Here is a 56934-nt window from a genome sequence, read left to right as displayed (position 1 = left end):
TCGTGCGTCGAATTCCGCGCTTACTTCTGTCCGGCGCGAAATGCGTTGGCCGGGTACACACCGAGGATACGCACCTCGCGCGAGAAGAAGCTCAGCTCCTCAAGCGCCAGGCGCACCGGACGCTGATCGGGGTGGCCGTCGATGTCGGCATAGAACTGCGCGACGGTGAAGTTGCCGTCGACCATGTAGCTTTCCAGCTTGGTGATGTTGACGCCATTGGTCGCGAAGCCGCCGAGCGCCTTGTAGAGGGCCGCCGGCACCGACCGCACGCGGAATACGAAGCTGGTGATCACCGGGCCTTTGCCGGGATCGGGATCGATCGGGTCGCGCGCCATCACCACCATGCGCGTGGTGTTGTGCTCGGCATCCTCGATGTCGGTTGCCAGGACGTCGAGGCCGTAGATCTCCGCCGCCAGCGACGACGCGATCGCCGCGACGCTCTTGTCGCCCAGGGTTGCGACCTCCTGGGCCGAGCCTGCGGTGTCGGCGCGCACAACCGGCTTCAGCCCGCGCTGCTTGATGAAGTTGCGGCATTGCGAGAGCGCCTGCACATGGCTCCACACCGATTTGAGGCCGGCGATGGCAGCGCCCTTCGGCGCCACCAGGCAATGATTCACCCGCTGGAAATGCTCGCCGATGATATGCAGCCCCGCTTCCGGCAGCAGGTGGTGGATGTCGGCCACGCGCCCGGCGAGCGAGTTCTCGATCGGGATCATGGCGAGCCGTGCATCATTGTTCTTCACCGCCGCGAACGCATCCTCGAAGCTGGGGCACGGCAGCGTCGTCATGGCCGGATACGCCGCACGGCAGGCCAGATCGGAATAGGCACCAGGCACGCCCTGGAACGCGATGATGTTGTCGGACTTGCTCGCCACTTTGTGCGCCTTCGATTGCGGGGGTTCAGTGCGCTGCTACTCTTACGCCGACTGGGCGAGGACCGCCCGCGCCCGCTCAAGTTCCGCGGGAGTATCGACACCCAGCGGAAGCGTGTCAACGAGCGCCACGTCGATGCGCATGCCGGCTTCCAGCGCGCGCAACTGCTCGAGCTTCTCGCGCTTCTCCAGCAAGCCCGGCGGCAGCGCAACGAAACGCTCGAGCGCCGCGCGCCGGTACGCGTAGATGCCGACGTGATGATAGTGCGTCCCTTCGTTCGCCGGGACGGTCGCGCGGCTGAAATAGAGTGCCCGTGCGATGCGCTTACCGCCGGCTGGATCGAATGCCGCCACGGCTTTCACCACGTTGGGATCTGTGCGCTCCGCTTCGCGGGTGATTTCCACGGCCAGGGTCGCGATGTCGACCGCGCCCTCCTCCAGCGGTTCCATGACACGCCGGATGATCGCGGGATCAATGGTCGGCAGATCGCCCTGCAGGTTGACGATCGCATCATGGCGCCGGTCGGGATCGGCCTTGCCCAGGGCCTCGAAGATGCGGTCGGAGCCGGAGGGATGCTCAGGATCGGTCAGGACGGCGACGCCGCCCGCCTGGGCCACGGCCTCGGCGATCTCCGGCTCGCCCGCGGCCACGCAGACCGGGCCTAGTCCCGCCTCCATCGCCCGGCGCCAGACCTGCACGATCATCGGCGCTCCGCAAATGTCGGCCAGCGGCTTGCCGGGCAGGCGGACCGACTTCATGCGCGCGGGGATGATGATGATGGGTGATCGCGGACGAGCCATGGAGACCTTGCGAGCGGTCGATGGGACCTTGTCATGGCCTGACTCATCCCACCTTGGCAAGGCGCGACATTATGCCGCTTGAACCGATGTGGCCCGCACCTGCAGGTACCCTGATTGGTCCAAGAAATCCGGCTTTTCCCAAGGGCTAGCCACCTTCAGCCCCTATTGGACAGGCCCGGGTAAAGCCGTTAAATTCGCGCCCCAATTCGGCCAGCCGGCCGGGGGATTGTCGAGAGTACCAGTCCGGGGCATGCGTGTTTAGGGAGAATATCGCCCAGCGGTGAGCATGTGCATCGCCGCGCCGGGCGATCCGGACGCCGTTCGAGCGAAGGGTTGAGTGATGGCTTCATTGGAAGGCAACAAGATCGCCGCCGCCATTCTGGTGGGCGGTATGATCACCTTGAGCGTCGGGATCATCACCGACTTCATCTACCAGCCCCAGCAAGGCGCCCATGAGGGAGGAGCCGAAGGTGGTGGCGAAGCGCCGGCCGCCAAGGAGCCATCGGGCCTCGAGCCGGTCCTTGGCCTCATCGCCAAGGCTGACGTTGCGAAGGGCGAGACCATCGCCAAGAAGTGCCAGACCTGTCATACCTTCGATGCCGCTGGCGCCAACAAGGTGGGCCCCGGCCTTTATGGTGCGGTCGGGCGGGTCGCCGGCACACATGAAGGCTTTGCCTATTCCGAGGCGATGAAGGCCCACAACAAGCCGTGGACCTTTGCCGACCTGAACCATTTCCTCGCGAAGCCGAAGGAGTTCATCCCGGGTACCAAGATGGCCTTCCCCGGCCTGCCCAGCGTGCAGGATCGCGCCGATCTGCTCGCCTGGATGAACCAACAATCCGATAAACCTGCGCCGATGCCGACGGAAGAAGAGATTGCCGCCGAGCAGGCTGCCCTCGGCGGCCAGCAGCAGGCGGCGAAAGGCGAAGGCGCTCCCGCAACCGAAGGCGCGCCGGCTGGCGGCGAAGCGGCCGCTCCCGAAGGTCAGGCCCAGCAGGAAGGAGCCGCGGCAGGCGGAGATGACGCCGTCGCCATGATCGCCAACGCCGATCCAGCGGCCGGCGAGAAGGTCGCCGCCAAGTGCAAGGCCTGCCACGACCTCACCAGTGCTGCCAAGAGCAAGGTTGGCCCGCCTCTCTGGGATATTGTCGGCCGCAAGCACGCGGCCGTGGAAGGCTTTGCCTATTCCGACGCAATGAAGGGCATGGCCGACAAGCCTTGGAACTTCGAGGAACTGGATCACTTCCTGGCCAAGCCGAAGGAATATGCGCCCGGCACCAAGATGGCCTTCCCCGGTCTGCCGAAGGCGGAGGACCGGGCGGCGTTGCTGCGCTGGCTGCGCGACCAGAGCGATTCGCCAGTCCCGCTGCCGCAATAACTTGAGCCAGGACACGCAGGACTTCGTCGACCTCGCGAACCGGCTGGCCGATGCCAGCCGGCCGATCTTGCGCTCCTACTACCGGCGCAGGCTCGACATCGACATCAAGTCGGATGCATCGCCGGTCACGCAGGCCGATCGCGAGGCCGAAGCCGCCATCCGCCAACTGATCAGCACCACGTTTCCGGATCACGGCATTTTCGGCGAGGAGTTCGGCAAGGAGCGCGAAGATGCCGAATATGTCTGGGTTCTGGACCCGCTCGACGGCACACGCGCCTTCGTCACCGGTCGCCCGACCTTCGGCACGCTGATCTCGCTCGCCCGCAATGGTGTGCCGCTGCTTGGCCTCATCGACATGCCGGTGCTGGGCGATCGCTGGGTCGGTGCCGTCGGCCGCCCGACCATGTTGAATGGCGAGCGCGTCTCGGCGCGCGCCTGCGCGGCGCTCCGTGAAGGCTATCTCTCCGCCTCCACCCCGCTGATGTTCGACACGTCGGACAAGCGCCGGAAGTTCGAGGCAGTTGAGGCCACGGTGCGCTCCACCACCTTCGGCGGCGATTGCTACCAATACGGTATGGTGGCGACCGGTTTTCTCGACATTGTGATCGAGTGCAGCTTGGTCGAATACGACTACTTGGCGCTGACCCCGGTCATCGAAGGCGCTGGCGGCAAGATCACCGACTGGCATGGAAACGGGCTGAAAATGGGTTCCGGCGATCGGGTAGTCGCGGTGGGCGATGCGCGCGTGCTGGACGAGGCGCTGGCGATCCTGGCCAACTGAGCGCAGCGGGCTGCCAACTGAGCGCAGCGGGCTGACGGAATTCCGGCCTTTTTTCAGGCGCCGAATGAACTAGACTGCGGTGAGGTGGTTACAAGATCGGAGGATACCGATCCATGAGTTTGCGCCGTTGGTTTGTTTTTGCGCTGGCACTCGGCCTTTCCCTCGCAACCGGCCCCATCGCCCTGGCGCAAGAAGCTGGGACTAAAGTCCACGCCCTCAGCCTCGGCGACGCACCGAAATATGGACCGGATTTCAAGCACCTCGATTACGTGAACCCGAACGCGCCGAAGGGCGGCACGATCACGTCAGGCGCAACCGGCACATTCGACAGCTTCAATCGCTTCATCATCAAGGGGACACCGGCCGGCCTTGGCGGGCTTTTCGAGACGCTCACGACGCAGACCGAGGATGACGCACTGAGCGAGTACGGGCTCATCGCCGAGAGCATGGAGGTCGCGCCGGACAAATCCTGGATCATCTACAACTTGCGACCGGAGGCGCGCTGGCACGACGGCAAACCGATCACTGCCGATGATGTCGTCTTCAGCTTCGATACGCTGATGACGAAGGGCCACCCGCAGTGGCGCTACTACTATGCCGACGTCGCCAAGGCAGAAAAGCTGGGCGAGCGCCGCGTCAAGTTTCAGTTCAAGCACGGCGGCAACCGCGAGTTGCCCGTGATCATGGGGCAGCTGCCGATTCTGCCGAAGCACTGGTGGGAGAGCCGCAACTTCGAGAACGTACTGCTCGAGCCGCCCCTCGGCAGCGGCCCGTACAAACTCGGCAAGTTCGACATGGGCCGCTCCTACACCATGGATCGCGTTCCCGACTATTGGGGCAAGGACCTGCCCATCAACATCGGCACCAACAACTACGACCAGGTGCGCGTGACCTATTTCCAGGATCCCGAGATCCAGATGGAGGCATTCAAGTCCGGCGTGCTGGACACGCGGCCCAACGAGAATTCCGCCAAGCGGTGGTCGACCGGCTACGAGTTTCCCGCCGTCAAGGATGGCAGGGTGATCAAGGAGGTCATCCCGCACGAGAATCCGGCACCGATCCAAGGCTTCATCTTCAACATCCGCAAGCCGATGTTCCAGGATCCGAAGGTGCGCGAGGCGATCATCTACGCCTTCGATTTCGAATGGTCCAACAAGGCGCTGTTCTACGGCCTCTACACGCGGACGCGCTCCTACTTCCAGAACTCCGAGATGGAGGCGAAGGGCCTGCCGTCACCTGAGGAGCTGGAGATACTCAACCCGCTGAAGGATCAGATCCCGCCGGAGGTCTTCACCACCGAATACAACCCGCCCAAAACCGACGGCTCCGGCAACGCGCGCGACAATCTTGAAAAGGCGGCTGCGCTGCTCAATGAAGCCGGCTGGAAGGTCGAGAACGGCCGGCGCGTCAAGGACGGCAGGCCGTTCCAGTTCGAAATCTTGGTCGACGATCAGCCGATGGAGCGGGTCGCACTGCCATTCGCGCAGAACCTCGAGCGCATCGGCGTTAGGGCGACAGTACGGGTGGTGGATTCCGCGCAGTATCAGTCGCGCATGGAGAATTTCGACTTCGACATGACCAGCGATATCTGGGGTGTATCCCTGTCGCCTGGCAACGAACAATCGGAGTACTGGGGCTCGGCGTCGGCAGACACGCCGGGCAGCGGCAACACGATCGGCATCGAGAATCCTGCAGTCGACAAGCTGATCGAGTTGATCGTGAATGCGCAGACTCGCGAGGAGCTGATCATCCGGTGCCGCGCGCTCGATCGCGTCCTGCAATGGAACTACTATCTGGTGCCGCATTTCCACAGCAGGGAGTTCCGCGTCGCGTACTGGAACAGGTTCGGCATGCCGAAGCAACGCCCCGATCCGCTCTATAGCTATGGCAGCACCGCCTGGTGGATCGACCAGGCCAAGGATGCTGCTCTTGCCGGAAAGAAGGTCGCGGACCAGCCGGTCGATCAGGCTGCCGCTGCGCCGGCCCCCGCTCCAGCCCAGGCGCAGCCTTCGCAGGACGCGCCGGCCCCGGCCGCGGAAACCGCCCCAACTGGGCAAGCGGAGGCAGAGAGAGACCGCGGGCAATCGCCCTTGATCTATGCGGGCGGCGCGATCGCGGTCGTCGTGGTGGCCTATCTGCTCGGCCGGCGCCGACGCAAGAGCTCGTAGCGGCATGGACCGATAGCGGCATGCTTGCGTACATCGTTCGACGATTGCTGCTGATCATTCCCACCCTGTTCGGCATCATGGTGCTGAACTTCGTCATCGTGCAGTTCGCGCCCGGCGGGCCCGTCGAGCAGACGATCGCGCGACTGAAGGGCACGGTCGTCTCGCCGACTGCCCCCATCGTCGGCAGCGCCTCCGATTTCAGCCGGCGTGGGGACGAGGACAGCGAGTACCGCGGCGCGCGCGGCCTGGATCCCGCCATCATCAAGGAAATCGAGCGCATGTACGGCTTCGACAAGCCGGCGCACGAACGCTTCTGGTTGATGATGAAGGACTACGCCACCTTCAACTTCGGTGAGAGCTTCTTCAAGGGCCGGCCCGTCGTCGACCTTCTGATCGAGAAGATGCCGGTCTCGATCTCGATCGGCCTGTGGACGACCCTCATCATCTATATCGTCTCCATCCCGCTCGGCATTGCCAAGGCGGTGCGGGATGGGACTGATTTCGATATCTGGACGAGCATCGTCGTCGTGGTCGCGAGCGCCATCCCCGGTTACTTGTTCGCCGTGTTGCTGATCGTCCTGTTTGCCGGCGGCAGCTTCTTCCAGTGGTTCCCGCTGCAGCACCTGACGTCGCCCGATTGGGACATGATGAGCTGGCCCGAAAAGATCGTGGATTACTTCTGGCACCTGACATTGCCGCTGATGGCTCTGCTGATCGGGTCCTTTGCCAGCCTTACCTTGCTGACCAAGAACTCCTTCTTGGATCAGATAAACCAGCAGTACGTCACCACGGCGCGCGCCAAAGGCCTGACCGAGCGCCGCGTCATGTATGGCCACGTGTTCCGCAATGCCATGCTGATCGTGATCGCAGGATTTCCCGGTGCATTCATCGGCATTCTGTTCAGCGGCGCCTTGCTGATCGAGATCATCTTCAACCTCGATGGTCTCGGCTATCTTGGCTACGAGGCGGTCATCGCACGCGACTATCCGATCATGTTCGGGACGCTCTATATCTTCACCCTGATCGGCCTCTTCACTCAGCTCATCAGCGACCTGATGTACACGATCGTCGACCCGCGCATCGACTTCGAGGCGCGCGCATGACGGAAGTGGCTGCCACTGCACCCTTTGCGATCGACCGGCGCGTGCTGGGAATCCGCGTGCGGCCGATCACTATGCGGCGCTGGCGCGCCTTCAAGGCGAATCGCCGCGGTTTCGTCTCCGCCATTATCTTCGGCATCCTGTTCGTCGTGACGCTGTTCGCGGAATTCATTGCCAATGATCGACCTATCGTCGTGTTCTATGATGGCGGAATATACATGCCTGTCGTGAAGGACTATCCGGAAACGACCTTCGGCGGTACCTTCACAACCGGCACGGACTACAAGGATCCCTTTGTCCAGCAGAAGATCGCTGAGAAGGGTTGGGCGATCTGGCCGCCGATTCCATTCAGCTACCGAACGGCGGTGAGCAATCTGCCGGGGCCGGCACCGACCGCACCCGATAGCGTCAACTGGCTTGGTACAGACGACAATGCACGCGATGTCGCCGCGCGCGTCATCTACGGGTTCCGCATCTCGGTCCTGTTCGGCCTTATCCTCACCATCGCCAGCACGGTGATTGGCGTGCTTGCCGGGGCGATCCAAGGCTTCTATGGCGGCCTGACTGACCTCTTGTTCCAGCGCGGGCTCGAAATCTGGGGTGGCCTGCCATTCCTCTACGTGCTGCTGATCCTCTCCAGCGTCATCGTGCCGGGCTTCTGGACCTTGCTTGGCATCATGCTGCTGGTGAGCTGGACTTGGCCGGTCGGCGTCGTCCGTGCGGAATTCTTGCGCGCGCGCAACTTCGAGTATGTGCGGGCCGCCAAGGCCATGGGCATGAGCGACTGGCGCATCATGATCAAGCACATCCTGCCCAACGCCTTGGTCGCGACCCTGACGTTCCTGCCGTTCACGCTGAGCGGATCTGTCACGACGCTGACGGCGCTGGACTTCCTCGGCCTCGGCCTGCCGCCCGGCTCGCCGTCGCTGGGCGAGTTGCTGCAGCAAGGCAAAGAGAACCTGCAAGCGCCATGGCTCGGGATCAGCGGCTTCGTCGCGGTTGGCGGGATGCTGGTGCTGCTGATCTTCGTCGGTGAAGCGGTCCGCGACGCCTTCGACCCGCGGAAATCCATGGCATGAACAAGGCTTCGGGCGACGGACCATTGCTGCAGGTCGAGAACCTCTCCGTCGCGTTCCGCGACCGGGTCGTCGCGCAGGACATCAACTTCTCGATCGGACGCGGCGAGACGCTCGCGCTGGTCGGCGAATCGGGATCCGGCAAGTCGGTAACCGCGCTCTCCATCCTGAAGCTGCTGCCTCCGGCCGGGCATCATCCGTCGGGGCGCATCCTGTTCCAGGGCGAGGATCTGATGAAGGCTTCGCCGAACAAGCTGCGCGAGGTGCGCGGCGATCGCATCGCGATGATCTTCCAGGAGCCGATGACCTCGCTCAATCCACTGCACCGGATCGAGCGACAATTGATCGAGACCTTGACGCTGCACCGCAAGCTCCAGCGCGGGGCGGCACGCAAGGAAGCGCTGGAGCTCCTGAAGCTGGTGCAGATCGGCGACGCGGAAAAGCGCATGAGCGCCTTCCCGCACGAATTGTCCGGCGGACAGCGTCAGCGCGTCATGATCGCCATGGCGCTCGCCAACAATCCGGACCTGCTGATCGCCGACGAGCCGACCACCGCGGTCGACGTCACGATCCAGGCGCAACTCTTCAAGCTGCTGTTGGAGCTGCAGCGCGAGCTCGGCATGGCGATCCTCCTCATCACCCACGATCTTGGCCTGGTACGCAACGTCGCGCGCGAAGTCTGCGTCATGCAGAACGGCGTTATTGTCGAACGGAGCGAGACCGAGACCCTGTTCCGCAATCCGCAGCATCCCTATACGCGGCATCTGCTGGCCGCCCAGCCGCAGCCGAAAGGCGAGCTCAGGACCGGCGGCAGCGAAATCATGTCGGCGAAGAACCTGAAGGTGTGGTTCCCGATCAAGGCCGGCGTGCTCCGCCGCGTGGTCGGCCACGTGAAGGCGGTGGACGGGATCGACATCGACGTGCGCGAGGGCGAGACCATCGGAATCGTCGGCGAATCGGGATCGGGCAAGACCACGCTGGCGCTCGGCCTCCTGCGTCTCGTGGAATCGGAAGGGGCGATCCTATTTATGGGGCGCAACATTGAGAAGCTGAAGCGCTGGGATCTGCGGCCGGTGCGCCGAGAGATGCAGATCGTGTTCCAGGATCCCTACGGATCACTCTCGCCGCGCCTGTCTGTCGGCGAGATCGTGTCCGAAGGGCTCGACGTGCACGGCCTGATGAAGGACGAGGGCGAACGCGACGCTGCGGTGGTCGCGGCGCTCAAGGAAGTCGGCCTCGATCCCGAAACACGCCATCGTTATCCGCACGAATTCTCCGGCGGGCAACGCCAGCGCATCGCGGTGGCGCGCGCCCTCATCCTGAAGCCCAAGCTGATCGTGTTGGACGAGCCGACTTCTGCGCTCGACATGTCGGTACAGGCGCAGATCGTCGATCTGCTGCGCGACCTGCAGAAGAAGCACGGCTTTACCTATTTCTTCATCAGCCACGATTTGCGCGTGATCCGCGCCATGAGCGACCGGGTGATCGTGATGCGCAACGGCAAGGTGGTGGAGAAAGGCACCGCCAATCAGATCTTCGAAGCGCCGCAGGAAGACTACACCAAGGCCCTGCTGGCGGCCGCGCTCCATATGGAAGTCGCACATCTGGAGGCGATCCGGCAATGAACCGCACCCTGCTGTTCGTCGGCGCCGGCGCGCGAACGGACTCCTGGATCAACGCGTTCGCCGAGGTCGCACCGGAGATCGACTTCCAGCCCTATGAACCGGGGCAGGATGTCTCCGACGTTCCGTATTGTCTCGCCTGGAAAGCACCGCCTGGCATCTGGCCGGCTATGAAAAATCTCAAGATCATCTTCGGCATCGGCGCCGGCGTTGACCGCTTGCTGGCGGATTCCAGTCTGCCGCGCGATGTGCCGCTGGTGCGCATGGTGGAGCCGGAGCTGACCCGCGGCATGGTCGAATACGTGCTCTGGCAGTGCCTGTTCCATCACCGCAAGGTGTGGGAGCTGGAAGCGGCGCAGAGTTGCTCCACGTGGCGGCCGCACAGCTACCCCGCGCCATGGGACCGCACCATCGGGATCATGGGCCTGGGCGAGCTGGGATCAGCCGCCGCTGAAAGACTGGTCGAGTTCGGCTTCACGGTCCGCGGCTGGAGCCGCACGCCCAAGTCGCTGCCGAAGGTAGAGAGCTTCTTTGGCGCGGACCAGTTGCCGGCATTCCTCTCCAAGACCGAAATACTCGTCTGCCTGCTGCCGCTGACGGCCGATACACGCGGCATCCTCAATGCCGCCTTGTTCGCGCAGCTGCCGCGCCGCGCCAGCATCATCAATGCCGCGCGCGGTGGGCATCTGGTCGAAGCGGATCTGTCGGCGGCGATGGCGTCGGGCCAGATCAATGCCGCCACGCTCGATGTGTTCGAGACCGAACCGCTGCCGCCGGAGCATCCCTTCTGGTCGACTGAGCGGCTCTATATCACGCCGCATAATGCCAGCATCACCGACCCGCGCTCCGCGGCTTGGCGCATCGCCAAGCAGATCGCCAAATTTGAAGCCGGCGAGGGGCTGGACCATGTCGTCGATTGCGCGCGTGGATACTAAGAGCCCCGCAACGCGGCGCGCAATGCTGCGCCGGCGGACGCCAATTCTTCGTCAGATGCGCGGGGCGTCGAACGGAAGGTCAGTTTTTCCTCAGCGATGTACCGACGCGACGTGATATCCGTCATTTCGTGCATCGGCACCACATGCGCATGTACGTGCGCGTGATCGCCACCTGTCAATACGAAGGCGACGCGCGGAGCGCCATAGACTGTCTTCATCGCTCGCGACAAGCGTTGGCCGACATTAATCGATCGGCTGGCGGTCGCTTCCGGCGGGCTCTCGAAATAGGGAACGTGCTCGCGCGAGACGATCTGGGTGTGCCCCGTCCGAATTGGATGGATGTCGGCGAGCGCTATCAAGAGATCATACTCGTAGATCGCCTCGGAGCGGGCCTCACCAGCAATCAGCTGGCAGAACAGGCACTGTGGCATACGACCTGATCTCCGAAAGTTGCACTACCGCCTTCTTCGCGTCCTTTGATTCACCGGCCGCGGCCGCGGTGCGGGCTTGGGTGCGATGATGGCGCTGCCCTTCCCCTTGCCCGGCTGTGCCCAGGCCTGCACGAACGAGAAGAGGGCCCGCAGGCCGAGCGCCTCGCCGCCTTCCGGCCGGCCGGGCCGGTCGCGGTTGTTCCAGGCGAAGGTGTCGATGTGGGCCCACCGCGTGCCGGGCTCGATGAATTCCTGCAGATAGAGCGCGGCGGTGATGGCGCCGGCAAAAGAACCGCTGCCGACATTGCTGATGTCGGCAACCTTGCTGTCGAGCAGTGCGCGATAACCCTTGTGCAGCGGCAGGCGCCACATCGGGTCATCCTCCGCCTTGGCGTGGCGCAGCAGCGCCTCCGCGACGTCGTCGTCATTACAGAACAGGGCCGGCAGATCGGGCCCCAACGCCACGCGCGCCGCGCCGGTCAGCGTGGCGGCATCGAGGATGAGGTCGGGCTTGTCACGATGCGCCTCCGCCAGCGCGTCGCACAGGATGACGCGCCCCTCCGCGTCGGTGTTGCCGATCTCGACCGTGATGCCCTTGCGCGTACGGATGACGTCGAGCGGGCGATAGGCATTGCCGTTGACCGCGTTTTCCACCGCGGGGATGAGCAGGCGCAGGCGCACCTTCAACCCTGCATCCATGATCATCCGGGACAGCGCCAGCATCAAGGCAGCGCCGCCCATGTCCTTTTTCATCAGCAGCATGCCGCTGGAGGGCTTGAGATCCAGTCCGCCGCTGTCGAAGCACACGCCCTTGCCGACCAGCACCAGGCGCGGGCCGCTGGTGCCCCAGCTCATGTCGATCAGGTGCGGCGGCCGCGCGGCGGCGCGGCCAACCGCGTGGATCGCCGGGTAGTTCCTCTTCAGCAGATCATCGCCGACGATGACGTTGAACTTCGCCTTATGCGCCTTGGCGACGGCACGCGCGGCCGCGGCCAGATGCGGCGGGCCCATATCCTCCGCCGGCGTGTTGATGAGGTCGCGCGCGAGGGTCAGGGCTGCAACCGTGCGGCGCACCGCAGGGCGATCGACACCCGCAGGCCAGACCAGGCGCGCCAGGTCCCCGCTGCGCTTCTTGTAGCGCTGGAACCGGTAGGCGCCGATCGCCCAGGCGAAGCAGGCCGCCTCTGCTTCCGCGCCATCGACCTCGTCCGCGAGCCTGTAATCGCCCTTCGGCAGCGACGTGGGCAGCGAGGCCATCGACCAACGATCGAGTCCTTCCTCGATTCCGACCACCACCTGCGCCAGGCCGCCTTCGCCGTTCGGCACCAGGCACGTGCTTCCCGGCTTGGCGGTGAACCCCGCGGCGCGGATCCATTGGCCGACCGATTGCGGCTGGCGCTTCATCCAGGCCTCCAGGCGCTGGGCGCGCAGCGGCACGATCTCGACAGCTTGTGCCGCGCGGTCGATCAGATGGTCGAACAAGACTGGACTCCCTTGATGGAAACGGCGTGGTCGGCGCGGATTGTAGCCATGCTTCCGCCCGCTTCCTAGAGCGCGCGGGCGTCGATATGCTAGGCGCGACAGGAGGATGGCGAACGTGAGTCTGGAGACCCGGCAGCACGAACAACTGATTCCGGCAGAAGAGCGCGACGCGCCGCGCATCGAGGCGCTGCCGGAGGAGACGAGCCTTTCTCCCTTCCTGCAGAGGCTGTCGCGGACGGCGCCGTTCCTGTTCATGGCCGTGCTGATCTTCGGGGCGCTCGCCTGGCGGCCGACCACGGCGCCGATCGAACTCGAGACGCTGGCATCCGCCTGGCATATGTATCTGCGCGACACGCTGGTACCGCTGCGCAATGGGCTGCTTGCGCCGGAGATTCCGCCGCTGCTGCATTGGCTGATCGTGGGTGGTTGGCAGGTCTTTGGCGTAAGCGAGTGGTGGCCACGGCTGGTGCCGGCGCTGGCGGCCATCGCTACCGTCCTTCTCGTCGGGCGGACCGCCTTGGTGCTGTGGCCGCATCGGGCAGCCACGCCGATCTTCGCGCGGCTGCTGCTGACCGGTGTCGGCGCCTTTGCGGTGGCCATGACCATGGTGGAGCCGCAGACCGTCGCCTTGCCCTTCATCCTCGCCAGCTTTCATGCCCTGAGCGAACTGTGGATGGGCAAGCCGGGCTTCTTCCGCACCATCGCAGGCTGGCTGCTGAGCGCGGCTGCGGCCGCGCTGGCGGTGATGGCGGGGGGCTGGTCCTGGGCGCTGGTGCCCATGCTGTGCGCCATCGGCATCTGGCTGCTGGACGATGTGACGCGGCAGGAGCGTAGCATCATCCTGTGGATGCTGGGGGGCTTGGTGATCAGCACGTTGGCCCTGCTGCCGGCGTGGCTCTGGCTGCGTACGCTGGGCGGCGAGCAGATGCTGTTCCATTTTGGCAATGGCTGGAGCGATCCGGCCACCGAAGCGTCTCGCTCCGAGCCATGGTCGCTGCTCCTGTTGCCGGTCGTGCTGTACCCCTGGATCTGCTGGAAGACCCTGTCGCGCGCGCTCAGCCGCCATCTGCGGGAAAAGGTCGGCGTCGGCTTCCGCCTCTGCCTCGCGTTTCTGGCGGCCACGGTAATCGCGGGCGTCGTTTCCGGCTGGCAGCTCGTCGGGTTGTTGTCGGTGGTCTGCCCCCTGTCGCTTCTGGGCGCGCGGCTGCTCGCGACACAGGAGATCAAGCCGAAGGACTTCCATGCCGTGGTGCCGGGCTTCTTCGCGCTCTTCATCGGGCTCATCTTCTTCCTGATGAACATCGTGCCGACCGCGCATCTGGATGTGGTCTGGCGCCAGGTGTTCGGCGCGCCGCTGCCGATCTGGCTCGGCGGCATCGGGCTCGCCGCCGGCCTCTCACTGCTGGTGATCGGCTATATCCTGGCGCAATTGTCACCGAGCCATCAGGTCTCGCGCACCCTGCAGGTCGCGATCCTGCCGACCTTGCTCATGACGTCGCTCAACCTAGAGTTCGACGGCAATCTCAGGCCCTTCTTCGACCTGACGCCGGTCGCCAGCCGCATGAAGCAGCTGCAGGATGCCGGCCTGTCGGTCGCGGTGTTCTCCGACTATCGCGGCGAGTTCGACTTCGCGGGCAGGCTGGAGATTGCCCCGCAGCCCGTCCGCACGCGGGTGGAGGCCGCGCGCTGGGCCGCCGCCCATCCGGCCGGTGCGATCGTCACCTATTTCGACGGCTCGCCGCTGCGCCTGCCGGCCCTGCCGATGTTCCGCGGCGTGGCGCGCGACCGATGGGTCGCGATCTGGCCGGCGAGCGTGATCGAAGGGCCGGATTCACCCGTCCTTAACAGCCAGTTCTAGTCTGGACCATAGCCCGGCCGTCGCCGCAGACAGCATGTCGACCGTCTGATAGAGTGATTCGAATAGAGGACCGGGGGAGTTCATGACCTCTTACACGATGGGGTACCAGCAAGTTCGCGGGGCGGAGCGGCGGCGCGACCGACGTCTGCCATTGCCGATCTTCACGGTGCGGCTGGACGGCGTCGCCTACCAGACCATGAATTGGTCCTTGGGCGGCCTGCTGATCGAAGGCTACGCGGGCGAGCGCGCGGCGGGCGACGCCGTGCAGATCGATATCAAGGCCAGGGACAACACCGCCGACTTCCGCATGCGGATCGCGGTCAAGGTGATCCGAGTTGTGCCCGGCAAAAGCATCGCCCTGCAGTTCGACGCGATGAGTCCGGAGATCTACGAGTTCTTTGAGCGCTGCTTCGCCGACCGCTTCAAGCGGCGCTGATCTCGACGATGTAGCGCGCCTGCGATGATCTTCAACGCAAGTGCACTGGACGTCCTGGCGCTGGCTCTGTTCTTCGCGGCCATCGTCGCCTATTCGCGTTATGCCGATCACAGTGGCGACCGGCTGCTCAATGCCCGAATGCGCGAGATTCGGACCCGCTGGATGCGGCGCTATCTGGCGCGCGAGGATCGGGTGCTGGATTCGATCCTCACCGGCCATTCCATCAATTCGATCGCCCTGTTCAGCTCGGCCACGCTGTTGATCGTGGTGGCGCTGCTTGGCGTGCTCGGCAATACCGACATGGCCTACCGGCTCGCGACCCAAAGCAGCTTCGTTGCGCACACCACCGTCGAGCTGTTCCAGATCAAGCTGATCGGGCTGGTGTGCGTGTTCATCTACGGCTTCTATCGCTTCACCTGGGCACTGCTGCAATACAACTACTATCTGGCACTGCTGGGCTCGGCGCCGCTCAAGGATCAACTGACTGACGCGATGATCGAGCAGATGGGAAACCAGATGTCGGTCGTGCTGAACAGCGCCGTCACCAATTTCCACAGCGGCTTCCGCACCTACTACTATGCCCTCGCCTGGGTCGGCTGGTTCTTTCACCCCCTGTTCTTCATGGGCGCGACAGCGTTCGTGACCTTTGTGTTGGTCTATCGGCAGATCGCCTCGCCCGCCGCCGGCGCAATCAAGGGCTATGCGGCCCTGCTGCATGAGGTCGATCGCGACCTGAAGGGCTGATCACTTCGACCGGTGTCGCAGATTTGTTTCTGTGCCGGATGGCAATTTGTGTCATAGCGTCCACGTGCTGATGGTCATCCCGGCTCGAGGGCCCGCCGGGTTTTTGGGATGAGCATATGACGGACGGCAAGGTTTTCTGTATCGGCTGGGCCAAGACGGGCACGACGACGCTCGGTTCCTGTCTGGAAATTCTAGGTTACAAGCATCAGGGTCAAGATCTTGACCTCGTTTACAATGTCAGAGACGGCAACCTTGACCGCATCTTCTCGGTTGTCGACCAGTTTGATGTGTTCGAAGACTGGCCATGGATCCTGCTCTACAAGGAGCTCGACCAACGCTACCCCAACAGCAAATTCATCCTGACCGTGCGGGACATCGAACGGTGGTGGCGGAGCTACGAGAACCACATCAGCACGCGCGGCGCCCGTCCCCGTCCCGACATCGTGGAAATCCGCAAGATCATTTATGGCTTTGAGGAAGACCTTCAGCACAGGCAGGCCTATGTCGACCGCTACTTGCGGCATAACGACGAGGTCCTGCGCTACTTTGCCGGGCGCCCGAACGATCTTCTGGTCATGAATTGGGAGAACGGTGACGGCTGGCCTAAGCTGTGCCGGTTCCTGGGCAAGCCCGTGCCCAACCAACCGCTGCCCCACGCCAACGTTGGGCGCTATCAACCCTGGCACAAGCGGCTGCGCCATCTGCTCCGCCGGACGGTGGTCCGGAATCGGCTGCGGCCGGCGTCCTGACCTGGTTTAGGCGTTGATGGCCTCGAGGCGCCGGAGGCGGACCTGCATGAACCAGCAGGCGAGCGTGGTCAGCCAGCGATTGAGCCGGCCGGTGGGCGCAAGGCCGCTCGCCTTCAGCGCCATGGCGATGCCGCGCTCCACGTGGTGCCGGCGATAGACCGCATAGGCCCGGCGCGCATAGGCCCGGGCGAAGCGCGAGCGGTCATACTTCTCATCCGGATGGTTGGCGGCGAAATAGGCGTAGGCGAGCTCGTCATCCTCCGATTCGCCAAGCCGCTGCAGCGTCACCTTCAAGCGCCTCCAGCCGTTGAGGCCTTCGCGATCCAGGTAGCGCCGCAGGTTGCTATAGAAGAGCTTGTAGTGCCTGAGCTCATCCGCCGCGATGTTGCGGCAGATCTCCTTCAGCACGGGCTCGTCCGTCGCCTCCCGAAGCGCCGCGTAGTAGGAGGAGGTTCCGGTCTCCACGATGCAGCGCGCCACCAGCTCTCCGGCCCGCGAACCGCGCACTGATTCCTCGGCATCAATGTCGATGGAATAGCCGTCGGTGAAACGTTTGAAGGCCGTTGCGAAATCGAAGCTGGGGTCGGCCAGCTTTGCCCACCGGGCAAGGGCCTGCCCGTGCTGCACTTCCTCCTGCGCCCATTCGGCAGCGACGGCCTGGAACTCCGGGTCGTCCGCAAACACCCGGTTGAGATAGGTCGCGTAGTCCCCGCCGTTGAATTCCACCATGGCGGCGGCCTTCACCAGCTTTACGAATTCCGGATCGACCCGCGCGGGGTCGAACTGATTCCAGGGAATCTGCTCCAGCGTCCAGTGCTTCATGGTCGTCGGTGCGTTACCACTCAGTTGACATAGCCGGCTCCTCTCCCCTCAGGATGCCAGCCGAACATGGGGATGGCCCGGAGGTTAGGCGAGGCGTGCCACTCTGACAAGCATGTGACAGGAAGCCCGTCTCAAGCCGGCAGGTCAGTAAACAACCACGTCGACCGCTTGTAACCGGGCCTCGGCGACTTCCAGGGTCTTCATTGCCTCTTTCCGGGTCTCGTCGTCCTTGGCGTCCTCGACATCCTCTCGGGCGTCCTGGATGGCCTGCAGAGCCTGGTCACGCTGGATTTCCGCGACCGGGAGCGCATGCTCGGCCAGAACCGTGCAGCCGGCGCCGGTGACCTCGGCGAAGCCGCCCTCGACGAAAATGCGGTCCGTCACCTTGCCGCCTTGGAACACCGAGATCACCCCGGGCCGGACGGTGGAGATGAGGCGCGCGTGGCCCGGCAGGACGCCGAAGTCACCCTCGGTGCCCGGCACCACCACCGACTCGACATCCGCGGAGAACAGCAAGCGCTCCGGCGAGACCAGCTCGAATTTGACCGTATCCGGCATCTTCCATCCTTCCCACCTAGCCCAGCCGGGAAACCCAATCCCGGATCGAGCGGCGATACCCTTCCGGCATGTTCAACCCCGCGATCTCGGCCGGGGCGAACAGGCCCAGTTCCTTATGTTCATTGCTGAGCCGGAGTTTTCGCTCAGCCATCGGCAGGACGCCGAAGGTCACGATCAGCACCGCGCGGGTCGGAAGCACCGGATAGCGCCAGCAATCGATGAGATCGCCGATCTCGGCCTCGATTCCCAGCTCCTCCTCCAGTTCCCGCTTCAGGCAGGGAACCGGATCTTCCCCCGCTTCCAGCCGGCCGCCGGGCAGCTCCCACTCGTCGCGCTCGTTCTTGAGGAGAACAACCTTGGCGCCGACCAGGCAGACACCCTTGATGGAGACCGGCCAAACTGGCGACGTGCCCTGTCCGCCCGTCGCCGTCATGGCAAGCCCGGCTTACGCCGCCTCCGCCATCTTCTGCGCCTTGGCGACCGCTTCCTCGATCGTGCCCACCATGTAGAAGGCCGACTCGGGCAGGTCGTCATAGTCGCCGTTCACGATGCCCTTGAAGCCCTTGATGGTGTCCTCGAGCTTCACGAGCGCGCCCGGCGTGCCGGTGAAGACCTCGGCCACGTGGAACGGCTGCGACAGGAAGCGCTGGATCTTGCGGGCGCGGGCGACGACCAGTTTGTCCTCTTCGGACAGCTCGTCCATGCCCAGAATGGCGATGATGTCCTGCAGCGACTTGTAGGTCTGCAGCACGCGCTGCACCTCGCGCGCCACCTTGTAGTGCTCTTCGCCGACGACGCGCGGATCGAGGATGCGCGAGGTCGAGTCGAGCGGGTCGACCGCCGGGAAGATGCCGAGCTCGGCGATCTGGCGCGACAGCACAGTGGTCGCATCCAGGTGCGAGAACGAGGTGGCGGGCGCCGGGTCGGTCAAGTCGTCGGCGGGCACGTAGATGGCCTGCACCGAGGTGATCGAGCCCTTCTTGGTGGTGGTGATGCGCTCCTGCAGCACGCCCATGTCGGTGGCAAGGGTCGGCTGATAACCGACCGCCGAGGGGATGCGGCCCAGCAGCGCCGACACTTCCGAACCCGCCTGGGTGAAGCGGAAGATGTTGTCGATGAAGAACAGCACGTCCTGGCCTTCTTCGTCGCGGAAATACTCCGCCTGGGTGAGGCCGGTCAGGCCGACGCGGGCGCGGGCTCCCGGAGGCTCGTTCATCTGGCCATACACCAGGGCGACCTTGGATTCGCCGTCGAGCTGGATGACCTTCGATTCCATCATCTCGTGATAGAGGTCATTACCCTCGCGCGTGCGCTCGCCGACGCCGGCGAACACCGACACGCCGCCATGCGCCTTCGCAACATTGTTGATCAGCTCCATGATGGTGACCGTCTTGCCGACGCCCGCGCCGCCGAACAGGCCGATCTTGCCGCCCTTCGGATAGGGAGTAAGCAGGTCGATGACCTTGATGCCGGTGACGAGCACCTGCGGCTCGGGCGCCTGGTCGACGAACTCCGGCGCCGGGCGGTGGATCGGATAGCTGGTCTTGGCCTTGACCGGCCCGCGCTCGTCCACCGGCTCGCCGATCACGTTGATGATGCGGCCCAGTACCTCGCGGCCGACCGGCACGGTGATGCCGGCGCCGGTGTCGACTGCTTCCTGGCCGCGGACCAGACCGTCGGTCGTGTCCATCGCGATGGTGCGGACGGTGCTCTCGCCCAGATGCTGCGCGACCTCGAGCACCAGGAGCTTGCCGTGGTTCTGCACATGCAGCGCGTTCAGAATCGCCGGCAGGTCGCCCACGAACTGCACGTCGACGACGGCGCCCATCACTTGCGTGATCTTGCCGACCAGGTTCTTGGCCATCGATCTCTCCTTCAATCCGTCCGTGATCTCACAGCGCCTCGGCGCCGGAGATGATTTCGATCAGTTCCTTGGTGATGTACGCTTGGCGCGTGCGATTGTAAGTGATGCTCATGCGGTTGATCATCTCGCCCGCATTGCGGGTCGCGCTGTCCATCGCCGACATCCGGGCGCCCTGTTCGCTGGCCGCGTTCTCCAGCAGCGCGCGATAGATCTGCATGCCGATGTTGCGCGGCAGCAGATCTGCCAGGATCGCATCCTCCTCCGGCTCGTATTCATAGCTCGCGAGCTCGGGATCGGCATCCTCGTTGGCAGCACCCGCAGGCGCGAACGGGATCAGCTGCTGCGTGGTCACGATCTGCGTGATGGCCGATTTGAACTTGTTGTAGATGATCGTGCAGATGTCGAACTCGCCGCGGTCGAACATGTGGCGGATGCGCTGCGCGATCTTATCGGCCTCGTCATAGTTGAGGCGCGGTTTGCCCACACCCTCGATCGTGCCGATGATCTCGTTGGCGAATTCGCGGCGCAGCTGGTCGCGGCCCTTGCGGCCCACGCACAGGATCTTCAGCGTCTTGCCGTCGCGCCGCAGTTCGCGCGCCAATCGGCGCGCCTGGCGCACGATGGACGAGTTGAAGGCGCCGCACAGGCCGCGGTCGGAGGTCATCACCACAATCAGGTGGACCTGGTCCTTGCCGGTGCCGGCAAGGAGTGCCGGCGCACTCTCGCGTCTCTGCACGGTCGAGGCGACCGAGGCCAGCACGCGCTCCATGCGCTCGGCATAGGGACGCGCGGCTTCCGCCTGCCCCTGCGCGCGGCGCAACTTCGCCGCCGACACCATCTTCATGGCGGAGGTGATCTTCTGCGTGTTCTTCACGCTGTTGATGCGGACCTTGAGGTCCTTGAGGCTTGGCATGCCTTAGGGCCCTTCAGATCAGGCGAACGACTTCACGAACGCAGTCAGGACGTTGTTCAGCTTGTCCTCGGTCGCCTTGACGATCTCGCGCTCCTTGCGGATCGACTCCAGCACATCGGCATGCTTGGCGCGCACCTCGTTGAGGAACGCCGCCTCGAAGCGGTTCACATCCTCGACCTTGATGGTGTCGAGATACCCGCGGACACCGGCGAAGATCGAAACCACCTGCTCCTCGACCGGCATCGGCTGGAACTGGCCTTGCTTCAAGAGCTCCGTCAGGCGCGCGCCGCGCGCCAGCAGCTTCTGCGTGGCGGCATCGAGATCCGAGGCGAACTGCGCGAAGGCCGCCATCTCGCGGTACTGCGCGAGCTCCAGCTTGATGCGGCCCGCAACCTGCTTCATCGCCTTGATCTGAGCGGCGGATCCGACGCGGCTGACCGACAGACCGACGTTAATCGCCGGACGGATACCGCGATAGAACAGGCCGGTCTCCAGGAAGATCTGGCCATCGGTAATGGAAATCACGTTGGTCGGAATGTAGGCCGACACGTCGCCGGCCTGCGTTTCGATCACCGGCAGGGCGGTCAGCGAGCCCGCGCCATGCTGATCGTTCATCTTCGCCGCGCGCTCCAGCAGGCGGGAGTGCAGGTAGAACACGTCGCCCGGATAGGCCTCGCGTCCCGGCGGACGGCGCAGCAGCAGCGACATCTGACGATAGGCGACGGCCTGCTTGGAGAGGTCATCATAGAAGATGACAGCGTGCATGCCGTTGTCGCGGAAGAACTCGCCCATCGAGGCGCCGGTGTAGGGCGCGAGGAACTGCAGCGGCGCGGGTTCGGACGCGGTGGCGGCGATCACGATCGAATATTCGAGCGCGCCGGCATCTTCCAGCAACTTCACGATCTGCGCGACAGTGGAACGCTTCTGGCCGACCGCGACATAGACGCAGTACAGCTTCTTCGATTCATCGCCCGACGCGTTGATGGTCTTCTGGTTGATGATGGTGTCGATAATGACTGCCGTCTTGCCGGTCTGACGGTCGCCGATGATGAGCTCGCGCTGGCCGCGTCCGATCGGCACCAGGCTGTCGATCGCCTTGAGACCGGTTTGCATCGGCTCGTGCACCGACTTGCGCGGGACGATGCCCGGAGCCTTCACCTCCACGCGCTGGCGCTTCACGTCGGTCAGCGGGCCCTTGCCATCGATCGGGTTGCCGAGCGCATCGACCACGCGGCCCAGTAGGCCCTTGCCCACCGGCACGTCGACGATGGCGCCGGTGCGCTTGACGGTATCGCCTTCCTTGATCGTACGGTCATCGCCGAAGATCACGACGCCGACATTGTCGGTCTCGAGGTTGAGGGCCATGCCGCGGATGCCGCCCGGGAACTCGACCATTTCGCCGGCCTGCACCTTGTCCAGGCCATAGACGCGGGCCACACCGTCGCCCACGGAGAGCACGGTGCCGACTTCGGTGACATCAGCCTCGGTGCCGAAATTCTCGATCTGCTGTTTCAGAATGGCAGAGATTTCGGCGGCGCGGATTTCCATTATCCAACCCCTTTCATCGCGAGCTGCAGCTTCTGCAGCTTCGTTTTCACGGATCCATCGATCATGCGGCTGCCGACGCGGACGATCAGTCCGCCGAGCAGGCTGGGATCGACCTTCATGTCGATCGAGACCTTGCCGCCGACCACACGTTTGATTGCTTCAACGACGGCCGACTTCTGCGTGTCAGTCAGAGCGTGGGCGGCGGTCACTTCCGCCGCCACCTCGCCGCGCTTGTCGGCCAGCATCTTCTGGAATGACTTGATGATCGCGGGTAGCGCGAACAGGCGCCGCTTGGCGGCGATCAGCCCGACGAAGCGCTGGGTCAGATCGTCGAAATCGGCTGCCTTGGCCACGGCCGCGATCGCGCGCGACTGGTCAGCGCGATCCATCAAGGGACTTGTAATCAGTTTCTGGAGGTCGCTGCTCTCGGCGATCATGTGGCTAAGTGCGACGAGATCCGCCGATACAGCGTCGAGCCCGCGCTTTTCTTCCGCCAGTTCGAGCAGCGCCGCGGCATAACGCTGCGCCAGCCCGCCGTGCTCTGATATCTGGGCCGCCAAATCCGCCCCCTGCCCTGCTCTGCGGTCGCCGGCTTGAGGTGCCGCCGATCCAGCTCAACCATTGAAACGATTTGATGAAATCGCGTGGAAACCGCGACCAACGCCGCGGCGCCGGACCCGTCCAGCCAACACCACAGCTGCCCATCGCAGCTTGTCCCGGCCGCGAAAAGCGTGCGGTGTGTAACACAGGAAGCAGGGGTGCGCAACAGCACCGGGGCAAGGTGCCGCACCCCTGGTCAAGGGTTTGAAACATTTGCGCAAAGTGGCCCGGCAGAGCCGACGATTTGAGCCTGTGTCTACGTCGTCTGACGACCGGGATCCGTCAGCTAAACTGCCCCTTCGGCCGATGGGACAACCATGCGGACGCCACCCCGCCCCTTTCAACGGGCCGCAGATCGCCTGGGCTACATGAAGCTGTAGGGATCGATGTCGATTTCGAGCGCCAGGTCGCCACGCGTTTTCACGCCACCCAGCCAGTGGCGCAACACCGGTTGTACCGGAACGTCACGGCGCACCTTCACCAGAAAGCGCCGGCGGTGCCGTCCGCGCAGCAAGGCGAGCGGTGCCGGCGCTGGACCCAGCACATGGATGCCGTCCTGATGCGGCGCCGTGCGCGCGAGATGCTGGCCGAAGCGATCCACTTCGTCCGGATCGCTGCCCGAAATGATCACCGCCGCCAGGCGCCCGAAGGGCGGCATGCCGGCGACCCTGCGTTCCTCCGCCTCGAGCGCATAGAAGCGGTCGCGGTCGCCCGCCTTCAGCGCCTGCATCACCGGGCGGCTGGGATCGTAGGTCTGGATCAGGACGAGACCGGCGAGATCGGCGCGGCCCGCACGGCCTGCGACCTGGTGCAGCAACTGGAAGGTCCGCTCCGCCGCGCGCAAGTCGCCACCGGAGAGGCCGAGATCGGCGTCCACCACCCCGACCAGCGTGAGGTTCGGGAAATGGTGCCCCTTGGCGATGATCTGCGTGCCGATCACCAGATCGACCTCGCGCTGGGCGATCATGCGCAGCAGCTCCGCCGTCTTGGCCGGGCCACTCGCGGTATCGCTGGTGAGGATAAGGCGGGACGCTTCCGGGAAAAGCGCTGCGGCCTCCTCCGCCACGCGCTCCACGCCGGGACCGCAGGCCGCCATTGATCCTTCCGCACCGCAAGCCGGGCACTTGGCCGGCGGCGGCGCCTCGAATCCGCAATGGTGGCACTGCAGGCGTCCGAGATAGCGATGCTCCACCAGCCAGGCGCTGCAGTTGGGGCATTGCAATCGATGCCCGCAGGCGCGGCAGAGAGTGAGCGGCGCGTAGCCACGGCGGTTGAGAAACAACAGCGCCTGTTCCTTGCGCTCCAGCGTGGCGCGGATCGCCTCGCGCAGCGGCGGCGAGAGCCAGGATTGCCGAGGGGGCGGCTCGCGGCGCAGATCGACAAGGCGCACTTCCGGCAATTGCGCGGGCCCGTGCCGATCCGGCAGATGCAGGAAGCGATATCGCCCCATCTCGACATTATGCATGGTCTCCAGCGAGGGCGTGGCGGAGGCGAGGATGACGGGAATCTGCGCCAAGTGCCCGCGCACCACCGCCATGTCGCGCGCCTGATAGACGACTCCATCTTCCTGCTTGAAGGCCTGCTCGTGCTCTTCATCGACGATGATGAGGCCGAGATCGCGAAAGGGGAGGAACAGCGCCGAGCGTGCGCCGACGATCACCTTCGCATCGCCGCGCAGCACCGCGCGCCACGTCAAGCGCCGCTCGAGCCCCGTCAGTTCCGAATGCCATTGCCCCGGCGCCGCGCCGAACCGTTCCATGAATCGCTCCAGCCACTGCGTGGTGAGCGCGATCTCCGGCAGCAGGATCAGCGCCTGCTTGCCGCGCTTGAGGCATGCAGCGATCGCTTCGAAATAGACTTCGGTCTTGCCGGAGCCCGTGACACCATCGAGCAGCGTGACACCGGCATGCGCCTGGATCAGCTCATCAGCGGCCGCGCGCTGCGCAGGCGAAAGCTGCGCGCCGGGCAGATCGGGATCGGGCTGGCCGAACGGCTTGGCGAGCGGTTGCGCGACCACGCGCAACTGCCCAAGCTCGGCCATCTTGGTGAGCACGCCGGCCGTCACGCCGGCTCTCTTCGCCAGATCGCTAGGCAGCATCGACGGAATGTCGGCGAGCGCCTCCAGAACGCGCTGTCGCGATGCTGTCATTTGACCCAGTGATGGATCGCCGACCGCATAGGCCTTGAGGCTGCGCTCGGGCTTGAAGGCGTCGCTGACGCTCATCGCCATCTTGAGGACGGCGCCGGGCGCTGAGAGGCAATAATTCGCCACCCAGTCGATGAAGCGTCGCGAGATCTCCGGCAGCGGCGCTATTTCAAGTCTTGCTTCGATTTGTTTCAGTTTGGCGCGCGGCACATCGTCCTTGGCCTCGCCCCACACCACGCCGAGGATCGACCGGGAGCCGAGGGGCACTTCCACGAAATCCCCGGCCGCAATGTCCATGCCATCCGGCACCAGATAGTCATAGGCACCGCTCAAGGGCAGCGGCAGCAATACCCCGATCCGGCGATCCGTAGCCGCTTCCGTTTCAGGTGGCGTATTGCTGGCGAAGAGCGATGCCATGGGCTAGACTCGGGGCGACGTCCGGGGGTCGATTCGGGACAGCGGCATCGTACCGCGCCACCGCATCCGCCGAAACCTGGATTTGTGACGAATTGCTACGAGTGAAACGACTGCCATGAAATTCTTTCTCGATACCGCAGAGATCAATGATATCCGCGAGCTGGCCGCATCCGGGCTGGTCGACGGCATCACTACCAATCCCTCTCTGGTGCTGAAGTCTGGCCGCCAGTTCGTCGATGTGGTGCGCGAGATCTGCGAGATCGTGCCCGGCCCGGTCAGCGCCGAGGTTATCTCCACCGATCACGAGACCATGCTGGCCGAAGGGCGCAAGCTCGCGAAGATCGCCGCCAATGTCGTGGTGAAAGTGCCGCTGACACCCGATGGCCTGAAGACCTGCAACAAGCTGTCGAAGGAAGGCACCAAGGTCAATGTCACGCTGTGCTTCACGCCGGCGCAGGCGCTGCTGGCGGCAAAATCGGGTGCGGCCTACATCTCGCCCTTCGTCGGCCGGCTGGACGACATCGGCACCGATGGCATGAAGCTGATCGCCGACGTCGTGCAGATCTATCGTGCCTATGCCCACATCAAGACCGAAGTGCTGGTCGCCTCCGTGCGCCATCCGATCCACATCATCGAAGCGGCGAAACTGGGCGCGGATGTCGCGACCATGCCGCCCAGCGTGCTGCGGCAGATGTTCAATCATCCGCTGACGGACAAGGGCCTCGCCGCCTTCCTGGCCGACTGGGCTAAGACCGGTCAGAAGATTCTCTAGCGTACGGGTCTCGCATGGCGGAGCGCACCGAGGAGCTGCAGAAGAAATCGCCGGCCCTGCCGAGTGCGGCCCAGGTGATCGCCTATCTGAGGCGCCATCCCGACTTTCTCTATCGCCATCCGGAGCTGCTGGATCTGCAGGCGCCGCCCGCGCGCCATAGCGATGGTGCCGTCGTCGATCTGCAGCATTTCATGGTGGAGCGCCTGCGCAATGACGTTGCAAAGCTGCGCGCCCACCAGGACGAGATCATCGCCAACAGCCGCGACAACCTCGGCACCCAGGAGCGCATCCACAAGGCGGTCCTGGCGCTGCTGGAAGCCGACACGTTCGAGGAGTTCATCGAGATCATCACCGGCGACCTGGTGCTGCTGCTCGAGGTCGACGTGGTGTGCCTCTGCATCGAGCGCACGGAAGGCTATAATCGCCGCCCGAAGCTGGACGGCCTGGAACTCTTGGAACAGGGTGCGGTCGACCGCATCATGGGCAAAGGGCGGCAGGTCCTGCTGCGCGACGACACGATCGGCGACCCGGAAGTATTTGGCGGCGCCGCGGAGCTGGTGCGCTCCGATGCGTTGGTGCGCCTCAAGCCCAGCAAGGCGGCACCCAATGCCGTGCTCGCCTTCGGCACGCGCCATCCGGGCTACTTCCACCCCGGGCAAGGCACCGAGCTGCTCAGCTTCCTCGGCCGGATTATCGAATTCGGCATCCGCTCGTGGCTGGACCTGCCGCGGCCTTGACGGACGGGGCCGAAGCGGCGGACGGCTTCCGCGCCGCCCCCGATCTGCAGAATGCGCTTGGTCAATGGCTGAGCTGGCTGGCGCATGAGCGGCGCGTGGCCGACCTGACGCGGCAAGCTTACACGCGCGACATCGGCCAGTTCCTCTCCTTCCTCGCCCGCCATCAGGGTGAGCTGCCGCGCCTTGCCAGCCTGGCACAGCTAAGCCGCAGCGATTTCCGCGCCTGGATGGCGGCACGCCAATCGGAGGGGATCGAGGCGCGCTCCCTCGCCCGCGCCTTGAGCGCGCTCAAGAACCTGTTCCGGTTTCTTGCCAAGCGCGGCCTTGCCGCCAATGGCGCCATCACGAGCTTGCGCGCGCCCAAACTGCCGCGCGCGGTTCCCAAGCCGCTGACCGTCGGCGAGGCCATGGACGTGGTGGACGAGGTCGCCTCGCTGCAGGAGGAGGACTGGATCGGCAAGCGCGATGCCGCGATCCTGATGCTGCTCTATGGCGCTGGCCTGCGCATTGGCGAGGCGGTCTCGCTCAATCGCCGCGATTTGCCGATGACTGGCGAGGCGCGCACGCTCACGGTCACCGGCAAGGGGCGCAAGACCCGCATCGTGCCGCTGCTGCCGGAGATCGTGACGGCCGTACGCGATTATCTGAAGGCCTGCCCCTGGGGCGGCACCGGCAGCGATCCCCTCTTCATGGGCGCCAAGGGCGGTCGGCTCAGCCCGCGTCTGGTGCAGAAAGCGATGCAGACCCTGCGCTTGGCGCTCGGGCTGCCGGAGACGGCGACACCCCACGCCCTGCGCCATTCCTTTGCCACTCACCTGCTCGGTGCCGGTGGCGATCTGCGCGCCATCCAGGAACTGCTCGGCCATTCCTCGCTCTCGACCACCCAACGTTACACCGACGTCGATGCGCAGCACCTGTTGCAGGTCTATCAGGCTGCCCACCCCCGCGCTCGGCGCTGAATCCTGATGGCGGCCATCATCCGCCCCCTGACCCCCGCCGACGCCAACGCGGTCGTCGCCATGCACGATTCCTTCATGGCCTATCTGGAGGAGCTGGGTGATCCAGATTCTGCGGTGAAGCACTTCACCACCGAGCGCTATCTCAAGGACGGTTTCGGTCCCGACCCGGCTTTTGCCGGCTACATCGCCGAAGATGAGGGCTCACCCTGCGGCTACCTCCTTTATTGCAAAGGATATAATGTAGACGTCGCGTATCGGCTGTTCTTCATCTGCGACCTGTGGGTGGAACCCGACGCGCGCGGCAAGGGCATCGGCCGCCGCCTGGTGGCGGCTTGCGCGGCGGATTGCCGGAAATGGGGCGGGGAATGGCTGGAATGGTATGTATACCGGCCCAACAAAATGGCGTTCGATTTCTATCGCAAGCTTGGCGCACTGGAGAGCGACGCGCTCGCCGTGATGACGCTCCGCGCCGACGCGCTCTAGGTCGGATCGCGGCACTCCTGTTCCTGCTGCTGCCGGCGTTCGCCGAAGCGCTGGAGGTCCGAGGAAATTCCTTCGTCGAGAACGGACAGAAGGTCATCCTGCGCGGCATTGCGATGGGCGACGTCACCGACCTGCCGTCCGATGTGGATCCCTATCCCGATATCAAGAATGAGTGGCATGCCAATGTGGTGCGCCTCTCCATCCATCCCGGCGCTTGGCGCGACAACAAGGACAAGGCGCTGAGCACGTTGCGGCAGCATGTCGATCAGGCCCGCGCCGCCGGCCTTTACGTCATCATCGACTACCACGTCATCGGATTCCCGGACGGCTATGCACTCGAGTATTTCGACGTCACGGAGCCGGACACCAGGACGACCTATTACGATTCGCGTTTCACCCTGGCGATGGATTTCTGGATGACCGTCGCGCTCCATTATCAGGATCCCGGCATCCTGTTCGAATTGTGGAACGAACCGAGCAGCAACACCGAAGAGGAGGAAGGCGGCGACCTCGCCTACTGGAAGCAATACCGCCCCTATTGGCGCGTACTGACCGACGCGATCCGCGCCAGCGGCAGCAGCAACGTCGTGCTCGTCGCGCCGCCGCTCTGGGCCTTCAACCTGAAGGGCTTGCGCGAGTCCCTGCTGCCGGATGAGAACACCGGCTACGTCTGGCACGTCTACCCCGGCCACTATCCGGAGGAATGGTCCGACACGCTCGACGATCTCGACAAGGAGAAGCCGGTCATCGTGACCGAATGGGGCTTCGAGCCGGACGCCAAGCAGCACTGGTCCGGCACCGCCGGGGATTACGGCACGCCTTTCGCCGACTTCATGGATGCGCGCGAATTGTCATCGACCGCCTGGTGCTGGAACCCCGATTACGGCCCGAGCCTGCGCCGCAAGAACGGCAAGTTGACGGTGTGGGGCCAGTTCGCGAAGGACTATCTCGCGAAGCATGCCACGCAGGAAGCGGCAAATTAGTCCATGCTGATCGTATTCTCAGGATTGCCCGGAACCGGCAAGACCTCCATCGCGCGAGAGTTGGCGCGACGCATCAGAGCGGCATATCTGCGCATTGATACTGTCGAACAGGCGCTTCGAGCCTGTGGGACGCTCGAAGAGATCATGGAAGAAGGGTACGAGACTGCCTATCGCGTGGCGAAGGACAATCTGGAACTAGGCTTGACCGTCATTGCCGATGCAGTCAACGGCGTTGAGATCGCGCGCGAAGCCTGGGCCGGCGTCGCGCAAGCGGCCAGTACATCGCTCATCAACGTCGAGATCATTTGCTCCGACGAGAGGGAACATCGACGCCGCGTGGAAACGCGCTCGTCCGACGTCAGCGGGCTCGTTCTTCCGACTTGGGAAGAAATAAAGAACCGCCACTATCAGCCGTGGAGTCGACCACGTATCAGGATCGATACGGCAGGCCGCCGTGTCGATGACTGCGTTGACGCACTAGAATCTGAACTGGACGCCTTTGGGGCTTCCTAAAATCACACGTGGATCGGCTTGCTCGCGATCACGAGGGCCGCTTCCTTGATCGCTTCGTTCAGCGTCGGGTGCCCATGGAACGCGCGAGCCACATCTTCCGCCGACCCGCCGAATTCCATCGCCATGGAGATCTCGTGGATCAGGGTGCCGGCTTCGGGGCCGAGCACGTGCGCGCCCAACAGGCGGTCGGTGTTGGCGTCGGCCAGCAGCTTTACCATGCCTTCCATGTCGGCGTTGGCCTTGGCACGCGAATTCGCCAGGAAGGGGAACTTGCCGACCTTGTACTGCACGCCGGCGGATTTCAGCTCCTCCTCGGTCTTGCCGACGCTCGCCAGCTCCGGCCAAGTGTAGACGATGTTGGGGCAGGTCTCGTAATTCACGTGCCCGGATTGACCGGCCAGCATCTCCGCGACCGCGACGCCCTCTTCCTCCGCCTTATGCGCGAGCATAGGCCCGTGGATCACGTCGCCGATGGCGTAGATGCCGGGCACGCTGGTCTGGAAATGATCGTCGACCATCACTCGCCCCTTATTGTCGAGCTTCACCCCGACCATCTCCAGCGCCAGCCCATCGACATAGGGCCGCCGGCCGATCGAGACCAGAACGACGTCGCCGGTCAGCTCCTCGGAGGCGCCGCCATTCGCGGGCTCCATCGTCAGCGTCACCTTGCCGTTGGCCTTTTTCGCCGCCGTCACCTTGGTGCCGAGTTTGAATTCCAGGCCCTGCTTGGTGAGCACCTTCTGATACGCCGTGCCGATCTCCGCATCCATGGTGGCGACGATGCGGTCGAGGAACTCGACGACAGTGACCTTGGCGCCGAGGCGCCGCCACACCGAGCCGAGCTCCAGCCCAATCACGCCGCCGCCGATCACGATCAGATGCTCTGGCACCTTCTCCAGCTCCAGCGCGCCAGTGGACGAGACGATCTGCTTCTCGTCGATCTCCACGCCCCTGAGCGGCATCACGTCGGAGCCGGTCGCGATGATGATGTGCTTGGCGCTGACCGTCTCGCCCTTGCCGTTGGCGACGACCTCGATCTTGCCGTCGCCGACCAGGCGGCCGAGGCCCTTGAGGTACGTCACCTTGTTCTTGCGGAACAGGAACTCGATGCCCTTGGTGAAATCGGCGACCACCTTGTCCTTGCGGCCCATCATGGTCTTGAAATCGAGTTCGACCTTGCCGGCCTTGACGCCGTGCTGCGCCAGGTCGTGCGCCGCCATCGCGTATAGATGGGAGGATTGCAGCAACGCCTTGGACGGGATGCAGCCGACGTTGAGACAGGTGCCGCCGAGGGCCCCGCGCTTCTCGACGCAGGCGGTCTTCAAGCCCAGCTGCGCCGCCTTGATAGCGCACACATAGCCGCCCGGGCCGCCGCCGATCACCACCACATCGAATGCCTGTTCCGCCATGTCCGTTCCTTCGTCCTATTCAGCGCCGCCGGAGCAGCACAATGGCGCGTTCCTTCTTGGGCCCGTACGCCGTCATTGCGTGGAATGCGTCGCGCGGCACCACATAGTCCTGCATGGTCCGGCGCGTATTGCCCAGGTTCCTGGATATCCAGGGATCGTTGACCGTCACGTTTTCATCGTCGATCCCGGTCACCACCACCCAGTGGGCGGTCGCGTCCTGGTGGATATAATTCATGCTGACCAGCACGACAGGCAGGGCGCCGCCCTCGATATCTGCACGCAGCTGGTCGATCGACCGCGCGCCGATGCGATAGGGAATCTTCAGACGCTTCATCTCAGCGAGATCGGCCTGCTGCAGCAGGCCCATCACCTTGGCGCGGTCCCTTGTCTTGGCGCGCGAGCCAAGCAAAGTGTTCTTGTGGTTCACCCAAACTTCGACGTCGAAGCCACGACGATGCGCAGCCAGGGCGAGGCCAGTTGCCCCGCAGCCGGCGGGCCCATCGGTACCCATGAAGATGGTGTTGGCCTCGCGCCACAGCAGCAATTCGTGCATGCGCGAGACGTCCGTCTTCGGGTTGAGCGCCTTCATCGCCATCAGCAGCGATGACGGGCCGCAGGTGAAATCCGTCGTCTGGTTGTAGTAGGGAACGCGACCGCGCCGGCCAATTTTGGGCGCCACCTTGCGGACGGCACTCTTGGCCTGCAGCTTCGCCACGATCACAGTTCCAGGATCAGGCGCTGCGGGTCTTCCAGGCATTCCTTGATGCGCACCAGGAAGGTGACGGCCTCGCGTCCGTCGATGATGCGGTGATCGTAGCTGAGCGCCAGATACATCATCGGGCGGATTTCGACCTTGCCGTCGACCGCCATCGGGCGCTGCTGGATCTTGTGCATGCCGAGGATGCCGGATTGCGGCGGGTTCAGGATCGGCGTCGACATCAGCGAGCCATAGACACCGCCGTTCGAGATGGTGAAGGTGCCGCCCTGCAGATCCTCGATCGCAAGCTTGCCGTCGCGGGCGCGCTTGCCGAGTTCGCCGATCTTTGCCTCGATCTGCGGCAGGCTCATCTTGTCCGCGTCGCGCACCACGGGCACGACAAGCCCCTGCTCCGTTCCGACGGCGACGCCGATGTCGTAGTGGTTCTTGTAGATGATGTCGTTGCCGTCGATCTCGCCATTGACGGCAGGGATCTCCTTCAGCGCCTGGATACAGGCTTTCACGAAGAAGCCCATGAAGCCGAGCTTCACCTTGTGGCGCTTCTCGAAGCTCTCCTTGTACTGCTCGCGCAGCGCCATGACCGCGCCCATATCCACCTCGTTGAAGGTGGTGAGCATGGCGGCCGTGTTCTGCGCCTGCTTCAGCCGCTCGGCGATGCGCCGGCGCAGGCGCGTCATCGGCACCCGCTCCTCGCTCGGTGCCAAGGCACGCGGCACGTGCGGGACTTCCGGTTGCGGGGCCGGACGCGTCGCCGGCTGCGGAGCGGGCGGCGCCGGTGAGATCTGCGGCGCGGCGGGTTTCGCCAGATGGGCGGTCACGTCGCCCTTGGTCAGGCGGCCATCCTTGCCCGTGCCGGCAATGGCCGACGGGTCGAGATTATGCTCGCTCACCATCTTGCGCACAGCCGGCGATAGCGTCTCCTCCGCAGCCGTCTTCGCGGCGGGTGCGGCCGGCGCCGCCTGTTGCGGCGGAGTTTGCGGTGCTGCCTGCGCTGCCGGTGCAGGTTTCGGCGGCGCCTCCGGCACCGGCTTGGCGGGAGCGGCTGCTGCGCCCGCACCGTCCACGATCTGCCCGATCACGGCGCCGATCGCCACCACGCTGCCCGCGGGCGCGGTGATCTCGCCCAAGGTGCCCGCCGTCGGCGCATAGAGTTCCTGCGTGACCTTATCGGTCTCCAGCTCTGCCAGAGGCTCGTCGGCTTTTACGGAATCGCCGACGTTCTTCATCCATTTGGCGACCGTTGCCTCGGTCACCGATTCGCCGAGTCCCGGCACAACAACGGGTGTTGGCATTCCTGTTCTCCTATTGCGCCGCGCGCTGCGCAGGCGCCTCGACCACCAGCGCCTCTTCGACCAGCGCCGCTTGTTCCTTCAGGTGCCGCCGCAACAAGCCGGTCGCTGGCGAAGCCGCCGCCGGCCGGCCGGCATAACGCAGCCGCTGCTGCTTCATGCCCATCTCGGCCATCACCGATTCGATCTCGGGCATGACCGTGGTCCAGGCGCCCATGTTCTTCGGCTCCTCCTGGCACCAGACGATCTCCGCATTCGGGAAGCGCGAAAGCTCGGTCTTCAGCGGCTTGTGCGGGAACGGATAGAGCTGTTCGAGGCGCAGGATCTGAACGTCTGTGATCTCGCGCTTCTCGCGCTCCTCATAGAGGTCGTAATAGACTTTGCCGCTACACAGCACCACGCGCCGGATGTCCTTGTCCGCTGCGGTCTTGCCGCTGTCCCACAAAATGCGGTGGAAGCTCGAGCCGGGGCCAAGCTCCGCCAGGGTCGAGACAGCGAGTTTGTGCCGCAGCAGCGATTTCGGCGTCATGACGATCAGCGGCTTGCGGAAATTGCGGTGCATCTGCCGCCTGAGGGCGTGGAAGTAGTTGGCCGGCGTCGTGCAGTTGACGACCTGCATGTTGTCTTCGGCGCACAGCTGCAGATAACGCTCTAGGCGGGCGGAGCTGTGCTCCGGCCCCTGTCCCTCGTAGCCGTGAGGCAGCAGCATGACCAAGCCCGACATGCGCAGCCACTTGGATTCGCCGGAGCTGATGAACTGATCGATGATGACTTGGGCGCCGTTCGCGAAATCGCCGAACTGCGCCTCCCACAGCACGAGCGCCTTCGGATCGGCGAGGCTGAAGCCGTATTCAAAGCCGAGCACGCCGGCTTCGGACAGCGGCGAATTGATGACCTCGAACTCCGACTGCCCCCCCGGTCCGCCCATTGGCGCGATGTTGTTGAGCGGAATGTATTCGCTCTCGTTCTCCTGATCGACCAGGACAGCATGGCGCTGGGAGAAGGTGCCGCGCTTCACGTCCTGGCCCGACAGGCGGACATAGTAGCCGTCCTTCAGCAGCGTGCCGAAGGCGAGCGCTTCGCCGGTCGCCCAGTCGATGCCCTCGCCGGTCTTGAACATCTGCTCCTTCATCGACAATTGTCGCGCGATCTTGCGATTGACGTTGAAGGTCGCAGGGACAGTGGTCAGAGCCTTTCCCACTTCCTGTAATGCTTCCATGCTGGCGTCGGTCGTTCCGCGCCGCTCATCGCCGGAAGCAATGGCAAGGCCGGACCAGGCCCCTTCCAGCCAGTCGGCCTTGTTCGGGCGATAAGCTCCGGCGGCTTCGAACTCCTTCTCCAGCCGGGCCTGAAACTCTTCCGTGATCCGGTCGGCGTTCTCACGCGTCAGCGTGCCCTCTTCCACCAGCTTGTCGGCATAGATCTGCCGGGTGGTGGGATGGGTGCCGATCCTGCGGTACATCAGCGGCTGGGTGAATGCCGGCTCGTCGCTTTCATTGTGGCCGAAGCGGCGATAGCAGAACATGTCGATTACCACATCGCACTTGAATTCCTGGCGGAACTCCATCGCCATACGCGCGGCATGCAGCACCGATTCCGGGTCGTCGCCATTGACGTGGAAGATTGGCGCCTGCACGCCTTTCGCGACGTCCGAGCAATAGGGGCTGGAGCGCGCGGCGGTTGGGCTGGTGGTGAAGCCGATCTGGTTGTTGATGATGAAATGGATGGTACCGCCGGTCTTGTAGCCGTCCAGCTCCGACATATCGAGGGATTCCGGCACCAGGCCCTGGCCGGCGAAGGCCGCATCGCCGTGCAGCAACAGGCCCATCACCTCTTCGCGGCTACGGTCGTTGCGCTGGCGCTGCTTGGCGCGGACCTTGCCCTGCACCACGGTATTGACCGCTTCCAGGTGCGAGGGGTTCGCGGTCAGAGACAGGTGCACCACGCGGCCGTCGAACTCGCGGTCGGCGGAGGTGCCGAGATGGTATTTGACGTCGGCCGAACCCTGGACGTCCTCCGGGTTCGCGGCATTGCCCTGGAACTCGGAGAAGATCGCCGCGAATGGCTTGTTCATGAAGTTGGCGAGCATGTTGAGGCGCCCGCGATGCGCCATGCCGATCACGACCTCCTTGAGGCCGAGCTGACTTCCGCGCTTGATGATCTGCTCCAGCGCCGGGATCATGGATTCGCCGCCATCCAGGCCGAAGCGCTTGGTGCCGGTGTATTTCTTGTCGAGGAATTTCTCGAACATCTCGGCGGCGGTCAGGCGCTCCAGGATCGCGACCTTGCCGCGGTCGGTGAGTTCGCGGTGGTTGCGGCTGCCCTCGATCCGGAGCTGCAGCCATTTGCGCTGGTCCGGATCCTGGATATGCATGTACTCGACGCCGATGCTGCCGCAATAGGTCTGGCGCAGCACATGGACGATCTGGCGCAGCGTCGCGCTCTCGTAGCCCAGGATGTTGTCGATATGGATCTCGCGATCCATGTCGGCCTCGGTGAAGCCGTAGGTGCGGGGGTCGAGGTCGGCGTGCTTGGCGCGCGGCTTCAGATCCAATGGATCAAGGCTGGCTTCCAGATGACCGCGTACGCGATAGGCGCGGATCAGCATCATGACGCGCAGCGAATCGCGGGCAGCCCGCTTCAGGTCCTGCGGCCGCGCCGCGCGGGCAGTCGTCGCTGCCTCGTAATGGCCGTTCCCGTCCCCATCCTCGCGCGCGATCTCCACTGCGCGCTCCCGCGGCGCCCAGGAGGCGCCGCGAATGTCGTTCAAGACGATCTCGCTCTCGTCCTGCAGGTCGGAGAAGAACTTACGCCAGGACGGATCGACCGAGTTCGGCTGCTCCAGATACCGGGCGTAGAGCTCTTCGATGAACGGTGCGTTGGGACCGGAGAGGAAGGTCGACGGAATGGTGCTCATGCGTCGCTCGTTTCAGGGGACCGCGATCGGGCGACGGCCCATCATTCAGCCGATTCCGGGGAGCGAGCCGTCCGCGCCCGATCGCCGCGAACCTTGGCCCACTTCCGTCTCAATCCCCTTTTTACCGCCCCATTGCCTTCAGCATAGCCGAGCCGAGGCTGGCGGGCGATTCGGCCACATGGATGCCTGCGGACTTCATGGCCTCGATCTTGTCGCCGGCGCCACCCTTGCCCCCGGAGATGATCGCGCCCGCATGACCCATCCGGCGGCCCGGAGGCGCCGTGACGCCGGCGATGAAACCCACCACAGGCTTCTTGCGCTTCTCGCGCCTCAGAAACTCGGCCGCGTCCTCCTCGGCCGTGCCGCCGATTTCGCCGATCATAACAATCCCTTGGGTCTCATCGTCCCCCAGGAACATTGCCAAACAATCAACAAAGTTGGTGCCGTTAACCGGATCGCCGCCGATGCCGATGCAAGTGGTCTGGCCGAGCCCGGCGGCCGTGGTCTGGGCCACCGCCTCATAGGTAAGCGTGCCGGAGCGCGAGACAATACCGATCCGCCCGCGTTTATGGATATGGCCCGGCATGATGCCGATCTTGCATTCGCCTGGCGTGATGACGCCGGGACAGTTCGGCCCGACCAGGCGGCTACGGGAACCCGAGAGCGCCCGCTTCACCTTGACCATGTCCAGGACCGGGATGCCTTCGGTGATGCAGACCACCAGCTCGATGCCGGCGTCGATCGCTTCCACGATCGCATCGGCCGCGAACGGCGGTGGCACATAGATGGCGCTGGCCGTCGCGCCGGTCTTGGCAACCGCGTCGGCGACGGTGTCGAACACCGGCAGATCGAGATGCGTGGTGCCGCCTTTACCGGGCGTGACACCACCGACCATCTTTGTGCCGTAGGCGATCGCCTGTTCCGAATGGAAGGTGCCCTGCGAGCCGGTGAAGCCCTGGCAGATCACCTTGGTGTCCTTGTTGACGAGTACCGCCATGGCTCAGGCCTCCTTCACCGCTTTGACAATCTTCTCGGCGGCATCCGCCAGATTGTCGGCGCTGAGGATCGGCAGGCCGGATTGCGCCAGGATCTTCTTGCCCAGCTCCACGTTGGTCCCCTCGAGACGAACGACCAGCGGCACATGGAGGCTGACCTCTTTCGCCGCCGCGACCACGCCCTCGGCGATGACGTCGCAGCGCATGATACCGCCGAAGATGTTGACCAGGATCCCCTCGACGTTGGCGTCGGAGAGGATGATCTTGAAGGCGGTGGTGACGCGCTCCTTGGTCGCGCCGCCGCCGACGTCCAGAAAATTGGCAGGCTGGCCGCCGTAGAGCTTGATGATGTCCATGGTCGCCATGGCGAGGCCGGCGCCGTTCACCATGCAGCCGATATTGCCGTCCAGCTTGATGTAATTGAGGTTGTGCTTGCCGGCCTCCAGCTCCGCCGGGTCTTCCTCGTCCTCGTCGCGCATCTCCTCCACGTCCTTGTGGCGGTAGAGCGCGTTGTCGTCGAAATTCATCTTGGCATCGAGGGCGATCACGTCGCCGGCGCCGGTCACGACCAGGGGGTTGATCTCCACGATCGAGCAGTCCAGCTCCACGAACGCGCGATACATCGCCATCACGAACTTCACGCAGGACGAGACTTGGTTGCCTTCGAGGCCGAGGCCGAAGGCGATCTTGCGCGCATGAAAGGGCAGGATGCCGCTGGCGGGATCGACCGCCACCTTGATGATCTTCTCCGGATGCTTGGCGGCGACCTCTTCGATCTCCACGCCGCCTTCGGAGGAAGCCATGATGGTGATGCGCGAGGTGGCGCGATCGACCAGCATGCCGAGGTAGAGCTCCCGCTTGATATCGCAGCCGCTCTCGACATAGATGCGCTTCACCAGCTTGCCCTTGGGCCCGGTCTGGTGGGTGACGAGGTTCATGCCGATCATGCGCTTGGCGTTCTCGCGCACCTCGTCCAATGACTTCGAAACCTTGACACCGCCGCCCTTGCCCCGGCCACCGGCGTGGATCTGGGCCTTGACCACCCAAACCTGGCCGCCAAGCTTCTCGGCGGCCTCGACCGCCTCGTCGGGGGTATAGGCTACCTGTCCCGAAAGGACGCCGACGCCAAATTTGGCGAGCAGCCCCTTCGCCTGATATTCGTGGATGTTCATGTCTGGGCCTCAGTTAAAGCGACGCCAAACGCGGCGCACAGATGCGGTTGCATCCGCCGGAGCCCTGACCCCAGACCCTTGAGAACAAAGGCCGTTCTGCGTGGAGGAAAGCGGGCGACAGCGGCAGTCCTGAATTGCTGTGGTGCAGCAATCTACCCATCCCTACGTCCGGTTCAAGCCGATTATTACCACAACCGACAATGAATCCGACATTTAGAGCGGGCGGTGTGCGGACTGCCGCCGTCGCTAGCCGATTGCTAGAAGCGAATCGGGAAGGCTACTACTTCTTCTTCGCGGCCTTCTTCTTGGCGCCCTTCTTCGACGCCGCCTTCTTCACACCCTTCTTCTTAGCGGCCTTCTTGGCCGCCAGTGCGATACTCGTCATTGCTTCTCTCCTCTTTGAAGCTTCCTCACCACATCGATGAGGCCCCTAACGGCCGAAACCGATTTGTCGAACATGGCCTGCTCGGCCCTGTTCAGATCGATCTCGACCACCTTCTCCACGCCGCTCGCGCCGATGATGACCGGCACGCCGACATAGAGCCCTTTCACCCCGTATTCGCCGTTCAGCATGGCGGCACAGGGCAGAACTCGCCGTTTGTCCTTGAGATAGGATTCCGCCATGGCGATGGCGGACGCGGCCGGCGCATAGAACGCCGACCCGGTCTTCAATAAATTGACGATCTCGGCGCCGCCGTCGCGCGTGCGCTGCACGATCGCATCGATCCGTTCCTTGGTGGTCCAGCCCATCTTGACGAGATCGGGCAGCGGTATGCCGGCCACCGTCGAATAGCGCACCAGCGGCACCATCGTGTCGCCGTGCCCGCCCAGGACGAAGGCCGTCACATCCTCGACCGAGACCTTGAACTCGTCGGCCAGGAAATAGCGGAAGCGCGCGGAATCGAGAACGCCCGCCATGCCGACGACGCGGTTGGCGGGGAGGCCCGAGGCCTCCTGCATCACATACACCATCACGTCGAGCGGATTGGTGATGACGATGACGAAAGCCTTCGGGCACTGCTTCTTGATGTTCTTGCCGACGGTATCGATCACCTTGGCGTTGGTGGCGATGAGGTCGTCGCGCGACATGCCCGGCTTGCGCGGGATGCCGGCGGTGACGATGACCACGTCCGCGCCTTTCAGCGCGTCGTACTTGTTGGTGCCGACGTAGGTGGCATCGAAGCCCTCGACAGGCGATGCCTGGGCGATATCCAGCGCCTTGCCTTGCGGCACGCCTTCCACCACGTCGAACAGCGCGACGTCGCCGAGATCCTTCATGCCAGCGAGAAGGGCGAGCGTTCCACCGATTTGTCCAGCGCCGACGAGCGCGATCTTCTTACGTGCCATTCAGGACCCTAGACCCCGGTTTACGCATCGCCGCCGTTGATTCCGGCAGCACAGATTGCCCCATTGCGCACAATACTAGGTGTTGTGTTAATACTATCATTTAACCCCAAGAGCAAGCGTTAACGACATTCCTCATTTTGCGTCACGCACTCACGTCAAATGCGGTCGCGAGAGGTAGTCGACCGATTGCATCTCGTTCAAGCGCGAGATCGTGCGCTCGAAGTCAAACGATCCATCCCCCGATGGATAAAGCCGCTCCGGCGGAGCCGCTGCGGCGATCACCACGTTGACGCGATGTTCGTAGAGCTCGTCGATGAGAGTCACGAAGCGCCGCGCCTGGTCGCGCTGATCCGGCGATAACGTTGGCACGCAATCAATTAACACAGTGTTGAAATGTGTCGCGATTGCGATGTAATCGGCGGCGCCCAACGGCCGGCTGCACAGTTCGTCGAAGTCGAACCACGCCACACCCTCCGCTTGGCGCGGCACCTCGAGACGCCGTTCCTGCACGATGATGCGGTCGGGCTGCGGCTCCGCCCCGCCGGTCAGGCGCGCGAAGCTCTCCTTCATGTGGCGTGCAGCCAATTCGCCCAGCGGGTGGAAGTAGACCCGCATATCCTTGATGCGCTGCAGGCGGTAGTCACGCGCTGCATCCAGTTCCAGCACATCGAGCCTTTCCTTGATGAGCGCGATGAAGGGCAGGAAGCGATCCCGCTGCAGCCCATCCTTGTAGAGATCGTCCGGCTCCCAGTTCGACGTCGCGACGACGACCACGCCGCGATCGAACAGCGCCTCGAACAGGCGGCCGAGGATCATGGCGTCGGCGATGTTGCTGACATGGAACTCGTCGAAGCAGAGCAGGATCGCCTCGCCGGAGATCTTGTCCGCGAGGGCAGCGATGACGTCGTCCGGTCCGTCCTTCTCCTGCCGCCAGCGATGCAGGGTCGCCTGCACCTCGAGCATGAAGGCATGGAAATGGACGCGGCGCTTGTGCGCGACCGGCGCGGTCGCAAAGAACAGGTCCATCAGCATCGACTTGCCGCGACCAACGGGACCGAAGATGTAGAGCCCTTGCGGTGCATCCGCTTCCCGCCGGCGTGCCAGCCCTAGGCGCTCGCGCCAGCCGCTCGCCTTCTCGCGCGGCTGATAATTCCTCAGCGCCTTGTGCAGCGATTGCAGCTTTTCGGCCGCCAGCTCCTGCGCGGAATCGTGCGCGAGGGTGCCCGCGCGTTGTAGAGCACGGTAGCGCGACAGGGGTCCGTCTTCGATGGGTGAAGAGACCAGCGCGTCTGACACAGTGAAAGCGGCGACTCGGTCAATATGCATGTTGCGCATATGACATCACATTTTGCGTCACTTGACTACATGGAAGTGATTCGCGGCCGCGCGATCCGTCTTCTTTTCGCCACTCGACTGAGTCATCGCTGCAACAGATCATGCTTCGATCGCGCGACCGGCGCGATGAAAAGAGCCGCATCGAAAGATCGATGCGGCTCGAAACAGGAAGAGACTCATTTGTGATGCAGGTCACATCAGCGGCTTGCCGTTGACGAGGATCTGGCCGGCTTCGTTGATCTCGATCTTGAACTTGTCGAGCGGCTTGCCGTCGGCGCCCTGCTCGCGCGTCGAATACGCCTGCAGCATGTCGGCGGTGCCCATCACCTGCTGCGCCTCGTAATCCTCCGGCGTCTGTTGGGCGAGCGCGACCAGATCATCCATGCCGCGGATCGCCACGTTGAGCGCGCCGACGACGCCGAACATCGACTGCTGCACCACGTTGAACATGCCGTCGGCCTTCATCTCCACCAGCTGCGCCGCGAGCTGCGAGGGCGCCACTTCGATCTTGGCGCCGGAGGTCTGCAGCACGGATTGCAACGCCACCAGCATGGCCATCGCGTTCGCTTCCGCCATCGCGCTGTTGGCGGAGGCCATGCCCGGCAGGTTGTCCGCCAGGACCTTCACGATGTCCTTGCTCGGGATCTCGGTGATCTTGAGGCTGAGGTTCCCGTCCTTGGGCATGGCGGCCTGCTCGAGCGGGCTGCTCATCTCGTCCATCGACACCGCCAGCTCCCGGAGCCCGATATCGAAATTGAAGCTGCCTTTCTCCTGGTTGATGCCGTCGATGAGCATGCCCAGGTTCAGGCCACCCATGGAAAAAGGCTCCTCGCCGGCTTCGCTGTATTTGAGGCCTTTGAAAGCGATCTTGAAATCACCGCCCTTGACCGAAGCGGCCAAGGTGTTGACCGCGTCAGTCAGCGCCTTCTGGTCTTCGGGGCTGAGGGAGGAAGGCTGACCGGAGGCACCCTGCTCCACCAGCGCGGCCTGCTTCACGATCAGCTCCTGGTATTTGAGCATCGCGGCCTGATAGTCCACCACCTTCATCGAATCATACTTGCCGTCGATCTGCGTCTCAGCGATGGAGAAGAGACCGCCGCCGGTATCCTTGGCCGTCAAACCGGACAGCACCAGGCTGCCGGCCGAATCCGCGACGCCCCCGCCCTTGTCGGTCAGGCCGCCGGTAAACTTCGCGTTGGCAATCCGGACGTCGCCGCCCGTGTCATCCGTCGCAGAGATATCGGCGAACTCGCCGTCCAGCTTCTCAAACGTCGCCAGCTCTTTCGAATAAAGGCCACTGAAGGACTTGGTGGTGACGGTGAGCTTGCCCTTCTCCTTCCCGTCCGGACCCTTGAAAAGCATAGTCTGCGGTATTTTCAGATCCCAGACCTCGTAGGACTTCTCGTCCTTCGGCTTCGCCAGGTAGGTGACGGTCCCGATGTCGAGCGAGCCTTCCGGCGACGGATGCAACTTCAAGCCTTCGATCGTGACGAGATAGGCATGATCCTGGGGCGTGACGTTGACCGCGCCGTGGCTCAGGATGTTCTGCCCCGAGGATCCCTCGATCTTCTTCAGCTCCGCTTCGACGCTGCTCTTGAGCTCGGCAGCCATCTGTTCCTTGTCGGGGCCTTTGTCGCAGCCCGCCAATGCCAGCACGCCAGCCATGCCGAAAGCCAAGAGGATACGCCCGGGCCTCACCCGTCGATTGCTTGTCATGTCGCAGATCTTTCTCAGATTGAAGTCGCCCCATCAACTCACGGCGGCACCATAGCCACCGCGGTCTGAATTGTCAGTTAAAGTTGCAGCGATCAGGTATCAGGAATCAGGGATCAGAACGCCGCCCCACTTCTGATACCTGATTCCTGATACCTGTCATCTGGACGTCAGCGCCGTTCGACCATCAGCTTCTTGATCTCGCCGATCGCCTTGGCCGGGTTGAGGCCCTTGGGACAGGTCTTGGTGCAGTTCATGATGGTATGGCAGCGATAGAGCCGGAACGGATCTTCCAGATTGTCGAGCCGCTGACCGGTCGCCTCATCGCGCGAATCCGCGATCCAGCGATAGGCCTGCAGCAGGACGGCAGGCCCAAGATATCGGTCGCTGTTCCACCAATAGCTCGGGCACGAGGTCGAGCAGCAGAAGCAGAGGATGCACTCCCAAAGGCCGTCGAGCCTGGCGCGCTCCTCCGGCGATTGCGGACGCTCGCGCGCCGGCGCCGCGGTGTCCGCCTTCAGCCACGGCTCGATCGAGGCATACTGCGCGAAGATGGTATTGAGATCCGACACCAGGTCCTTCACCACCGCCATATGCGGCAGGGGATAGATCTTCACGTCGCCCTTCACATCCGCGATGTATTTGGTGCAGGCGAGATCGTTGGTGCCATCGATGTTCATGGCGCAGGACCCGCACACACCTTCGCGGCAGGAGCGCCGGAAGGTCAGGGTCGAATCCATCTCGTTCTTGATCTTGATCAGCGCGTCCAGGACCATCGGGCCGCAGGTATCGAGATCGACCTCGTAGCTGTCGATCCGCGGATTGCCGCCCTTGTCCGGGTCCCAGCGATAGACCTTGAAAGTGCGCGTGCGCTTGGCGCCGGCGGGCGCAGGGAACTTCTTCCCTTCGACCGGACGATCCTTTGCCGCGAGCGTCAGTTCAGCCATGATGTAATTGAACCTCGAAAGAAGAACGCCTCTTCCCCTCAGAAAGATCCCCTTCTCCCGCAAGGGGGGAAGGGAGGTTATTTTGAAGGGGTGCCTTGGAGACGCTCATCAGTAGACCCGCGCCTTGGGCGGGAAGCTCTGCACGTCGTTGCTGAGCGGCTGCAGGTGGACCGGGCGGTAGTCGATCTCCACCTTTCCGTCCTCGCGTGCCCAGGCGATCGTGTGTTTCAGCCATTTCTGGTCATCGCGCTCCGGGAAGTCCTCGCGCGCGTGGGCGCCACGGCTTTCCTGGCGATTGCGGGCGGATTCGATCGACACCACCGCTTGATAGAGCAGATTGTCGAGCTCCAGCGTCTCCGCAAGGTCGCTGTTCCAGATCATGGAGCGATCCTCGACCTTGATGCGGTCGCGGTGGGCCCAGATCCGCTGCATGTGATCACAGCCCTCCTGCAGCACCTCGCCAGTGCGGAAGACGGCGCAGTTCGACTGCATCACCTTCTGCATCTCCAGGCGCAGGGCGGCCGTCGGCATGTCGCCGTTGGCGTGGCGCGCCCTGTCGAGGCGGCTGATCGCCAGCTCCCCCGCATCCTTGGGCAGCGGCCGCGGCGCTTCCTCCGGCTTCACGACCTCGACGCAGCGGTGGGCGGCGGCGCGGCCGAACACCACGAGGTCGAGCAACGAGTTGGAGCCGAGGCGGTTGGCGCCGTGCACCGAGACGCAAGCCGCTTCGCCGATGGCCATCAGGCCCTGCACCACCGAATCCGGACTGCCATTCTTGAGGGTCACGACCTCGGCCCGGTAATTGGTTGGGACGCCGCCCATATTGTAGTGGCAGGTCGGCAGCACAGGGATCGGCTCGCGCGTCACATCGATGCCGGCGAAGATGCGCGCGGTCTCCGCGATGCCAGGCAGGCGCTCATGGATCACCTTCGGATCCAGATGCTCGATATGCAGGTGGATGTGGTCCTTGTTGGGGCCGACACCGCGGCCTTCGCGGATCTCGATGGTCATGGAGCGGCTGACCACGTCGCGCGAGGCGAGGTCCTTGGCCGAGGGGGCGTAGCGCTCCATGAAGCGCTCGCCGGCGCTGTTCGTGAGATAGCCGCCTTCGCCGCGCACGCCTTCCGTGATCAGGCAGCCGGCGCCATAGATGCCGGTCGGGTGAAACTGGATGAACTCCATGTCCTGCAGCGGCAGTCCAGCGCGCAAGGCCATTGCGTTGCCGTCGCCGGTGCAGGTGTGGGCGGAAGTGCAGGAGAAGTAGACGCGGCCATAGCCGCCGGTCGCCAGCACCACCATCTTGGCATTGAAGCGATGGATCGTGCCGTCATCGAGGTTCCAGGCGACGACGCCGACGCAGTTCCCCTCCTCATCCATGATGAGGTCTATGGCGAAATACTCGACGAAGAACTGTGCCCGGTGCTTCAACGCCTGCTGATAGAGTGTGTGCAGGATCGCATGGCCGGTGCGGTCGGCGGCAGCGCAGGTGCGCTGGGCGATGCCCTTACCGAAATGGGTGGTCATGCCGCCGAACGGGCGCTGGTAGATCTTGCCCTCCTCGGTGCGGCTGAACGGCACGCCGTAATGCTCCAGCTCAATGATTGCCGGGACCGCTTCGCGCACCATGTATTCGATCGCATCCTGGTCGCCGAGCCAGTCGGAGCCCTTGACGGTGTCGTACATGTGCCAGCGCCAGTCATCCTCGCCCATGTTGCCGAGCGAGGCGGAGATGCCGCCTTGCGCCGCCACGGTGTGGGAGCGGGTCGGATAGACCTTGGAAATGCAGGCGGTCTTCAGTCCCTTCTCCGCCATGCCGAAGGTGGCGCGCAGGCCCGCGCCACCGGCGCCGACCACCACGACGTCATAAGTGTGGTCGGTGAACGGGTAGGCCTGGCCGTTGATCTTGGGCGCGCTTACGGGCGTGTCGTGGACATTCTCTTCGGGCATGGTGCCGATTTCTCCGGTGTTCAGCCGCCGTAGATCGTGATCAGCAGCATCGCGATGATCCCCGCCGCGGCCAGCCCCCAGCCTGCAAACTGGATCGCCAGCAGCAGCGTGAGCTTCACCGCATGGGAATGGATGTAGTCCTCAATCACGACCTGCAAGCCCAGCACCGTGTGATAAATGAGCGCAATGAGGAACAGGCTCATCAGGCCCAGCGTGACCGGCGAGCCCAGCCACTGGATCGCGGTGGCGCGGTCGACGTCGATCAGGAACACGATGCCGGCCACGAACCAGAGCGACAGCGGGATCAGCGCGATAGCGGTGACACGCTGCACCCACCAGTGACGCACGCCTTCCTTGGCGGAGCCGAGGCCGCGGACGCGGCCGAGATCGCTGCGCAGATTGCCCTTGGCGTTCGCCATTAAACGTTCCCTCGCGCCCAGTAGCCGAGCGCCCAAGCGGCGATCGTGAGGATGACCGTCCCGATGAAGACAGTCCAACCGGTGCGATAGGCAGTGGTCAGCTCGTAGCCCCAGCCGGCATCCCAGGCGAGGTGCCGGATGCCATTCAGCAGGTGATAGAAGAAGGCGCCGGTCCAGAAGAACAGCAAGGTGCGCCCAATGATCGAACCCGCCAGCGCCTGCGCCTGATCGAAAGCCTCCGTGCTGGTCGCGGCGGCCACCAGCCAATAGATCAGCGGCAGGACGCCGAGGGATAGGAAGATCCCGGTGATCCGATGCAGGATGGAAGTGATTGAAGTGAGCTGCGGCCGATAGATCTGCAGATGCGGCGCAATCGGTCGCGGATGCGAAGCCATGGTCGTTTTGCCCTGTCGGTCTTACCTGTCGCCAGGTCCCAGAAATGAGGCCGCTGGCCGTGCGCAGGCCGCCAGACCCCACGAAGACGCTGTTGCCTGATTAGCGTTTTTGCAGTGCAGCGTCAAATGCGACGGCACTCGCTGGACCCCCACCTTTAGTCGGTCTACCGCGGCAATAGGACAGTGTAATCGAGGTCCAGCACCACCTCCGCCGGGTACTTGCCGGCGGCATTCGGACCGGGGAAGTCTGCACACATCCGGTCCTTGGTGGCGACCATTCTGAGCCGCAAGGCGCCCAGATCCGCGCGTCCGGCCAGCTCGATCACGTCCAGCACCTCGCTCCAAGCATAGATCGTATCGCCCGCAAAGCTGGGATTGGTATGCCGGCCGCCATTGATGGCGAGCACGCGGAAGGCATTGGCGAGGCCATTGAAACTGAGTGCGCGCGCCAGGCTGATGATGTGCCCGCCATAGATCAGGCGCCTACCGAACCGTCCCTTGGACTCGGCGTGCTGGTTGAAATGAACCTTGGCATTGTTCTGATAGAGGCGCGTCGCGGTCATGTGATCGCTCTCTTCGAGAGTCATGCCGTCGACGTGGTCGATGCGCTCGCCCTTCTTATAATCCTCCCACACATGAGGCGAGCCGGCGAGCGCGCGATCATAGCGCTGCATCTGCAGGCCTGCAGGGATGTAGAAGTCCGTCGGCGCAACGACGTCGGCCAGATCGGGCACATGTGCGTCGGGTGCCGGCCCTGCTTGGTCGTGCTTTTTCACGATCACCCAACGCACGTAGTCGAGCACGATCTCATCGCGCTGATTGCGGCCGATGGAACGCACATAGACGATGCCGCTCTCGCGGTTGGAGTTCTCCTTGAGTCCAATGACGGTCGAGCGCGCGCTGACCGTGTCGCCCACATAGACCGGGGCGCCGAACTTGCATTGCGCGTAGCCGAGATTGGCGACCGCATTCAGCGAGACATCGGCGACCGTCCGGCCGAACACGATATGAAAGACCAGGAGGTCGTCGACCGGCGCCTTGCCGTAGCCAAGCGCCTGCGCGAAGCCGTCGGAAGAATGCAGCGAAAAGCGCGCACCGGTCAGGCCGATATAGAGCGCCACATCCCCTGCCGTGACGGTGCGCGGCACGGCGTGGACGATCTCCTGCCCCAGCCGGAAATCCTCGAAGAAATTGCCTGCGTTGGTCTTGATCGACATGTCGCGCCCATCGCTCGCCCTATCGCACCGCAACATAACGGCTTAGCCACGTCCCGCAAAGGCATGCCCAAATGCTGCCGCCCTTGGCTCAAATCCACCCAAAGATTAACAGGGCATTAGGAATTTGAGGATAATGACGATCTCGGGGGACAACAGCGACGCGCCGGACAGGGGAGCGTTCGATGAAGTCCGAATATACCACCGTGCTGGATGCGGGGGCCGCACAACTTCAGCCGGGTCCACTGGTGATCGTGCTATCCGTGCCGGTGCTGCTGCTCGCCTTCTCCCATGTGGCCAAAGCGCGTAGGTGGAGGTCGGCCGGCAGGCCGATTCAGCTCGGCCTCTGGGTGCTCTATCTCTCCTATGCGCCCACGGTTCTTTATCAATATTGGACCCTATGGCACAGCCGGGCCGCGGCGCGCGATGCGACGCAGATGTCGATCGAGGCCGGACCGGTCGCTGCAACCGCCATCGATCGGCAGCCCGACGGGCTGTTTATTGAGACCAGTCAGCGCTTCGCCGTGAACGGCGTCGATTTCGAATACCGCCACTACAGTTTGCGCTATCTCGAATTCCTGCTGCCGCAGACCGACCTTGTGACGCTGCCGCTCGACGAGGATGCGCAGGTGCGCGTCACCTACCGCAGCGAGGGCGCGCAGAAGGAGTTGTTGCGCTTCGAAATCGCGGCCAGCGACCTGCACGCGCACAACTAGGACTCACCACTCCGCCACCCTCTGAAAGGCGACCGACCCAAGGCAAGGTCGATTGGACACCCCTCGCGCCATTATTTTCGTCTTGACTTAATTAAGTTCATACTTCATCATATGCGACATGCAGTCCCTGATCGCCCTTGCCGACCCGAACCGGCGCCGCATCGTGGAGATGCTGGCAGGGCGCGAGCTGGCGGCCGGAGAGATTGGCGGCGCCTTCGACATCAGCGCCCCGGCCGTCTCGCAGCATTTGAAAGTGCTGAGGGAAGCGAGCATTGTTCGGGTCAGGGTCGACGGACAACGCCGGATTTACGCGCTCGACCCCGCCGGCTTCGCCGAGCTCGAGCAGTGGCTCTCCGACGTCCGCCGCTTCTGGATTCCGCGGCTGGACGAGCTGGAGCGGCAGATACAGCGCCACAAGGCCGAGGAAGCCAAGAAGCCGCGTTCCAAACCACGCAAGCCGAAAGGAAAGAAGCCATGAGTCGCGATGGATCGATCCTCGATTTGCACACCGTCGAATTCAAGCGCCTGCTGCCCGGCCCGATCGAGCTGGCCTGGGACTATCTCACCAAGCCGGAATTACTGAAGACCTGGTTCGCCGACGTCACGCTGGAGCCGCATGTCGGCGGAACCGTCGACGTGCGCTTCAGCACAGAGACCTGCGGCGGTCATACGGCCGGCGTCCACGGCACCATCCGCGAGCTCCGGCGGCCGCACGTGCTCTGCTTCACATGGTTCCAGCGGTATCAACAGCCCGACGGCTCGATCAAGGAAATCGATGAAGGCGAAGTGCGCTTCGAGCTGCAAGAGAAAGGCGAGAAGGTGCTGTTGACGCTACTCCATTCGCGCCTCCCGACCGAGGAGCTGGCACCTCACAGCGCCGGCTGGCATGCCTATCTCGACAATCTGGATTCGCGGATCGCCGGTCGAGGTGGCATCGACTTCATGGAAGTTGTGGAGCGCGTTCGCCCCAAATACGAAGAGCGGATCGCATCCCTGCAGCGATCGGGAGCGGCGTGACCGGGGGCTCTCAGTTCCCAATCGAGGGCCGACAACGCGAAGGGAGTGAGTAATGACGGCACATAGGACCGGAACACGCGACGAGTGGCTGGCGGCACGGCTCGATCTGCTCAAGACGGAGAAGGAGCTGACGCGGCGCAGCGACGCCGTCGCGCAGCAACGGCAGAGCCTGCCGTGGGTGCGGATCGACAAGGAGTATCGGTTCGAGACTGATGACGGCAGCGCCTCCCTCAAGGACCTCTTCAAAGGGCGCTCGCAGCTGCTCGTCTACCACTTCATGTTTGGGCCTGACTACAAGGCAGGGTGCCCCTCCTGCTCGGCGATCGCGGATGGATTCAACGGTATTGCCGTGCACCTGGCCAACCACGACGTGCTGCTGTGGGCGGTTTCGCGGGCGCCGCTCGCGAAGCTGCAGGCGTTCAAGCGGCGCATGGGCTGGACCTTTCCCTGGGCATCATCCTTTGGCGGCGACTTCAACGCCGACTTCAACGTCTGGTTCAGCGAGCAGCAGCAGCGCGAAGGTGGCATCGAATACAACTATCAGCGCGAGGCGCCTCTTGCCACGATGCCTTCGCGCGCGATGCCCGACGACGGGCCCGTCGCTGCCATGACCGGCACCGACGTGCCCACGTATACGCGCGAGCGGCCGGGCATGAGCGCCTTCGTGCGCGAGGACGGCGTCGTCTATCACACATATTCCACCTATGCCCGGGGACTGGATGGCCTCTGGGGCATGTACCAGTGGCTCGACCGCGCGCCCAAGGGACGCAACGAGCCGGGCTATTGGCTGCGCCACCACGACGACTATGACAAGCGCTGAACAGTAGAGCTGGATGGAGTCGGACCGATGAAAGACGCCATGACAGATGCATTTGCAACAGCACCTGCGGTGGTCGATCGGAGCACTTTCGAGACCGAGCTGGCGGCACTGCGGGTTCGCGAGAAAGCTCACACGCGAGAAGGCGATGCGATTGCGGCCGCCCGCCGGCGGTTGCCAATGGCCGAGGTTGACGGCGCGATACCGATCATCGGCGAGCGCGGACCCCTGACCCTGTTGGACGCGTTCGAGGGACGCCGGATGCTCATCGCCTACTATTTCATGTGGCGCCCCGGCCAAACTGCGCCGGAGCAGTGCGAGGGATGCACCTGGGTTACATCGCAGGTCCGCGAACTGTCTTACCTTCATTCCCGAGACGCGACCTTCGCGGTGTTCTGCCAAGGCCCCTATGAAGAGAGCGCCCGGTATCGTGCCTTCATGGGCTGGGAGATGCCATGGTACTCGCCGCCCAAGGCCTCACTCGAGAGCCTCCTGGTTGGGCGCCGCGTGGGCATGATGCACATCGTCTGTTACCTGCGGCAAGGAACCAAGGTCTTCGAGACGTACTGGACGACGCGGCGCGGCGTCGAGGCCATGGACAACAGCTTCCGGCTGCTCGACCTGACCGCCTATGGACGCCAGGAAACGTGGGAGGACTCGCCGAACGGCTGGCCGCAACGGTTTGAAGGCACGCAACATATGCGTATCGATGGACGTCCTACCTCCCAGTGGTCTCGCCTGAGGGCCGGGTATTCTGACGACCTGGGCACTGACAGCCACTGAGTTCATCCCAACAAGACAGTGGCTGCAAAGGACAGTCACGACAAGCGTCGGGTAGCCTCTAGCCAAGCAAGCCAAAAGGACGGAACCATGAGTCACGACGGAAGCATCCTCGATCTGCATACGGTGGAGTTCAAACGGCTGCTGCCGGGCCCGATCGAGCTGGCCTGGGACTATCTCACCAAGCCGGAGCTGCTGAAGACCTGGTTTGCCGACGTCACACTGGAGCCGCGGGTCGGCGGCGCGATCGCGATTCGCTTCGGCGATCATGCCTGCGAAACGGACGGTGTTCGCGGAACCATCCGCGAGTTCCGGAAGCCGCATATCATCGCGTTCTCCTGGTTCCAGCAGCGCCAGCAGCCGGACGGCTCGTACCAGGGAAGCGATGAAGGCGAGGTGCGCTTCGAACTTGCGGAGAAGGGCGACAAGGTGCTGCTGACCCTGCTCCACTCGGGCCTTCCGATCCATGAGCTGGCCAATCATAGCGCCGGCTGGCATGCGTATCTCGACAACCTAGAGGCGCGTACGGCCGGCCGAGACGCCATCGACGTCGCGAAGATTTTCGGGGATCTTCATCCCAGTTACAGCGACAGGATCGCAGCCTTGCAGACAAAGGGAGCAGCGTGATGGCCAACGTCAAGTACCGCGGCGGCAACAACGTGGCGATGAAGCTGCCGCCACATCATTGCGAAAGTGCCGTGAAGTTTTACCGCGACACGCTCGGCCTCACGGTCACCGATCACGGCGAGTCGAAGCTGGTGATCATTGCCCACAATTCTCCCAGACCGAGCTGTGGCTGGAAGTCGTGGCGAGCAACAGCGAGGAGGCCGCCAGCCATCTGGGCGAGCGGAAGGTTGTCCGCTGCGACGCGATCGAGAAGCTACCGGAGGGCTTCCGCGGCTTCTGGATCGCCAGCCCGGCAGACGTTGTCCATATTGTCTCCGAGAGCGGCCAATAGATAGCGCTGTCAATTGTCCGGCAACAAGATCGGCCCCGTCTTGGGGCCGATTTCGCTTGCAAGCGCGGCAGCGATCATGAGGATACCGGGCGCCGTCCACCCATCAGCCCGCGTCCGCCTCTTTCATGAACGTCCTCTCCATCCAGTCCCAAGTCGTCTACGGACATGTCGGCAACTCCGCCGCAGCCTTCGTGCTGCAGCGCCAGGGCCATGCCGTCTGGCAGGTGCCGACGGTCCTGTTCTCCAACCACCTCGGCAAGCCGACCTTCCGCGGCCGCGCCGTGCCGGCGGAGCAGGCGAACGAGCTGATCCAGGGATTGAAAGAGCTGGGCTACCTCGACGACGTCGACATGCTGTTGACAGGCTATCTCGGAACCGCGGATACCGCGCGTCTGGCCGCGGAGCTGGCCGGAATCATCCGCGCGCAAAGGCCGCACGCGATCTTCGCCTGCGATCCTGTCATGGGCGATGATGACGCGCTCTATGTGAAGGCGGATCTAGCCGACGCCATCACCACCGACCTGGTACCGATCGCGGATGTGCTGTTGCCGAACACTTTCGAGCTGGCGCGCTTGACCGGCCGCACAGTCAAGGATGGCAAGTCGGCGCTCGAGGCTGCGCAGGCTTTGCAGCAGAAGTCCGGCGTGAAGATTCTGGTGGCGACCGGTATTCCGGCCGACCGGCCTGACCGCATTGCCGCCTTGGCACTGGAGGGCGGCAAGGTGCATCGCGCGGAAGCGCCGCGCCGCAAACTACGCGTGTCAGGCAATGGCGACACATTCACTGCCCTCTTCACCGGACACTACGTGCGTGACCGCGACGCTGCCGGCGCCCTCGACTTCGCGATGCGTGCAATGGACGTGATCTGCACCGCGACCGAGGCGGCGGATGCGGACGAGCTGCTGATCGTGCAGACGCAGGATGACTGGGCAAAATAGCGCCGACAGGCCTCGCTCATGCGGCGCTGCCTACGGACTCTGACGTACTGTGTTCGCGAAAGGCTGTTGCGAGCGTCTTCAGCGTCGCGCGGGATCTCGCATCCGAGGGCGTTGACAGCAGCACGATCTCGGATGACGGGAGCGGCGGAAGTCCCCAGCGCTGGCTGATCTCGACCGTGCCAGGCGGCGCAAGCCGGCGAGAGAATACTGCGGCGGCCAAGCCGGCTGAGACGGCGTCGGAGACGGCAAAGGTACCGCACCCGAGGAAGACCTCGGTCCACGCGATCCCCGCAGCGTCCAGCGCACGGGTGGCGATGTTCCGGATGCCGCAGGACGGGGACGATGCTGCCAAACGCAATGGCTCGCCCGGTCGATGCACAAAACTCGGCGTTGCGAACCAGCCGAAATGTTCCGGTGCAAGCACTTCACCATCGCGGCGGTCGTCTTCGCGGCGGATGATGGCCGCGTCGACTTCCCCGCGGTCGAATGCATCCAGCAAGGCGCGTGAATTGTCGAGCCGCACCTCGATGGTGAGTGCCGGGTCGTGTGCGTTCAGCCGGGCGAGCAGCGTCGGAACCTCGGCCCCGCCGACGTGGGTTGCGATGCCGAGCACAAGGCGGCGGCGTCCCGCGTGCAAGCCTGCCACCGCGCGGTCATGGGCGACCAGAAAGTCGCGCGCAAAATCTAGGAACACCGCGCCCTGCGCAGACAGACGCACCAACCGCGGCGTCCGCTCGATCAGCCTCTGGCCGATCCGCTCCTCCAGCCGTTTCAGCTTGACGCTGATCGCACCTTGCGTGGAGCCGAGCGCTTTTGCTGCGCGCGTGAAGCTTTGGTGATCGGCGATCGCCACGAATGCCTGGACGGCATCGACATCCAACGTAGTCATGCCAGCTATCCAAATTCGTTGTCTCTGAAATAGTCAATCATCCAATTCCAAGATCATCAAGCGGCGACTACCTCTACGTCGCAGAGCAATCTGCGGAGAGCGACCGGAGCTCTCATTCGTCATCGTCGAATTCCCGTGTTTGCCGACCATATCGTCGAAAGGTCGAACCATGCCTGCTGCCTTGACGCGCCGAAGCGCGATGGCCCTAGCCGCCGTGTGCCTATCATGCCTGATGTTCGGACTGGAGATTTCCAGCATCCCGGCAATCCTGCCGACGCTTGAAAAGGAGTTGCACGCGGACTTCAAGCAACTCCAGTGGATCATGAACGCCTATACCATCGCGGTGACCACGGTCTTGATGGCGACCGGAACCCTGGCCGATCGCTACGGGCGCAAGCGTATCTTCATGATCTCGGTCGCCGCATTTGGCCTCACATCATTGATCTGCGGCGTGACCGAGAACGTCCTTACACTCATCATTGCCCGGTTTCTTCAGGGCTTGAGCGGCGGCGCCATGCTGATCTGCCAGATTGCGGTGCTGTCGCATCAATTCCAGGGCGGACGGGAACGCGCCATCGCCTTTGGCTGGTGGGGAGTCATCTTCGGCATTGGGCTGGGGTTCGGCCCGATCATCGGCGGCACCATCGTTACGGTGCTGAATTGGACGTGGGTGTTCCTCGTCCACGTGGTGTTTGCAATCCTGGCATTCGTGCTCGCGCTGGACAGCGTCCAGGAGTCGAGGGACCCGAAGGCGAGCAGCCTCGACATCGCCGGCATTCTGACGTTGTCGCTGTCCGTTTTCTGCCTGGCTTTCTATATTACGCAGGGACCCGATCTCGGATTCACCAGCCCGACGGGCCTCGCGATCCTCGGTGCCTCCATTGCAGGCCTGATCGCCTTCCTCATCGCGGAGAAGGTCAGCCCGCGGCCGATGTTCGACTTCTCGGTCTTTCGCATCCCCGCATTTTCGGGCGCCATCATCGGCTCGGCCGCGATGAACATCAGCTTCTGGCCCTTCATGATCTACCTGCCGATCTGGTTCCAAGCCGGGCTAGGCTATGACAGTGTTTCGGCCGGCCTCGCCTTGTTAGCCTATACCCTGCCGACCTTGGTGATGCCGCCCATCGGGGAGCGGCTTTCGCTGCGCTACCGGCCAGGTCTCGTCATTCCAGCCGGATTGTTCACGATCGGTGTGGGATTCGTGCTGATGAAGGTCGGCAGCACCATCGCGCAGCCAGATTGGCTGACGATGCTGCCCGGCTGCCTGATTGCCGGTATCGGCCTTGGCCTGACCAACACACCCGTCACCAACACGACGACGGGCTCGGTCTCGAGCGACCGCGCCGGCATGGCCTCCGGCATCGACATCAGCGCGCGGATGGTCTCGCTCGCAATCAACATAGCGGTGATGGGCTTTATCCTGGCGAACGGCGTGCTGGCCCACCTCGCGGGTGCGTTGCCGGGGCAGATGGACGCCAGTCAGTTGTGGCTCCTTGCCGAGCGGATCGCCGCGGGAAACGTCGTCTCAGTTCCTGGACTGTCCGAAGCCACTGTCCACGAAGCGCTGGCGCAAGGCTTTGGTTGGGTAATGCTGTATGGCGGGACCGGCGTTTGGGCGCTGGCCGGCCTCAGCTTTTTCATCTTCAACGGGCGGGCTCGTCAGCCCGCGGAGTGAACTGAGCCCCCGCCCGCGCGGGACACGGGGCTCAGTGAACAAAGGAGGAAGGGCTTCGAACTTACGCGGCGGCCTTGCCGCTCAGATAGTCGCTCGCCAGCTTCTCTGCGATCTGGACCGCGTTGAGCGCGGCGCCCTTGCGGAGGTTGTCGGCGACCACCCAGAAGGAGAGGCCGTTATCGATCGTCGCATCGTCGCGGATGCGGCTGACATAGACCTTGTCCTCGCCGGCGGCCTCGACCTGGGTCACATAGCCCTCATCGACCCGGTGGTCGACCACGCCGACGCCCGGTGCGGCCTTCAGGATCGCGCGCGCCTCGTCGGCGGAAAGCGGCTTCTCGAACTCCACGTTCACCGCCTCGCCGTGGCTGACGAAGACCGGCACGCGCACGCAGGTCGCCGTGACCTTGATCTTGGGGTCGAGAATCTTCCTGGTCTCGACCGACATCTTCCATTCTTCCTTGGTGTAGCCGTCGTCCATGAAGACGTCGATGTGCGGGATGCAGTTGAAGGCGATCTGCTTGGTGAACTTGGTGCGATCGAGCGGCGCATTCATGTAGATGCCGCGAGTCTGGTTGAACAGCTCGTCCATCGCATCCTTGCCGGCGCCCGACACCGACTGATAGGTCGCCACGACCACGCGCTTGATGGGCGCCACCTCATGCAGCGGCTTCAGCGCCACCACCATCTGGATGGTGGAGCAGTTCGGGTTGGCGATGATGTTCTTCTTCTTGTAGCCGGCAATGGCCTGCGGGTTGACCTCCGGCACCACCAGCGGCACGTCGGGGTCCATGCGGAAATAGGAGGTGTTGTCGATGACCACAGCACCGGCCGCGCCAGCCCGCGGGGCGAAGTCCGCCGAGACCTTGGCGCCGGCCGAGGACAGGACGATGTCGATGCCCTTGAAGTTGAACTGGTCGAGGCTCTGGACCTTCAGCACCTCCCCCTCGCCGAAGGAGACCTCGCCGCCCGCGGACCGCTGCGATGCCAGAGCGACGACCTCGTCGACCGGGAAATTGCGCTCCGCCAGCGTCTGCAACATCTCGCGCCCCACGTTGCCCGTGGCGCCGACCACTGCTACCCGATAACCCATGATCCGCTCCTTCACCTAAAAGCAAAAAGGGCCGCATCTTGCTGCGGCCCCTGGTTTCCTTTGATCCGTCGAGATCCCGTCAGGCCGCGCTCCACCACCCGGTCTTGGTGCCGGTGGTCTTCTTGGTCTTCAGGGTGATCACGGACTGGATCACGTTACAAATCCCTCAATGAGCCCGCTGGCTCCGGTCGGCGGCCCTTTTACAGAGGTTCGCGGCCTCTGTCGATAGAAAAGTGACGGGAAAGCCGGCGAAACGCCGGCAGAACTGACCTCTCGTACTTTGGAAGAGTTACTCCTGAATTGCCCTACTTCCGTCTGTGCCTGAAATAATCATCTTGAGATGCGACGAGCGCGTTGCGCACTCACCAGGGAGAGGGACCCATGAAACTCTACCACCATCCGGTATCCGGCCATGCGCATCGCGCGCATCTGTTCCTGTCGCTGATCGGGGTGGAACATCAGCTGGTGCCGGTCGACTTCGCCGCG

The 56934-nt window shown here is 63.8% G+C and carries 55 protein-coding genes (1 of these 55 cut by a window edge); 27 read left to right on the top strand and 28 right to left on the bottom strand.

The window, feature by feature from the left end; translation table 11 throughout:
- Positions 1-20 precede the first annotated feature (20 nt).
- The gene (locus DTX69_RS11770; protein ID WP_119301722.1) at positions 21-875 is read right to left on the bottom strand and encodes a prephenate dehydratase; all 855 of its coding nucleotides are present in this window, start codon (positions 873-875) and stop codon (positions 21-23) included.
- 42 nt (positions 876-917) lie between these two features.
- Positions 918-1673 (bottom strand): 3-deoxy-manno-octulosonate cytidylyltransferase, encoded by a 756-nt coding sequence (locus tag DTX69_RS11765; RefSeq protein ID WP_119301721.1) that lies wholly within the window; start codon positions 1671-1673, stop codon positions 918-920.
- Between the two features lie 340 nt (positions 1674-2013).
- Between DTX69_RS11765 and DTX69_RS11760 the strand changes: the two genes are divergently transcribed.
- From DTX69_RS11760 to DTX69_RS11730, 7 genes are all read left to right on the top strand, one after another.
- Positions 2014-3051 (top strand): c-type cytochrome, encoded by a 1038-nt coding sequence (locus DTX69_RS11760; protein WP_119301720.1) that lies wholly within the window; start codon positions 2014-2016, stop codon positions 3049-3051.
- 1 nt (position 3052) lies between these two features.
- On the top strand, positions 3053-3832 hold the full coding sequence (gene hisN / locus DTX69_RS11755) for a histidinol-phosphatase (RefSeq protein ID WP_284735710.1): 780 nt from the start codon (positions 3053-3055) through the stop codon (positions 3830-3832).
- 113 nt (positions 3833-3945) lie between these two features.
- Positions 3946-6000, top strand: coding sequence for an extracellular solute-binding protein (locus DTX69_RS11750; RefSeq protein WP_119301718.1), 2055 nt, complete (start codon positions 3946-3948; stop codon positions 5998-6000).
- A 20-nt stretch (positions 6001-6020) separates the two neighbouring features.
- Complete coding sequence (locus tag DTX69_RS11745; RefSeq protein WP_119301717.1) at positions 6021-7103, top strand: microcin C ABC transporter permease YejB; 1083 nt, start codon at positions 6021-6023, stop codon at positions 7101-7103.
- Between the two features lie 71 nt (positions 7104-7174).
- Positions 7175-8179: an ABC transporter permease gene (locus DTX69_RS11740; protein ID WP_407643981.1), complete on the top strand. Its 1005-nt coding sequence runs from the start codon at positions 7175-7177 to the stop codon at positions 8177-8179.
- Entirely contained in the window at positions 8176-9801 is a 1626-nt protein-coding gene (locus tag DTX69_RS11735; protein WP_119301715.1) for an ABC transporter ATP-binding protein, read from the top strand. Before DTX69_RS11740 ends, DTX69_RS11735 begins: the two co-directional genes overlap by 4 nt.
- On the top strand, positions 9798-10733 hold the full coding sequence (locus DTX69_RS11730; protein ID WP_119301714.1) for a 2-hydroxyacid dehydrogenase: 936 nt from the start codon (positions 9798-9800) through the stop codon (positions 10731-10733). Before DTX69_RS11735 ends, DTX69_RS11730 begins: the two co-directional genes overlap by 4 nt.
- Here DTX69_RS11730 and DTX69_RS11725 read toward each other — a convergent pair.
- Positions 10730-11164 carry an HIT family protein gene (locus tag DTX69_RS11725; RefSeq protein ID WP_119301713.1) on the bottom strand — a complete coding sequence of 145 codons (435 nt, stop codon included), beginning with the start codon at positions 11162-11164 and terminating at the stop codon, positions 10730-10732. The genes DTX69_RS11730 and DTX69_RS11725 overlap by 4 nt on opposite strands.
- A 24-nt stretch (positions 11165-11188) precedes the next feature.
- Positions 11189-12646, bottom strand: coding sequence for a leucyl aminopeptidase family protein (locus DTX69_RS11720; RefSeq protein WP_284735709.1), 1458 nt, complete (start codon positions 12644-12646; stop codon positions 11189-11191).
- Between the two features lie 115 nt (positions 12647-12761).
- Here DTX69_RS11720 and DTX69_RS11715 point away from each other — a divergent pair, with 115 nt between their 5' ends.
- The 4 genes from DTX69_RS11715 to DTX69_RS11700 all read left to right on the top strand — a co-directional run bounded on the left by DTX69_RS11715 (position 12762) and on the right by DTX69_RS11700 (position 16433).
- Positions 12762-14504 carry an ArnT family glycosyltransferase gene (locus tag DTX69_RS11715; RefSeq protein ID WP_162917104.1) on the top strand — a complete coding sequence of 581 codons (1743 nt, stop codon included), beginning with the start codon at positions 12762-12764 and terminating at the stop codon, positions 14502-14504.
- Between the two features lie 82 nt (positions 14505-14586).
- Positions 14587-14940, top strand: coding sequence for a hypothetical protein (locus DTX69_RS11710; RefSeq protein ID WP_162917103.1), 354 nt, complete (start codon positions 14587-14589; stop codon positions 14938-14940).
- Between the two features lie 24 nt (positions 14941-14964).
- Positions 14965-15684 (top strand): DUF599 domain-containing protein, encoded by a 720-nt coding sequence (locus DTX69_RS11705; RefSeq protein WP_119301709.1) that lies wholly within the window; start codon positions 14965-14967, stop codon positions 15682-15684.
- Positions 15685-15800: 116 nt separating this feature from the next.
- Positions 15801-16433: a sulfotransferase family protein gene (locus tag DTX69_RS11700; protein ID WP_119301708.1), complete on the top strand. Its 633-nt coding sequence runs from the start codon at positions 15801-15803 to the stop codon at positions 16431-16433.
- Between the two features lie 6 nt (positions 16434-16439).
- On the opposite strand, the gene DTX69_RS11695 is transcribed toward DTX69_RS11700, so the two are convergent.
- The 8 genes from DTX69_RS11695 to DTX69_RS11660 form a co-directional block, all read right to left on the bottom strand.
- Positions 16440-17255 (bottom strand): ferritin-like domain-containing protein, encoded by an 816-nt coding sequence (locus tag DTX69_RS11695; protein WP_119301707.1) that lies wholly within the window; start codon positions 17253-17255, stop codon positions 16440-16442.
- Positions 17256-17399: 144 nt separating this feature from the next.
- Positions 17400-17813, bottom strand: a complete 414-nt coding sequence (locus tag DTX69_RS11690) for a F0F1 ATP synthase subunit epsilon (protein ID WP_119301706.1) — start codon at positions 17811-17813, stop codon at positions 17400-17402.
- A gap of 16 nt (positions 17814-17829) precedes the next feature.
- Positions 17830-18246 carry an NUDIX hydrolase gene (locus DTX69_RS11685; RefSeq protein ID WP_119301705.1) on the bottom strand — a complete coding sequence of 139 codons (417 nt, stop codon included), beginning with the start codon at positions 18244-18246 and terminating at the stop codon, positions 17830-17832.
- A 12-nt stretch (positions 18247-18258) separates the two neighbouring features.
- Positions 18259-19677 (bottom strand): F0F1 ATP synthase subunit beta, encoded by a 1419-nt coding sequence (gene atpD, locus DTX69_RS11680; RefSeq protein WP_119301704.1) that lies wholly within the window; start codon positions 19675-19677, stop codon positions 18259-18261.
- 28 nt (positions 19678-19705) lie between these two features.
- Complete coding sequence (locus tag DTX69_RS11675; protein WP_119301703.1) at positions 19706-20590, bottom strand: F0F1 ATP synthase subunit gamma; 885 nt, start codon at positions 20588-20590, stop codon at positions 19706-19708.
- 18 nt (positions 20591-20608) lie between these two features.
- Entirely contained in the window at positions 20609-22138 is a 1530-nt protein-coding gene (atpA, locus tag DTX69_RS11670; RefSeq protein ID WP_119301702.1) for a F0F1 ATP synthase subunit alpha, read from the bottom strand.
- Entirely contained in the window at positions 22138-22698 is a 561-nt protein-coding gene (locus DTX69_RS11665; protein ID WP_119301701.1) for a F0F1 ATP synthase subunit delta, read from the bottom strand. Before DTX69_RS11665 ends, atpA begins: the two co-directional genes overlap by 1 nt.
- 404 nt (positions 22699-23102) lie before the next feature.
- Positions 23103-25301: a primosomal protein N' gene (locus tag DTX69_RS11660; RefSeq protein ID WP_119301700.1), complete on the bottom strand. Its 2199-nt coding sequence runs from the start codon at positions 25299-25301 to the stop codon at positions 23103-23105.
- A 115-nt stretch (positions 25302-25416) separates the two neighbouring features.
- Between DTX69_RS11660 and fsa the strand changes: the two genes are divergently transcribed.
- From fsa to DTX69_RS11630, 6 genes are read left to right on the top strand one after another with little or no spacing between them, the layout of a single operon-like run.
- Positions 25417-26073: a fructose-6-phosphate aldolase gene (fsa, locus tag DTX69_RS11655; RefSeq protein ID WP_119301699.1), complete on the top strand. Its 657-nt coding sequence runs from the start codon at positions 25417-25419 to the stop codon at positions 26071-26073.
- Between the two features lie 14 nt (positions 26074-26087).
- Positions 26088-26810: a DUF484 family protein gene (locus DTX69_RS11650; RefSeq protein WP_119301698.1), complete on the top strand. Its 723-nt coding sequence runs from the start codon at positions 26088-26090 to the stop codon at positions 26808-26810.
- On the top strand, positions 26786-27769 hold the full coding sequence (locus DTX69_RS11645) for a tyrosine recombinase XerC (protein ID WP_284735708.1): 984 nt from the start codon (positions 26786-26788) through the stop codon (positions 27767-27769). Before DTX69_RS11650 ends, DTX69_RS11645 begins: the two co-directional genes overlap by 25 nt.
- A gap of 6 nt (positions 27770-27775) precedes the next feature.
- Positions 27776-28252, top strand: coding sequence for a GNAT family N-acetyltransferase (locus tag DTX69_RS11640; RefSeq protein ID WP_119301696.1), 477 nt, complete (start codon positions 27776-27778; stop codon positions 28250-28252).
- Positions 28135-29235 carry a glycoside hydrolase family 5 protein gene (locus DTX69_RS11635; protein ID WP_322090888.1) on the top strand — a complete coding sequence of 367 codons (1101 nt, stop codon included), beginning with the start codon at positions 28135-28137 and terminating at the stop codon, positions 29233-29235. Before DTX69_RS11640 ends, DTX69_RS11635 begins: the two co-directional genes overlap by 118 nt.
- A 3-nt stretch (positions 29236-29238) precedes the next feature.
- Positions 29239-29748: an AAA family ATPase gene (locus DTX69_RS11630; protein ID WP_119301694.1), complete on the top strand. Its 510-nt coding sequence runs from the start codon at positions 29239-29241 to the stop codon at positions 29746-29748.
- A gap of 2 nt (positions 29749-29750) precedes the next feature.
- On the opposite strand, the gene lpdA is transcribed toward DTX69_RS11630, so the two are convergent.
- From lpdA to DTX69_RS11560, 14 genes are all read right to left on the bottom strand, one after another.
- The gene (gene lpdA, locus DTX69_RS11625; RefSeq protein ID WP_119301693.1) at positions 29751-31157 is read right to left on the bottom strand and encodes a dihydrolipoyl dehydrogenase; all 1407 of its coding nucleotides are present in this window, start codon (positions 31155-31157) and stop codon (positions 29751-29753) included.
- Positions 31158-31176: 19 nt separating this feature from the next.
- On the bottom strand, positions 31177-31872 hold the full coding sequence (locus DTX69_RS11620; RefSeq protein ID WP_162917101.1) for a peptidase C39 family protein: 696 nt from the start codon (positions 31870-31872) through the stop codon (positions 31177-31179).
- Between the two features lie 2 nt (positions 31873-31874).
- Positions 31875-33167: a 2-oxoglutarate dehydrogenase complex dihydrolipoyllysine-residue succinyltransferase gene (gene odhB, locus DTX69_RS11615; protein WP_119301691.1), complete on the bottom strand. Its 1293-nt coding sequence runs from the start codon at positions 33165-33167 to the stop codon at positions 31875-31877.
- A 10-nt stretch (positions 33168-33177) separates the two neighbouring features.
- Entirely contained in the window at positions 33178-36081 is a 2904-nt protein-coding gene (locus tag DTX69_RS11610; protein ID WP_119301690.1) for a 2-oxoglutarate dehydrogenase E1 component, read from the bottom strand.
- Positions 36082-36202: 121 nt separating this feature from the next.
- Positions 36203-37078 (bottom strand): succinate--CoA ligase subunit alpha, encoded by an 876-nt coding sequence (sucD, locus tag DTX69_RS11605; protein WP_119301689.1) that lies wholly within the window; start codon positions 37076-37078, stop codon positions 36203-36205.
- A gap of 3 nt (positions 37079-37081) precedes the next feature.
- The gene (gene sucC, locus DTX69_RS11600; protein ID WP_119301688.1) at positions 37082-38248 is read right to left on the bottom strand and encodes an ADP-forming succinate--CoA ligase subunit beta; all 1167 of its coding nucleotides are present in this window, start codon (positions 38246-38248) and stop codon (positions 37082-37084) included.
- Between the two features lie 381 nt (positions 38249-38629).
- Positions 38630-39595, bottom strand: coding sequence for a malate dehydrogenase (mdh, locus tag DTX69_RS11595; RefSeq protein WP_119301687.1), 966 nt, complete (start codon positions 39593-39595; stop codon positions 38630-38632).
- Positions 39596-39745: 150 nt separating this feature from the next.
- Complete coding sequence (gene zapE, locus DTX69_RS11590) at positions 39746-40864, bottom strand: cell division protein ZapE (RefSeq protein WP_119301785.1); 1119 nt, start codon at positions 40862-40864, stop codon at positions 39746-39748.
- Positions 40865-41122: 258 nt separating this feature from the next.
- Positions 41123-42646, bottom strand: a complete 1524-nt coding sequence (locus tag DTX69_RS11585; RefSeq protein WP_162917100.1) for a hypothetical protein — start codon at positions 42644-42646, stop codon at positions 41123-41125.
- Positions 42647-42813: 167 nt separating this feature from the next.
- Complete coding sequence (locus DTX69_RS11580; RefSeq protein ID WP_119301685.1) at positions 42814-43590, bottom strand: succinate dehydrogenase iron-sulfur subunit; 777 nt, start codon at positions 43588-43590, stop codon at positions 42814-42816.
- Positions 43591-43698: 108 nt separating this feature from the next.
- Positions 43699-45537 (bottom strand): succinate dehydrogenase flavoprotein subunit, encoded by a 1839-nt coding sequence (sdhA, locus tag DTX69_RS11575; protein WP_119301684.1) that lies wholly within the window; start codon positions 45535-45537, stop codon positions 43699-43701.
- Between the two features lie 20 nt (positions 45538-45557).
- A complete protein-coding gene (sdhD, locus tag DTX69_RS11570; RefSeq protein WP_119301683.1) occupies positions 45558-45956 on the bottom strand; it encodes a succinate dehydrogenase, hydrophobic membrane anchor protein in 399 nt (132 codons plus the stop codon).
- Positions 45956-46351, bottom strand: coding sequence for a succinate dehydrogenase, cytochrome b556 subunit (gene sdhC, locus DTX69_RS11565; RefSeq protein ID WP_119301682.1), 396 nt, complete (start codon positions 46349-46351; stop codon positions 45956-45958). The genes sdhD and sdhC overlap by 1 nt, the downstream gene beginning before the upstream one ends.
- 164 nt (positions 46352-46515) lie before the next feature.
- Positions 46516-47568: a MaoC family dehydratase gene (locus tag DTX69_RS11560; protein WP_119301681.1), complete on the bottom strand. Its 1053-nt coding sequence runs from the start codon at positions 47566-47568 to the stop codon at positions 46516-46518.
- 182 nt (positions 47569-47750) lie between these two features.
- Here DTX69_RS11560 and DTX69_RS11555 point away from each other — a divergent pair, with 182 nt between their 5' ends.
- From DTX69_RS11555 to pdxY, 8 genes are all read left to right on the top strand, one after another.
- Positions 47751-48281 (top strand): hypothetical protein, encoded by a 531-nt coding sequence (locus DTX69_RS11555; protein WP_119301680.1) that lies wholly within the window; start codon positions 47751-47753, stop codon positions 48279-48281.
- A 118-nt stretch (positions 48282-48399) separates the two neighbouring features.
- A complete protein-coding gene (locus DTX69_RS11550) occupies positions 48400-48759 on the top strand; it encodes an ArsR/SmtB family transcription factor (protein ID WP_119301679.1) in 360 nt (119 codons plus the stop codon).
- Entirely contained in the window at positions 48756-49298 is a 543-nt protein-coding gene (locus tag DTX69_RS11545) for an SRPBCC family protein (RefSeq protein WP_119301678.1), read from the top strand. The genes DTX69_RS11550 and DTX69_RS11545 overlap by 4 nt, the downstream gene beginning before the upstream one ends.
- Before the next feature lie 52 nt (positions 49299-49350).
- Complete coding sequence (locus DTX69_RS11540; protein WP_119301677.1) at positions 49351-50118, top strand: DUF899 domain-containing protein; 768 nt, start codon at positions 49351-49353, stop codon at positions 50116-50118.
- A gap of 27 nt (positions 50119-50145) precedes the next feature.
- On the top strand, positions 50146-50898 hold the full coding sequence (locus tag DTX69_RS11535; protein ID WP_284735706.1) for a DUF899 family protein: 753 nt from the start codon (positions 50146-50148) through the stop codon (positions 50896-50898).
- A gap of 87 nt (positions 50899-50985) precedes the next feature.
- Positions 50986-51522 carry an SRPBCC family protein gene (locus DTX69_RS11530; RefSeq protein ID WP_119301676.1) on the top strand — a complete coding sequence of 179 codons (537 nt, stop codon included), beginning with the start codon at positions 50986-50988 and terminating at the stop codon, positions 51520-51522.
- Positions 51523-51700: 178 nt separating this feature from the next.
- On the top strand, positions 51701-51853 hold the full coding sequence (locus DTX69_RS30610) for a hypothetical protein (protein WP_284735705.1): 153 nt from the start codon (positions 51701-51703) through the stop codon (positions 51851-51853).
- A 125-nt stretch (positions 51854-51978) separates the two neighbouring features.
- Positions 51979-52791: a pyridoxal kinase gene (gene pdxY / locus DTX69_RS11520; RefSeq protein WP_119301675.1), complete on the top strand. Its 813-nt coding sequence runs from the start codon at positions 51979-51981 to the stop codon at positions 52789-52791.
- Positions 52792-52807: 16 nt separating this feature from the next.
- On the opposite strand, the gene DTX69_RS11515 is transcribed toward pdxY, so the two are convergent.
- The gene (locus tag DTX69_RS11515) at positions 52808-53671 is read right to left on the bottom strand and encodes a LysR family transcriptional regulator (protein WP_284735704.1); all 864 of its coding nucleotides are present in this window, start codon (positions 53669-53671) and stop codon (positions 52808-52810) included.
- Between the two features lie 178 nt (positions 53672-53849).
- Between DTX69_RS11515 and DTX69_RS11510 the strand changes: the two genes are divergently transcribed.
- Complete coding sequence (locus DTX69_RS11510) at positions 53850-55355, top strand: MFS transporter (protein ID WP_407643980.1); 1506 nt, start codon at positions 53850-53852, stop codon at positions 55353-55355.
- Positions 55356-55416: 61 nt separating this feature from the next.
- On the opposite strand, the gene DTX69_RS11505 is transcribed toward DTX69_RS11510, so the two are convergent.
- Entirely contained in the window at positions 55417-56448 is a 1032-nt protein-coding gene (locus DTX69_RS11505; protein ID WP_119301783.1) for an aspartate-semialdehyde dehydrogenase, read from the bottom strand.
- Between the two features lie 381 nt (positions 56449-56829).
- On the opposite strand from DTX69_RS11505, the gene DTX69_RS11500 reads away from it, so the two are divergent.
- Positions 56830-56934, top strand: the beginning of a protein-coding gene (locus tag DTX69_RS11500; RefSeq protein WP_119301672.1) for a glutathione S-transferase family protein. It continues 507 nt past the right edge of the window; only the first 105 of its 612 coding nucleotides appear in the window; the start codon lies at positions 56830-56832; the stop codon falls past the right edge of the window.

This window comes from Dongia deserti (assembly GCF_003574735.1).
GTDB lineage: Bacteria > Pseudomonadota > Alphaproteobacteria > Dongiales > Dongiaceae > Dongia_A > Dongia_A deserti.
Note: the sequence above shows the minus strand (reverse complement) of the source record. Positions and strands in the feature narration are given on the sequence as shown.

Excerpts from the sequence above, each read along its gene's own strand:
- DTX69_RS11765 (WP_119301721.1), bottom strand. The coding sequence starts at position 1,673 with ATGGCTCGTCCGCGATCACCCATCATCATCATCCCCGCGCGCATGAAG.
- DTX69_RS11760 (WP_119301720.1), top strand. The coding sequence starts at position 2,014 with ATGGCTTCATTGGAAGGCAACAAGATCGCCGCCGCCATTCTGGTGGGC.
- DTX69_RS11750 (WP_119301718.1), top strand. The coding sequence starts at position 3,946 with ATGAGTTTGCGCCGTTGGTTTGTTTTTGCGCTGGCACTCGGCCTTTCC.
- DTX69_RS11745 (WP_119301717.1), top strand. The coding sequence starts at position 6,021 with ATGCTTGCGTACATCGTTCGACGATTGCTGCTGATCATTCCCACCCTG.
- DTX69_RS11740 (WP_407643981.1), top strand. The coding sequence starts at position 7,175 with ATGCGGCGCTGGCGCGCCTTCAAGGCGAATCGCCGCGGTTTCGTCTCC.
- DTX69_RS11735 (WP_119301715.1), top strand. The coding sequence starts at position 8,176 with ATGAACAAGGCTTCGGGCGACGGACCATTGCTGCAGGTCGAGAACCTC.
- DTX69_RS11730 (WP_119301714.1), top strand. The coding sequence starts at position 9,798 with ATGAACCGCACCCTGCTGTTCGTCGGCGCCGGCGCGCGAACGGACTCC.
- DTX69_RS11725 (WP_119301713.1), bottom strand. The coding sequence starts at position 11,164 with ATGCCACAGTGCCTGTTCTGCCAGCTGATTGCTGGTGAGGCCCGCTCC.
- DTX69_RS11710 (WP_162917103.1), top strand. The coding sequence starts at position 14,587 with ATGACCTCTTACACGATGGGGTACCAGCAAGTTCGCGGGGCGGAGCGG.
- DTX69_RS11705 (WP_119301709.1), top strand. The coding sequence starts at position 14,965 with ATGATCTTCAACGCAAGTGCACTGGACGTCCTGGCGCTGGCTCTGTTC.
- DTX69_RS11700 (WP_119301708.1), top strand. The coding sequence starts at position 15,801 with ATGACGGACGGCAAGGTTTTCTGTATCGGCTGGGCCAAGACGGGCACG.
- DTX69_RS11695 (WP_119301707.1), bottom strand. The coding sequence starts at position 17,255 with ATGAAGCACTGGACGCTGGAGCAGATTCCCTGGAATCAGTTCGACCCC.
- DTX69_RS11690 (WP_119301706.1), bottom strand. The coding sequence starts at position 17,813 with ATGCCGGATACGGTCAAATTCGAGCTGGTCTCGCCGGAGCGCTTGCTG.
- DTX69_RS11685 (WP_119301705.1), bottom strand. The coding sequence starts at position 18,246 with ATGACGGCGACGGGCGGACAGGGCACGTCGCCAGTTTGGCCGGTCTCC.
- atpD (WP_119301704.1), bottom strand. The coding sequence starts at position 19,677 with ATGGCCAAGAACCTGGTCGGCAAGATCACGCAAGTGATGGGCGCCGTC.
- DTX69_RS11675 (WP_119301703.1), bottom strand. The coding sequence starts at position 20,590 with ATGCCAAGCCTCAAGGACCTCAAGGTCCGCATCAACAGCGTGAAGAAC.
- atpA (WP_119301702.1), bottom strand. The coding sequence starts at position 22,138 with ATGGAAATCCGCGCCGCCGAAATCTCTGCCATTCTGAAACAGCAGATC.
- DTX69_RS11660 (WP_119301700.1), bottom strand. The coding sequence starts at position 25,301 with ATGGCATCGCTCTTCGCCAGCAATACGCCACCTGAAACGGAAGCGGCT.
- fsa (WP_119301699.1), top strand. The coding sequence starts at position 25,417 with ATGAAATTCTTTCTCGATACCGCAGAGATCAATGATATCCGCGAGCTG.
- DTX69_RS11650 (WP_119301698.1), top strand. The coding sequence starts at position 26,088 with ATGGCGGAGCGCACCGAGGAGCTGCAGAAGAAATCGCCGGCCCTGCCG.
- DTX69_RS11640 (WP_119301696.1), top strand. The coding sequence starts at position 27,776 with ATGGCGGCCATCATCCGCCCCCTGACCCCCGCCGACGCCAACGCGGTC.
- DTX69_RS11635 (WP_322090888.1), top strand. The coding sequence starts at position 28,135 with ATGGCTGGAATGGTATGTATACCGGCCCAACAAAATGGCGTTCGATTT.
- DTX69_RS11630 (WP_119301694.1), top strand. The coding sequence starts at position 29,239 with ATGCTGATCGTATTCTCAGGATTGCCCGGAACCGGCAAGACCTCCATC.
- lpdA (WP_119301693.1), bottom strand. The coding sequence starts at position 31,157 with ATGGCGGAACAGGCATTCGATGTGGTGGTGATCGGCGGCGGCCCGGGC.
- odhB (WP_119301691.1), bottom strand. The coding sequence starts at position 33,167 with ATGCCAACACCCGTTGTTGTGCCGGGACTCGGCGAATCGGTGACCGAG.
- DTX69_RS11610 (WP_119301690.1), bottom strand. The coding sequence starts at position 36,081 with ATGAGCACCATTCCGTCGACCTTCCTCTCCGGTCCCAACGCACCGTTC.
- sucD (WP_119301689.1), bottom strand. The coding sequence starts at position 37,078 with ATGGCGGTACTCGTCAACAAGGACACCAAGGTGATCTGCCAGGGCTTC.
- sucC (WP_119301688.1), bottom strand. The coding sequence starts at position 38,248 with ATGAACATCCACGAATATCAGGCGAAGGGGCTGCTCGCCAAATTTGGC.
- mdh (WP_119301687.1), bottom strand. The coding sequence starts at position 39,595 with ATGGCACGTAAGAAGATCGCGCTCGTCGGCGCTGGACAAATCGGTGGA.
- DTX69_RS11585 (WP_162917100.1), bottom strand. The coding sequence starts at position 42,646 with ATGACAAGCAATCGACGGGTGAGGCCCGGGCGTATCCTCTTGGCTTTC.
- DTX69_RS11580 (WP_119301685.1), bottom strand. The coding sequence starts at position 43,590 with ATGGCTGAACTGACGCTCGCGGCAAAGGATCGTCCGGTCGAAGGGAAG.
- sdhA (WP_119301684.1), bottom strand. The coding sequence starts at position 45,537 with ATGCCCGAAGAGAATGTCCACGACACGCCCGTAAGCGCGCCCAAGATC.
- sdhD (WP_119301683.1), bottom strand. The coding sequence starts at position 45,956 with ATGGCGAACGCCAAGGGCAATCTGCGCAGCGATCTCGGCCGCGTCCGC.
- sdhC (WP_119301682.1), bottom strand. The coding sequence starts at position 46,351 with ATGGCTTCGCATCCGCGACCGATTGCGCCGCATCTGCAGATCTATCGG.
- DTX69_RS11560 (WP_119301681.1), bottom strand. The coding sequence starts at position 47,568 with ATGTCGATCAAGACCAACGCAGGCAATTTCTTCGAGGATTTCCGGCTG.
- DTX69_RS11555 (WP_119301680.1), top strand. The coding sequence starts at position 47,751 with ATGAAGTCCGAATATACCACCGTGCTGGATGCGGGGGCCGCACAACTT.
- DTX69_RS11550 (WP_119301679.1), top strand. The coding sequence starts at position 48,400 with ATGCAGTCCCTGATCGCCCTTGCCGACCCGAACCGGCGCCGCATCGTG.
- DTX69_RS11545 (WP_119301678.1), top strand. The coding sequence starts at position 48,756 with ATGAGTCGCGATGGATCGATCCTCGATTTGCACACCGTCGAATTCAAG.
- DTX69_RS11540 (WP_119301677.1), top strand. The coding sequence starts at position 49,351 with ATGACGGCACATAGGACCGGAACACGCGACGAGTGGCTGGCGGCACGG.
- DTX69_RS11535 (WP_284735706.1), top strand. The coding sequence starts at position 50,146 with ATGAAAGACGCCATGACAGATGCATTTGCAACAGCACCTGCGGTGGTC.
- DTX69_RS11530 (WP_119301676.1), top strand. The coding sequence starts at position 50,986 with ATGAGTCACGACGGAAGCATCCTCGATCTGCATACGGTGGAGTTCAAA.
- pdxY (WP_119301675.1), top strand. The coding sequence starts at position 51,979 with ATGAACGTCCTCTCCATCCAGTCCCAAGTCGTCTACGGACATGTCGGC.
- DTX69_RS11510 (WP_407643980.1), top strand. The coding sequence starts at position 53,850 with ATGCCTGCTGCCTTGACGCGCCGAAGCGCGATGGCCCTAGCCGCCGTG.
- DTX69_RS11505 (WP_119301783.1), bottom strand. The coding sequence starts at position 56,448 with ATGGGTTATCGGGTAGCAGTGGTCGGCGCCACGGGCAACGTGGGGCGC.